60 protein-coding genes and 1 pseudogene (1 of these 61 running past the window's edge) are annotated in these 57671 nt (G+C 29.5%); 18 read left to right on the top strand and 43 right to left on the bottom strand.

What is annotated here, in order from left to right:
• Positions 1 to 731: the 3' portion of a hydroxymethylglutaryl-CoA lyase gene (locus E4J94_RS13655; protein WP_135836356.1), read on the top strand. 136 nt of this gene lie to the left of the window's left edge; 731 of the gene's 867 nt are visible here — the last part of the coding sequence; its start codon lies beyond the left edge, outside the window; it ends in the stop codon at positions 729 to 731.
• A gap of 134 nt (positions 732 to 865) precedes the next feature.
• Positions 866 to 2236, top strand: a complete 1371-nt coding sequence (locus tag E4J94_RS13650; protein ID WP_246034342.1) for a peptidylprolyl isomerase — start codon at positions 866 to 868, stop codon at positions 2234 to 2236.
• Between the two features lie 36 nt (positions 2237 to 2272).
• Here E4J94_RS13650 and E4J94_RS13645 read toward each other — a convergent pair whose 3' ends face one another.
• Entirely contained in the window at positions 2273 to 3544 is a 1272-nt protein-coding gene (locus tag E4J94_RS13645) for a hemolysin family protein (RefSeq protein WP_135836354.1), read from the bottom strand.
• Between the two features lie 69 nt (positions 3545 to 3613).
• Between E4J94_RS13645 and E4J94_RS13640 the strand changes: the two genes are divergently transcribed.
• Complete coding sequence (locus E4J94_RS13640) at positions 3614 to 4360, top strand: M15 family metallopeptidase (protein WP_246034341.1); 747 nt, start codon at positions 3614 to 3616, stop codon at positions 4358 to 4360.
• A gap of 66 nt (positions 4361 to 4426) precedes the next feature.
• On the top strand, positions 4427 to 4999 hold the full coding sequence (locus tag E4J94_RS13635; RefSeq protein WP_135836352.1) for a hypothetical protein: 573 nt from the start codon (positions 4427 to 4429) through the stop codon (positions 4997 to 4999).
• A gap of 334 nt (positions 5000 to 5333) precedes the next feature.
• On the opposite strand, the gene E4J94_RS13630 is transcribed toward E4J94_RS13635, so the two are convergent.
• The gene (locus tag E4J94_RS13630; protein ID WP_135836351.1) at positions 5334 to 5681 is read right to left on the bottom strand and encodes a hypothetical protein; all 348 of its coding nucleotides are present in this window, start codon (positions 5679 to 5681) and stop codon (positions 5334 to 5336) included.
• A 90-nt stretch (positions 5682 to 5771) separates the two neighbouring features.
• Here E4J94_RS13630 and lpdA point away from each other — a divergent pair, with 90 nt between their 5' ends.
• Complete coding sequence (gene lpdA / locus E4J94_RS13625) at positions 5772 to 7163, top strand: dihydrolipoyl dehydrogenase (RefSeq protein WP_135836454.1); 1392 nt, start codon at positions 5772 to 5774, stop codon at positions 7161 to 7163.
• A gap of 144 nt (positions 7164 to 7307) precedes the next feature.
• Positions 7308 to 8123 (top strand): T9SS type A sorting domain-containing protein, encoded by an 816-nt coding sequence (locus E4J94_RS13620; RefSeq protein WP_135836350.1) that lies wholly within the window; start codon positions 7308 to 7310, stop codon positions 8121 to 8123.
• Between the two features lie 63 nt (positions 8124 to 8186).
• Here E4J94_RS13620 and E4J94_RS13615 read toward each other — a convergent pair whose 3' ends face one another.
• Positions 8187 to 8399: a heavy-metal-associated domain-containing protein gene (locus E4J94_RS13615; protein ID WP_135836349.1), complete on the bottom strand. Its 213-nt coding sequence runs from the start codon at positions 8397 to 8399 to the stop codon at positions 8187 to 8189.
• 92 nt (positions 8400 to 8491) lie between these two features.
• Here E4J94_RS13615 and E4J94_RS13610 point away from each other — a divergent pair, with 92 nt between their 5' ends.
• Positions 8492 to 9316, top strand: a complete 825-nt coding sequence (locus tag E4J94_RS13610; protein WP_135836348.1) for a UDP-2,3-diacylglucosamine diphosphatase — start codon at positions 8492 to 8494, stop codon at positions 9314 to 9316.
• On the top strand, positions 9317 to 10291 hold the full coding sequence (locus E4J94_RS13605) for a glycosyltransferase family protein (protein ID WP_135836347.1): 975 nt from the start codon (positions 9317 to 9319) through the stop codon (positions 10289 to 10291). It begins immediately after the preceding gene.
• Here E4J94_RS13605 and E4J94_RS13600 read toward each other — a convergent pair.
• The 8 genes from E4J94_RS13600 to E4J94_RS13565 form a co-directional block, all read right to left on the bottom strand.
• On the bottom strand, positions 10288 to 11829 hold the full coding sequence (locus tag E4J94_RS13600; protein WP_135836346.1) for a TrkH family potassium uptake protein: 1542 nt from the start codon (positions 11827 to 11829) through the stop codon (positions 10288 to 10290). The two genes, E4J94_RS13605 and E4J94_RS13600, sit on opposite strands and share 4 nt — an antisense overlap.
• Positions 11829 to 13196, bottom strand: coding sequence for a Trk system potassium transporter TrkA (gene trkA, locus E4J94_RS13595; RefSeq protein ID WP_135836345.1), 1368 nt, complete (start codon positions 13194 to 13196; stop codon positions 11829 to 11831). Before trkA ends, E4J94_RS13600 begins: the two co-directional genes overlap by 1 nt.
• Before the next feature lie 20 nt (positions 13197 to 13216).
• On the bottom strand, positions 13217 to 14317 hold the full coding sequence (gene prfB / locus E4J94_RS13590; RefSeq protein ID WP_135836344.1) for a peptide chain release factor 2: 1101 nt from the start codon (positions 14315 to 14317) through the stop codon (positions 13217 to 13219).
• A gap of 44 nt (positions 14318 to 14361) precedes the next feature.
• Positions 14362 to 14760, bottom strand: a complete 399-nt coding sequence (locus tag E4J94_RS13585) for a hypothetical protein (RefSeq protein ID WP_135836343.1) — start codon at positions 14758 to 14760, stop codon at positions 14362 to 14364.
• A gap of 33 nt (positions 14761 to 14793) precedes the next feature.
• On the bottom strand, positions 14794 to 15201 hold the full coding sequence (locus E4J94_RS13580) for a DUF6146 family protein (RefSeq protein WP_246034340.1): 408 nt from the start codon (positions 15199 to 15201) through the stop codon (positions 14794 to 14796).
• A gap of 171 nt (positions 15202 to 15372) precedes the next feature.
• Positions 15373 to 16674: a serine hydrolase domain-containing protein gene (locus E4J94_RS13575; RefSeq protein ID WP_246034339.1), complete on the bottom strand. Its 1302-nt coding sequence runs from the start codon at positions 16672 to 16674 to the stop codon at positions 15373 to 15375.
• Between the two features lie 210 nt (positions 16675 to 16884).
• Positions 16885 to 18021 (bottom strand): helix-turn-helix domain-containing protein, encoded by a 1137-nt coding sequence (locus E4J94_RS13570; protein ID WP_135836340.1) that lies wholly within the window; start codon positions 18019 to 18021, stop codon positions 16885 to 16887.
• Positions 18022 to 18125: 104 nt separating this feature from the next.
• On the bottom strand, positions 18126 to 19205 hold the full coding sequence (locus E4J94_RS13565; RefSeq protein ID WP_135836339.1) for an NAD(P)H-dependent flavin oxidoreductase: 1080 nt from the start codon (positions 19203 to 19205) through the stop codon (positions 18126 to 18128).
• A 428-nt stretch (positions 19206 to 19633) separates the two neighbouring features.
• Here E4J94_RS13565 and E4J94_RS13555 point away from each other — a divergent pair, with 428 nt between their 5' ends.
• Both E4J94_RS13555 and E4J94_RS13550 read left to right on the top strand, forming a co-directional pair.
• Positions 19634 to 21817 carry a TonB-dependent siderophore receptor gene (locus E4J94_RS13555; RefSeq protein WP_135836338.1) on the top strand — a complete coding sequence of 728 codons (2184 nt, stop codon included), beginning with the start codon at positions 19634 to 19636 and terminating at the stop codon, positions 21815 to 21817.
• A 6-nt stretch (positions 21818 to 21823) separates the two neighbouring features.
• Positions 21824 to 23038 (top strand): PepSY-associated TM helix domain-containing protein, encoded by a 1215-nt coding sequence (locus E4J94_RS13550; RefSeq protein WP_135836337.1) that lies wholly within the window; start codon positions 21824 to 21826, stop codon positions 23036 to 23038.
• A gap of 160 nt (positions 23039 to 23198) precedes the next feature.
• On the opposite strand, the gene E4J94_RS13545 is transcribed toward E4J94_RS13550, so the two are convergent.
• Genes E4J94_RS13545 through E4J94_RS13535 form a run of 3 tightly spaced genes read right to left on the bottom strand, consistent with a single transcriptional unit; the run spans position 23199 to position 27282 of the window.
• A complete protein-coding gene (locus tag E4J94_RS13545) occupies positions 23199 to 23633 on the bottom strand; it encodes a DoxX family membrane protein (RefSeq protein ID WP_135836336.1) in 435 nt (144 codons plus the stop codon).
• A gap of 3 nt (positions 23634 to 23636) precedes the next feature.
• Positions 23637 to 24893, bottom strand: coding sequence for a hypothetical protein (locus tag E4J94_RS13540; RefSeq protein WP_246034338.1), 1257 nt, complete (start codon positions 24891 to 24893; stop codon positions 23637 to 23639).
• A 13-nt stretch (positions 24894 to 24906) separates the two neighbouring features.
• The gene (locus tag E4J94_RS13535; protein WP_246034337.1) at positions 24907 to 27282 is read right to left on the bottom strand and encodes a TonB-dependent receptor plug domain-containing protein; all 2376 of its coding nucleotides are present in this window, start codon (positions 27280 to 27282) and stop codon (positions 24907 to 24909) included.
• A gap of 108 nt (positions 27283 to 27390) precedes the next feature.
• Between E4J94_RS13535 and E4J94_RS13530 the strand changes: the two genes are divergently transcribed.
• Entirely contained in the window at positions 27391 to 28419 is a 1029-nt protein-coding gene (locus E4J94_RS13530) for a helix-turn-helix transcriptional regulator (protein WP_135836335.1), read from the top strand.
• A 146-nt stretch (positions 28420 to 28565) separates the two neighbouring features.
• On the opposite strand, the gene E4J94_RS13525 is transcribed toward E4J94_RS13530, so the two are convergent.
• From E4J94_RS13525 to E4J94_RS13495, 7 genes are all read right to left on the bottom strand, one after another.
• On the bottom strand, positions 28566 to 29375 hold the full coding sequence (locus tag E4J94_RS13525; protein WP_135836334.1) for a siderophore-interacting protein: 810 nt from the start codon (positions 29373 to 29375) through the stop codon (positions 28566 to 28568).
• Between the two features lie 3 nt (positions 29376 to 29378).
• Positions 29379 to 30317: a siderophore ABC transporter substrate-binding protein gene (locus tag E4J94_RS13520; RefSeq protein ID WP_135836333.1), complete on the bottom strand. Its 939-nt coding sequence runs from the start codon at positions 30315 to 30317 to the stop codon at positions 29379 to 29381.
• Between the two features lie 6 nt (positions 30318 to 30323).
• The gene (locus E4J94_RS13515) at positions 30324 to 31082 is read right to left on the bottom strand and encodes an iron ABC transporter ATP-binding protein (protein ID WP_135836332.1); all 759 of its coding nucleotides are present in this window, start codon (positions 31080 to 31082) and stop codon (positions 30324 to 30326) included.
• Complete coding sequence (locus tag E4J94_RS13510; protein WP_135836331.1) at positions 31079 to 32032, bottom strand: iron chelate uptake ABC transporter family permease subunit; 954 nt, start codon at positions 32030 to 32032, stop codon at positions 31079 to 31081. The genes E4J94_RS13515 and E4J94_RS13510 overlap by 4 nt, the downstream gene beginning before the upstream one ends.
• Positions 32032 to 32976 carry an ABC transporter permease gene (locus tag E4J94_RS13505; RefSeq protein ID WP_135836330.1) on the bottom strand — a complete coding sequence of 315 codons (945 nt, stop codon included), beginning with the start codon at positions 32974 to 32976 and terminating at the stop codon, positions 32032 to 32034. The genes E4J94_RS13510 and E4J94_RS13505 overlap by 1 nt, the downstream gene beginning before the upstream one ends.
• Positions 32977 to 33386: 410 nt before the next feature.
• A complete protein-coding gene (locus E4J94_RS13500; protein WP_135836329.1) occupies positions 33387 to 33935 on the bottom strand; it encodes a GNAT family N-acetyltransferase in 549 nt (182 codons plus the stop codon).
• Positions 33936 to 34094: 159 nt separating this feature from the next.
• Complete coding sequence (locus E4J94_RS13495; protein WP_135836328.1) at positions 34095 to 34985, bottom strand: EamA family transporter; 891 nt, start codon at positions 34983 to 34985, stop codon at positions 34095 to 34097.
• 114 nt (positions 34986 to 35099) lie between these two features.
• Between E4J94_RS13495 and E4J94_RS13490 the strand changes: the two genes are divergently transcribed.
• Positions 35100 to 35576: an Lrp/AsnC family transcriptional regulator gene (locus E4J94_RS13490; RefSeq protein WP_135836327.1), complete on the top strand. Its 477-nt coding sequence runs from the start codon at positions 35100 to 35102 to the stop codon at positions 35574 to 35576.
• A gap of 145 nt (positions 35577 to 35721) precedes the next feature.
• Here E4J94_RS13490 and E4J94_RS13485 read toward each other — a convergent pair whose 3' ends face one another.
• From E4J94_RS13485 to E4J94_RS13450, 8 genes are all read right to left on the bottom strand, one after another.
• Complete coding sequence (locus E4J94_RS13485; protein ID WP_135836326.1) at positions 35722 to 36459, bottom strand: YoaK family protein; 738 nt, start codon at positions 36457 to 36459, stop codon at positions 35722 to 35724.
• Positions 36460 to 36678: 219 nt separating this feature from the next.
• Complete coding sequence (locus E4J94_RS13480; RefSeq protein WP_135836325.1) at positions 36679 to 37434, bottom strand: SDR family oxidoreductase; 756 nt, start codon at positions 37432 to 37434, stop codon at positions 36679 to 36681.
• Positions 37435 to 37506: 72 nt separating this feature from the next.
• A complete protein-coding gene (locus E4J94_RS13475) occupies positions 37507 to 37884 on the bottom strand; it encodes a helix-turn-helix domain-containing protein (protein ID WP_135836324.1) in 378 nt (125 codons plus the stop codon).
• A 356-nt stretch (positions 37885 to 38240) separates the two neighbouring features.
• Complete coding sequence (locus tag E4J94_RS13470; RefSeq protein WP_135836323.1) at positions 38241 to 39047, bottom strand: GIY-YIG nuclease family protein; 807 nt, start codon at positions 39045 to 39047, stop codon at positions 38241 to 38243.
• A gap of 235 nt (positions 39048 to 39282) precedes the next feature.
• Positions 39283 to 39984: a transglutaminase-like domain-containing protein gene (locus tag E4J94_RS13465; protein ID WP_135836322.1), complete on the bottom strand. Its 702-nt coding sequence runs from the start codon at positions 39982 to 39984 to the stop codon at positions 39283 to 39285.
• A 58-nt stretch (positions 39985 to 40042) separates the two neighbouring features.
• Positions 40043 to 40792 carry a helix-turn-helix domain-containing protein gene (locus tag E4J94_RS13460; protein ID WP_135836321.1) on the bottom strand — a complete coding sequence of 250 codons (750 nt, stop codon included), beginning with the start codon at positions 40790 to 40792 and terminating at the stop codon, positions 40043 to 40045.
• 92 nt (positions 40793 to 40884) lie between these two features.
• Positions 40885 to 41262 (bottom strand): VOC family protein, encoded by a 378-nt coding sequence (locus E4J94_RS13455; protein WP_135836320.1) that lies wholly within the window; start codon positions 41260 to 41262, stop codon positions 40885 to 40887.
• Between the two features lie 136 nt (positions 41263 to 41398).
• Complete coding sequence (locus tag E4J94_RS13450) at positions 41399 to 42256, bottom strand: helix-turn-helix domain-containing protein (protein WP_221411295.1); 858 nt, start codon at positions 42254 to 42256, stop codon at positions 41399 to 41401.
• A gap of 235 nt (positions 42257 to 42491) precedes the next feature.
• Between E4J94_RS13450 and E4J94_RS13445 the strand changes: the two genes are divergently transcribed.
• From E4J94_RS13445 to E4J94_RS13425, 5 genes are all read left to right on the top strand, one after another.
• Positions 42492 to 43670 carry an MFS transporter gene (locus E4J94_RS13445; RefSeq protein ID WP_135836319.1) on the top strand — a complete coding sequence of 393 codons (1179 nt, stop codon included), beginning with the start codon at positions 42492 to 42494 and terminating at the stop codon, positions 43668 to 43670.
• A gap of 168 nt (positions 43671 to 43838) precedes the next feature.
• Positions 43839 to 43988: a 3,4-dihydroxy-2-butanone-4-phosphate synthase gene (locus E4J94_RS17975; protein WP_135836318.1), complete on the top strand. Its 150-nt coding sequence runs from the start codon at positions 43839 to 43841 to the stop codon at positions 43986 to 43988.
• Positions 43989 to 44158: 170 nt separating this feature from the next.
• On the top strand, positions 44159 to 44950 hold the full coding sequence (locus tag E4J94_RS13435; RefSeq protein WP_135836317.1) for a siderophore-interacting protein: 792 nt from the start codon (positions 44159 to 44161) through the stop codon (positions 44948 to 44950).
• Between the two features lie 52 nt (positions 44951 to 45002).
• Complete coding sequence (locus E4J94_RS13430; protein WP_135836316.1) at positions 45003 to 45593, top strand: Crp/Fnr family transcriptional regulator; 591 nt, start codon at positions 45003 to 45005, stop codon at positions 45591 to 45593.
• Between the two features lie 9 nt (positions 45594 to 45602).
• Positions 45603 to 46310, top strand: a complete 708-nt coding sequence (locus E4J94_RS13425) for an FAD-binding oxidoreductase (protein WP_135836315.1) — start codon at positions 45603 to 45605, stop codon at positions 46308 to 46310.
• Between the two features lie 106 nt (positions 46311 to 46416).
• On the opposite strand, the gene E4J94_RS13420 is transcribed toward E4J94_RS13425, so the two are convergent.
• From E4J94_RS13420 to E4J94_RS13355, 14 genes are all read right to left on the bottom strand, one after another.
• Entirely contained in the window at positions 46417 to 47088 is a 672-nt protein-coding gene (locus E4J94_RS13420; protein ID WP_135836314.1) for an MBL fold metallo-hydrolase, read from the bottom strand.
• Positions 47089 to 47140: 52 nt separating this feature from the next.
• Positions 47141 to 47725, bottom strand: a complete 585-nt coding sequence (locus E4J94_RS13415; RefSeq protein WP_135836313.1) for a Crp/Fnr family transcriptional regulator — start codon at positions 47723 to 47725, stop codon at positions 47141 to 47143.
• Positions 47726 to 47978: 253 nt separating this feature from the next.
• Positions 47979 to 49004 (bottom strand): ACR3 family arsenite efflux transporter, encoded by a 1026-nt coding sequence (arsB, locus tag E4J94_RS13410; RefSeq protein WP_135836312.1) that lies wholly within the window; start codon positions 49002 to 49004, stop codon positions 47979 to 47981.
• 2 nt (positions 49005 to 49006) lie between these two features.
• Complete coding sequence (locus E4J94_RS13405) at positions 49007 to 49621, bottom strand: low molecular weight phosphatase family protein (protein ID WP_135836311.1); 615 nt, start codon at positions 49619 to 49621, stop codon at positions 49007 to 49009.
• A gap of 12 nt (positions 49622 to 49633) precedes the next feature.
• Positions 49634 to 50098 carry a DUF6428 family protein gene (locus E4J94_RS13400; RefSeq protein WP_135836310.1) on the bottom strand — a complete coding sequence of 155 codons (465 nt, stop codon included), beginning with the start codon at positions 50096 to 50098 and terminating at the stop codon, positions 49634 to 49636.
• 70 nt (positions 50099 to 50168) lie between these two features.
• The gene (locus tag E4J94_RS13395; protein ID WP_135836309.1) at positions 50169 to 50498 is read right to left on the bottom strand and encodes an ArsR/SmtB family transcription factor; all 330 of its coding nucleotides are present in this window, start codon (positions 50496 to 50498) and stop codon (positions 50169 to 50171) included.
• Between the two features lie 174 nt (positions 50499 to 50672).
• Positions 50673 to 51323 carry a hypothetical protein gene (locus tag E4J94_RS13390; protein WP_135836308.1) on the bottom strand — a complete coding sequence of 217 codons (651 nt, stop codon included), beginning with the start codon at positions 51321 to 51323 and terminating at the stop codon, positions 50673 to 50675.
• A gap of 140 nt (positions 51324 to 51463) precedes the next feature.
• Complete coding sequence (locus E4J94_RS13385; RefSeq protein ID WP_135836307.1) at positions 51464 to 52225, bottom strand: hypothetical protein; 762 nt, start codon at positions 52223 to 52225, stop codon at positions 51464 to 51466.
• 264 nt (positions 52226 to 52489) lie between these two features.
• Positions 52490 to 52810, bottom strand: a complete 321-nt coding sequence (locus E4J94_RS13380; RefSeq protein WP_135836306.1) for a helix-turn-helix domain-containing protein — start codon at positions 52808 to 52810, stop codon at positions 52490 to 52492.
• A gap of 94 nt (positions 52811 to 52904) precedes the next feature.
• The gene (locus E4J94_RS13375) at positions 52905 to 53342 is read right to left on the bottom strand and encodes a transposase (RefSeq protein WP_135836305.1); all 438 of its coding nucleotides are present in this window, start codon (positions 53340 to 53342) and stop codon (positions 52905 to 52907) included.
• 38 nt (positions 53343 to 53380) lie between these two features.
• Positions 53381 to 54130 carry a hypothetical protein gene (locus tag E4J94_RS13370; protein ID WP_135836304.1) on the bottom strand — a complete coding sequence of 250 codons (750 nt, stop codon included), beginning with the start codon at positions 54128 to 54130 and terminating at the stop codon, positions 53381 to 53383.
• Between the two features lie 385 nt (positions 54131 to 54515).
• Positions 54516 to 54953, bottom strand: a complete 438-nt coding sequence (locus E4J94_RS13365; RefSeq protein WP_135836303.1) for a helix-turn-helix domain-containing protein — start codon at positions 54951 to 54953, stop codon at positions 54516 to 54518.
• Positions 54954 to 54965: 12 nt separating this feature from the next.
• Complete coding sequence (locus tag E4J94_RS13360; RefSeq protein ID WP_135836302.1) at positions 54966 to 55490, bottom strand: hypothetical protein; 525 nt, start codon at positions 55488 to 55490, stop codon at positions 54966 to 54968.
• A gap of 62 nt (positions 55491 to 55552) precedes the next feature.
• Entirely contained in the window at positions 55553 to 57028 is a 1476-nt protein-coding gene (locus E4J94_RS13355) for a DUF11 domain-containing protein (protein ID WP_135836301.1), read from the bottom strand.
• 296 nt (positions 57029 to 57324) lie between these two features.
• On the opposite strand from E4J94_RS13355, the pseudogene E4J94_RS13350 reads away from it, so the two are divergent.
• Positions 57325 to 57671, top strand: a pseudogene (locus E4J94_RS13350) (phage integrase SAM-like domain-containing protein); the annotation flags it as partial.

Here is a 57671-nt window from a genome sequence, read left to right as displayed (position 1 = left end):
GAAGTTTTGTTTCGCCAAAAGCGATTCCACAAATGGCTGATACGAAAGAAGTTTTAGATAATATTGATAAAACCAATTCAAAATCGAAATTATCTGTTGTTGTTGCCAACAAAAGTGGTGCAATAAAAGCTGCTGAGCACGAAAAAGTGGATATTATTGGATTTCCTTTTTCTATTTCAGAGAATTTTCAGCAATTCAACACAAATAAAAGTCGTGAAGAAGCGTTTGAAATGGTGAAAGAAATCAACCAAATAGCAAATGATAATGGTAAACATATGTTAATTTATCTTTCGATGGCGTTTGGAAATCCTTATGGAGAAACTTGGAATGAAGAAATCGTAAAAGAATGGTCGAAAAAAATGGCTGATATCGGAATTTCTTCGATCAATTTATCAGATACAATTGGCGTTGCAGATGATAAAACAATTGCTGATTTGTTTCAAAATTTAATTCCGCATTATCCAGAAATAGAATTTGGAGCACATTTTCATACTGTTTATACAGAATGGCATTCTAAGGTACAAGCTGCTTATGATAATGGTTGTCGTCGTTTTGATGGTGCAATAAAAGGGCTGGGAGGATGCCCAATGTCAAAAAGCGATATGGTTGGAAATATGCCTACAGAGAAACTAATTAGTTTTGCAAATGAACACAAAGAAAAACATGGTTTGAATCTTTTTGATTTTGAATCTGCTTGGAATGTTTCTTTGCGTACATTTGGCTTAGTTTAATCTTAACAATAAACTAAAAAATCAATTCTTTTGTTAAAGGAAATTAAAATATGCTTGACTTTAACAAAAAAAGTTAAATTTGCTCATCGGTAAGTTTTTATCGAACTTAGAATATTAAAATGAAATTAAAGTATATGAAATTTAAATCGAGTATGATGTTGTTAATTGCAGCATTATTTACGGTAAATACTTTTGCACAAACAGCAAAACCAACACCAAAACGTCTTGCTAAAGTAGATGGTATTGCTGCTGTTGTTGGAGATCAAATTGTTTTAGAATCAGATGTAGATCGTGATTTCTTAATGTCAAAACAACAAGGAATGAAGGTTGATGATAAATGTGATTTCTTAAATGATATTATGTTAGACAAAATGTTAGTTGATCGTGCAAAACAAGATACTTTAATCAAAGTGACTCAAGATGAGGTTACACGTCAGCTAAATAACCAAATAGAAGGTTGGATTGCTCAAGCTGGTGGAGAAAAACAAATTTTAGATTATTTTGGATTCCGTACAATGGCTGAAATGAAAAACGAAACTAAATATATTGTAGAAGATAACATTTATGCTCGTAACAAAAGAGAAATGGTTGTAAAAGGTGCAGATGCTACTCCAGAAGAAGTACGTTTATTTTTCGAAAAACATCAAGGGGAATTACCTGATGTAAAAGATGAAGTTTCTATTAGTCATATTGTGATGTTTCCTCAAGTCTCGGAAGAGAATCAACAAAAAATTATTAATCAATTAAAAGAAATTAAGAAAGAAATAGAAGAAGGAGCTTCTTTTGCAACGAAAGCAATTTTATATTCAGAAGATCCAGGTTCTGCGAGTAATGGAGGTGAGTATAAAAAAGTTTCTCGTGGTAAAATGGTAAAAGAGTTTGATGCAGTTGCATTTAATTTACAAGAAGGTGAAATTTCAGATCCTTTCAAAACAGACTTTGGATATCATATTATTAAATTAGAGAAACGTCGTGGGCAAGAGTTAGATTTACGTCATATCTTGATTACTTTGAAACCAACTGAAGAAGAAATAAAAGCAACAAATAGTAAATTGGATTCTATTCGAGTATTAATTAATGATGGAAAGATGACTTTTAAAGATGCTGCTTTAAGATTTTCAGATGATAAATACACGAAATTTAATTCAGGAAACATTATGAACCAAAATTCTGGTGATGACCGATTTGAAAAAATAGCTTTACCATTACCAATGTTTACAGCAATTACAGCTTTGAATGAAGGAGATATTTCTCAAGTTTTTGAAGATGATTTTGATAATAGAAAAGCATTAAGAATTTTGAAATTAAACAAATTCTATCCTGAACATAAAATAAATTATGAAGATGATTATTATAGAATTCAGAAGTTCGCTGTTCAAGATAAAGAACGAACAATGTTAATGGATTGGGTAAAACGCCAAGTAGGTGACGCTTATGTGAAGATAGGTAAAGAATATCAAAGTTGTACTTTTCCTATTGATTGGGAAAAGAAAAATAATAAATAATTATAAAAAAAGAGACTCTATTTAGAGTCTCTTTTTTTATTTTCGTGATGCTAATATTTTATCTATTCGATTACCATCTTTATCCATAATTTCTAGTGTCAAATCTTCCACTTCTACCTTATCACCAACATTTGGAATTGTTTCGTATTTATCTAAGAAAATTCCAGCAACAGTCACATATCTATTTTCGATTTCCTCGTCAATATCAATGTCAAAAAACTTTTCGAATTCATAAATAGAAAACTGCCCATCTATCAACCATGTTCCATCTTCGCGCTCTACTATTTCATAATCTTCGTCTTGATTTTCGGGTGTATCTCCTACCAATTCATCCAAAATATCATTTATAGTAACAATACCTGCTGTAGTACCATATTCGTCCAAAATAATGGCGAAATGAGCTTGCGAATTTTGTAACATTTCTAACAATGGATAACTAAATGAATTTTCGTTAACAAAAATAGGTTTGTGTATAAATTTTTTCAGGCTAAAATCTTCTTTACTCACCCCAAACATATCTTTTAGTTTTAAGATACCAACGATTTCATCCAGATTATTGTTTTTCGTAACAGGATAAGCCGAATATTTATTTTTTTTGACTTTTGCACGTGCTTTCTCATAATCATCTGAAATATCTAATGAAGCAATTTCCGAACGATGTGTTGCCAACGTATTCACACGACGATCTCCAAGTTCGAAAACACGTTCTAGAATTTCGTGTTCTTTTTCTTGAATTTCTCCGCCTTCAGTACTTTCTTTGATGATATTTTTAATTTCTTCTTCCGACACAACTTCGTTGCTATCGTCTTTAATACCAAATAATTTTAAGAAAAAATTATTCGTAACAGTTAATAACCAAACAAACGGAGAAGTGATGATAGATAACCATTTCATTGGTTTTGAAACGATGGTAGAAACCATTTCTGGAAATTTCATTCCCAAACGTTTTGGTAATAATTCGCCAAATACAATTGAAAAGTAGGTGATGATTACTACCATAATAATTGGAGAAAGTGTTTTAGCGTAAGGAGCAATGAAAGAGATAGACGTTAAAAATTCTGTTAAATCTGCAGTTAATTTATCGCCAGAGAAAACCCCTAACAAGATACCAATTAAGGTAATTCCGATTTGTACGGTTGATAAAAATTTATTCGGATTTTCAGCAAGTTCCAAGGCAGTTTTAGCGCCAGAACTTCCTTTCTTCATTTTATTTTCTAATTTAAATTTCCTTGACGAAACAAGTGCCATTTCTGACATGGAAAAAATTCCGTTCAATAAAATCAATACAATTATTATAACAATCTCCACTTTTATTTTTTAATTTTGATAAAAATAAACCAAAATCTAATACCCACCATAATGACTCAATTTAATATTATGAAATTTTCTTATTTAATTTTACTTGCTTTTATGCTAAATGCTGGTTGTGCTTTTGGCAGCAGTGATCAAACTTTAGAAGAAACAGATACTATTTTACCAACTTTTACAACGGCTGAACTTATTGGTAAAGGAAATCCTACGATGGTGGGGAATGGGTATAAATTGTTGCCAGAAGTTGCAAAACAATTTGAGTTGATGAAAGCTGATGCGCAAAAAGCAGGTTTTAAAATACAAGTGATTTCGAGTTATAGAAATTATACCTACCAAAACGGAATTTGGGAACGCAAATACAAAGCGAATCAAGCTAAGAAAATTGCAGCGAAACAAAACATCGAAAAGATAATTGAGTATTCTACAATACCAGGAACTTCACGCCATCATTGGGGGACTGATTTGGATATTATAGATGGAACTCGTGGAGTACCAGCAGATCCGTTGCACGAAAAACATTTTAATGAAGGAGGATCTATGCACAAATTTAAACTTTGGTTAGATGAAAACGCTTCAAAATATGGTTTTTATTTGGTGTACACGAATGATCCAATGAGAAAAGGATTTAAATATGAACCTTGGCACTTTACTTACAAAGCAATTTCTGAACCGATGTTAGAAGCTTATAAAAAACTTGACATCAAAAAAGTTTTGCAAGAAAATAAACTAATGGGAAGTGAAAATTTTACAGATGATTTTATAGAAAAATATCGAAAAGAAAATATACTTGATATAAATCCTATTATTAAATAGTTAAAGCTCCTTTTTGGAGCTTTTTTTGTAGTATATTTATATAAAATTTAAAAGACTTTATTTTAAATGAAATTAATATTTTTCATAATGTTATCTTTTAGCATGAATCTATCGATTTTTGCAAAAGAAACTATTGTGAAAGATTTTGATGGAGATGGAAAGTTTGATAAAATATCGATTAATTTCGAAACCAAAAGAATAGATTTTTTATTATCTAGTTCAGATTATAAAAAAGAAAGTAGTCTTGTTTTTGAAAATTTAAATAAAGAAACTTCGATAGAAGAAACAAGAAAAGGATTTAAACTTGTAAATAGAATAGGAGATGTTTTGTTTACATCTTATTTTAAATATAATCGTCAATCTCAAAAATTAGAATTGTCGGCTATAAAACGTTCTATAGTTTCAGAAGACTTTACAAAGGAAAATGGTGAATCTACTTATTTTACTTCAACCAAAGAATTTATTGCGAAATGGAATAGTTTAGATAAATCATCAAATAAAGTAATAGCCTTACCAATTCTTAAAACTAAAATTAATTTAGATGTTGTAACGTTGAATGATTTTAATGATACATTTTTAAATAAATTTAATCAACAGAGCCTTGCTTTTTATAAAGAAGAATTATCTAAGCAGAAATAAAATCATCTATTTTAAGATTTAGTTAAGTATTTAATTAAAAACTATTTGGAAATTTCTAAATAATTAATATTTTTATAAAATGTTAAGATTTGGTTAAATATGAAAAAAATTAATGTTAAACACCCAATTTTTATTTATGTATATAGTTTTATATTGGTTATGATTGCAGGGTTTATGAAAATTTTGGAATTTGAATCTGCTGATTTATTATTAAATGTTACTTTTTCAATTTCAATTATTAGCTTAATTTATGTATTAATTCGTTTAAATAAAACGAGAAAAAAATATTCTAATTTGGTGAATTAATACATAATGTTAAATAAAAAAGCAACGATTATTTCGTTGCTTTTTTATTTAAATACTGTTCAAACTTTAAATTTTTTATATTATAAGGATCAAATCCTTTGTATAAATCTTGTAATAATTGCATTACTTGAAAATAAGTAAATAATACTGAATATGAAGCTTGTTCTTGATAAACAGGGATTTCTACTAAAAATAAAAATCGATCATACTTCGAAATCTGAACAGTATTCCCATCTTGATTAATCAAACCAATATAACTTCCGTCATAATCGGGTAGGTTATGAAAAATCTCAATAGCTTGTGATAAACTACCTTCCAAAGGTAATTCAGTTTCAACTTGTAAGTCGTCAGCGTAATTTTCAAAGAATATTTTCACACTGCAAAAGTAAGAAATTTAAATCTATTTTGAGGAATTCCTTTTTTTTCGGGTTATAATTATTAAATTAGCAATCAAATTATGGAAAAAATGAGTTACGACATTATAGTTATTGGAAGTGGTCCTGGAGGATACGTAGCAGCAATTAGAGCAGCACAATTAGGTAAAAAAGTAGCAATCGTAGAAAAAGCTGAGTTAGGTGGTATTTGTCTTAACTGGGGATGTATTCCTACAAAAGCTTTATTAAAATCTGCACAAGTATTTAAATACTTAAATCATGCAGAAGATTTTGGAATTAACCTACCTTCAGATATTTCATTCGAATTTGGAAATGTTGTTTCTCGTAGTAGAGGAGTAGCAGATCGTATGAGTAAAGGTGTTCAATTCTTAATGAAGAAGAACAAGATTGAAGTAATTCAAGGTGAAGCAAAAATTTTATCAGGTAAAAAAGTAAAAGTTACAGCAGCTGATGGTTCTGTTAGCGAATTATCTTCAGAAAATATAATAATTGCAACAGGTGCACGTTCTCGAGAGTTACCAGCTTTACCACAAGATGGTAAAAAAGTAATTGGTTACCGTGGAGCTTTAGCGATGGAAAAACAACCAAAATCTATGATTGTTGTAGGTTCTGGTGCGATTGGAGTTGAGTTTGCTCATTTTTATAATACATTAGGAACTGAAGTAACAATCGTAGAGTTTTTACCACGTATTGTAAATGTTGAAGACGAAGATATTTCGAAACAATTACAATTATCACTAAAAAAATCTGGAATTAAAATCTTAACTAATTCAGAAGTTACAGGTGTTGATACTTCAGGAGATTTAGTAAAAGCAACAATTAAAACAGCAAAAGGTGAAGAAATCATCGAAGCTGAAGTTGTTTTATCAGCTGTAGGAGTTGTTCCAAATACAGAAAATATCGGTCTTGAAGAAGTTGGAATTGCGACTGAAAGAGGTAAAATTGTGATTAATGATTTTTGTGAAACGTCTGTAAAAGGATATTATGCAATTGGTGATGTTGTAAAAGGAGCTGATTTGGCACACTTAGCATCTGCACAAGGTATTTTATGTGTAGAGCATATTGCTGGAGAAAAAGTAGAACCGATTGATTATGGAAATATTCCTGGATGTACATATTGTTCTCCAGAAATTGCATCTGTAGGTTTAACTGAAGCGCAAGCAAAAGAAGCAGGTTACGAAGTTAAAGTTGGTAAATTTCCATTTTCTGCTAACGGTAAAGCAGTTGCAAATGGAGCTGCTGATGGATTTGTAAAAGTTGTTTTCGATGCTAAATATGGTGAATGGTTAGGATGTCACATGATTGGTGATGGAGTGACAGAAATGATTGCAGAAGCTGTTGTTGCTCGAAAATTAGAAACAACAGCTCATGAAATTATGAAGTCTGTACACGCTCATCCAACTATGGCAGAGGCTATTATGGAAGCAGTAGAAGATGCATATGGTCATGCTATTCATATCTAAAAAATAATAAATAGTAATATAAAATTGAAAAGCAGTCCTTGTAAGGACTGCTTTTCAATTTTACTAAATCGTTAATTTTATATATAATGTATATTGATTTATTTTTTTAACTATCTTTACAAAAAGTAATTAAAAACAAATTATATGAAAAAATTCTATTCTTTAGTAGCAATTGCTGCATTATCAACATTATCTTTTGCTCAAGTAAATGCAATACCAGGATCTGATTTTGAAGATTGGGCTAAGTTTACTACAGGAATTAATAAATTCGGTCTTAAATCATATGCTGTTCAAGGAGTTGGTAAAGGTGTTAATGGTTCTAATTCTTTAAATATTGTAACAACGCCAACTGCAAATGATTATGTTTTTACATCATTATTAGGAGGTACTGTTTCTGCTCAACCAAAAGAAATTACTTTTTGGGTTAAAGGAACAGCAGGAAAAACTTTATCATTAAATGTATATAAAAGTGATGCAGGATATTACGCATATAATGTAGGAGACTTATCTTCAGATTCAAAAATTTCTTCATCTGCAAATAATCAATATACAGGTGTTATTGATACAAAAGGAAATTGGGTAAAGGTAACATTGGATTTATCTGATAAAAAAGATTTAAATGTTGCTGATTTAACAAAAGACTTTTTTGCTTTAAAAGTTGGTAAAGATGTGGCTTATTCTTTAGATATAGATAATATCCAATTATGGGATGTTAATATGAATGTATACGATTTAACTTCAAGTAAAGCAGTTTCTAATACATTATGGACAAATACAGCTTCTTTCAATGTAAAAGATAAAACTACTGTAGAAGTTTATAATATAAACGGACAATTAGTAAAAACTTTTGAAGTGAAAGGAGTTCAGTCTGTTGATGTTTCTTCATTAGCTAAAGGAGCTTATGTTGTTAAAACAACTTCAAATGGAAAAGTTTCTACTCAAAAAGTAGTTAAAAAATAATTAGGAATATTTTCTTAGTTTAAATAATAAAGCGATTCAAAAAAAAATTGAATCGCTTTTTATTTATCCTTCTATTTTCTGAATTTTAAAACCTGCATCAGTCACAGCTTCTATAATTTCTTCTTCATCCTCACTAGTTGTCACAGTCAGTACTTTTCTTTCATCAGTTGTATCCACTTTCCAGTTGTCTTCTCCTATAGCATCATCCAAAAAAGGTTTCACAGATTTGATACAACTATCACAATTTATATTTGTTTTAAATTTAAATTCGCTCATAACTTTACAATTTAGACTCAAATTTATAAAGATTTCATAAGATTAAAAAGACGTTTAAGTAATATTTGATTTCGAAATTTAAATAAAAATCAATGAAGCGTAATCTTGATGTTGTTATAATTTCAGATGTGCATTTAGGAACTTTTGGTTGCAAAGCACAAGAATTGTTAGCCTATCTTCAATCGATTAATCCAAAAAAAATAATTCTTAATGGAGATATTGTGGATATTTGGAATTTTAAGAAAAGTTACTTTCCTGAAACGCATCTTCAAATTATTAGTTATTTGTTAAATCTTTCAGAACAGGGAATTCCAATCGTTTATATAACAGGAAATCACGATGAATTGTTGCGTAAATTTTCGACAATGCGTTTTGGGAATATTCTTTTAACGGATAAATATATGCTGAAACAGAATGATAAAGTAGCGTGGATATTTCATGGAGATGTATTTGATGCTTCAATTCAACATTCAAAATGGATAGCAAAGCTAGGAGGTTGGGGATATGATAAGTTAATTCAGTTAAACTATTTTATCAATAAATGTTTAGAGTTTTTTGGAAGAGAGCGTTATTCTTTGTCTCAAAAAATTAAAAATTCAGTAAAAAAAGCAGTTAAACATATAAACGATTTTGAGCAAACTGCAGCAGAATTAGCAATAGAAAATGAATATGATTATGTGATTTGTGGGCACATTCATCAACCACAATTACGAAAAGTAAAAACAGAAAAAGGAAGTTGTCTTTATATGAATTCGGGAGATTGGATCGAAAATTTATCTGCTTTAGAATATATAGATGGAAATTGGTCGGTGTTTTATTTTGAAGAACATAAACAAATTTTGATGCAAAACTTAGAAGAAATCGAATTTAATTACTCATTAGATGAATTAATAGTTTCTATTCTCAACAAAAAGTAAATGAAAATTTTATACGCATTACAAGGTACAGGAAACGGCCATATGGCACGTGCTCAGAAAATATTACCGATTCTTGAAAATTATGGAAATTTAGATATTTTTATAAGCGGTTCAAATTCGCAATTACAATTGAAAAACTATCAATTTAAACATCATAAAGGTTTATCATTATTTTATAATGAAATAGGAAAAGTTTCGTACAAGAGAATTTTTAAGGAAAATAGTTTTAAATCTTTTTGGAATGAAGTGAATCATTTTCCGATTGAAAAATATGATTTGATTATTAATGATTTTGAACCAATTACGGCACATTCGGCTCGGAAAAAAAAGAAAAACATTATTGGTTTAAGTCATCAATCTTCGCTTTTATTTGATGAAACACCAAAAGTAAAGAATAAAACAGGTGAGGCAATTTTAAAATATTATGCACCAACTTCTAAGCATTATGGATTCCATTTCGAGGAATATAATGACTCTATTTTTTTACCCATAATTCGAGATAAAATTAGATTATTGAATCCAAAACAAGAAGATTATTATTTAGTTTATTTACCAAGTTATCATCCAAATGAGATAATAGAGGTTTTATCTGTGATTAAAGAGTCTAAATGGAAAGTCTTTTCTCCTTTTGTGAAAGAAGTTACGAAGCAATTTAATGTTGAAATTTATCCAATTGATGAACGCCTTTTTACCAAAACTTTAGAGAATTGCAAAGGAGTTTTGTGTGGGGCTGGTTTCGAATTGCCTGCCGAAAGTATTTATCTTAAAAAGAAACTTTTTGTGATTCCGATCAAAGGACAGTACGAACAATTGTGTAATTGCGAGGCTTTAAAAATGATAGGCGTTGATTATTCATATGATTTGAATATAGCGCAATTACAACGTTGGGTTGATTCTAATAAAATTATTGAGAAAGATTTCCCAGATCAAACTGAAGAAATCATTCAGAAAGTAATTTTAGAAGCGTCTCATTAATTATTTTTCCAAAATGCAGGCGTAAATAAAATTAAGATTGTATAAAGCTCTAATCGACCTAAAACCATTAAAAAACAACATAATAATTTTGCACTATCTGTTAAGGAATTCATTGAAGTACCCGGTCCAAATTCGCCAATTCCCGGCCCTACGTTTCCTAAAGTGGAAGCAGTTAATGTTAAAGAGGCCAAAATATCTTGGAAACTCATTGTTATACCATAATTCAAAAGCGCAAACAAAATAGAACTCACAATCCATGTAAACATAAACATGACAAAGAATGCCATGACGTGGAAAACGATAGATTGGTTAAGAGAACGATTGTTGTAACGAACTGGAATAATTGCGTTTGGATGTAAAATACGCTTAAATTCAATCCAGCTATTTTTTAATAAAATGACATGTCTTATAACTGTAATTCCTCCAGATGTAGAACCTGCTGAACCTCCGATAAAGAACAAAGAGAAGAAAATAAGTGTGGTTACAGTTAACCAACTTGTGTAATCTTCCATAGCTAAAGCAGTTGTAGATGCGATGGAAACTACGTGGAATAAAGAACTTCTGAATGAATGTTCTAAGTTAAACCATGAATATGTTTCGACGGAATAAGTAGGATAAATATTGAAAAATAATACAATAAAGACAATAAACGTAACGACAGCAAGTAAACCAACCCACCAGCGAAACTCTTCATTTTTCCAGACTTTTTTGAATTGTCCTTTAATCAATAAATAAATCAAAGCGAAGTTTGTTCCGCCCAAAAACATCATCACGATTAATACATATTGAATAAAAACATTGTTATTCCAATACATCAGACCTTCATTTTTAGTAGAGAAACCTGCAGTTGCAATCACACTCATCGAATGATTTGCAGCATCAAATAAATTCATTCCACCAAAATAAAGCAACATCGCAAAAAAAGTAGTTAATCCTAAATAAACTAACCAAAGGTTTTTCGCTGTTTCTGTAATTCGAGGATGGATTTTATCTGTATAAATTCCAGGCGCTTCTGCCATAAAAAGTTGTCGACCACCAATTCCAAGAAACGGTAAAATTGCAATCGTCAAAACGATAATTCCCATACCACCAATCCAATTGGTTGTACTTCGCCAAAACAATATACTTTTTGGGAGACTTTCTACATCATCATAAATCGATGTTCCAGTCGCTGTATAACCAGAAACGGTTTCGTAAACAATGTTGACAAAACTAAAATTCTCATTGATGATATGATCGTTGGGTAAAAATATTAACGACGTAACATAGGGTAAACAACCCGAAAGAATTAAGAAAAGCCATCCGACACAAACTACGATATACCCTTCGCGTTTGTTGATATGTTTTCTTCTGTCACGCGTAAAATACATCATTGCAGTTCCTGACAATCCTACTAAACTCCCTGAAACTAAAAAAGGGTAGAGTAGATGATCATTAAAATAAATGCTGACACATGTTGCAATAAACATAAAGAGCGCATTTAATAGTAATAAAACACCCGAAAGATTCAGGATTACTTTGATGTTAAGTGATTTCATTATTTAAAATATTTTGTCACTCTCGGGATTAAATTGGCTTGACTAAAAACAACTACATGATCTTTTGGTTCGATAATGAAATCTTTTGTAGGAATAAATCCGTCATTTCCTCGAACAATCCCAGCAATGATAGCATCTTCTTTAAAAGGAAAATCGGAAACATGCTTATTTGCTATTTCAGAATTTTCATGAATTCTGAATTCTAAGACTTCTGCATCTAAATCAGAAATTCCAGTAACATCCATTACTGAACCTTGACGAATGTAGCGAAAAATACTATCAGCAGTTAAAAGTTTTTTATTAATAAAGGCATTAATTCCAACTTCTTGACTTAAATGAATATAATCAATATTTTCAACTAAGGCAATCGTTTTTTTAACTCCTTTTGATTTTGCTAAAAGACATGACATAATATTGGTTTCAGAACTTCCTGTTACAGCAATAAATGCATCCGAATCAGAAATTCCTTCTTCTAATAATAATTCGCCATCTCGACCATCTCCATTGATAATCAAAATATTATTTAAATCATCAGCTAAATCAAATGCTTTATTTCGGTTGATTTCTAGTAACTTAATATTGTGTTTGTTATCTTTTAAAAGTTTGGAAACTTTAACTCCAATACTTCCTCCACCAAGAACAATGACGTTTTTAAAATATTCTTGTTTTTTTCCGAGTATTTTATAAACTTCTAAAATTCCAGCTTTTTTAACTATAAAATATACATGATCGTCAATTTTGAATTCAGTTTCAGCTTCAGGAATAATAGTCTGATATTCTCCACGTTCATTACTTCGAATAATGGCAATAGGCATTAAAAGTTTATCTTCTCCACCTTTTGTAGTCAAATACATGTCTTTGTATTTTTTATCCAATATTTTACAATCAGCATCCAAAACGGTACCAACCATAAATAATTGTCCATTAGCAAAAGGATGCATTGCATTAAAAGCAGATTGTTGAACAAGAGAATAAATCTCATCAGCGGCTAATTTTTCAGGACTAATTAAGGCGTCAATTCCCATTCCTTGTACCCAGAACTGATTTTCTTTGTGTAAAAATTCAGGATTAGATATTCGAGCTAATGTACGTTTTGCTCCTAAATCTTTTGCAATCGAAGCACTTGTAAGATTCGTATTTTGAAGATGAGTGACTGATATAAAAATATCAGTATCATCAATACCAACTTCTCGTAAAGACTTAAAAGAAGTTATATCACCGCGATAAGCCATTACATCTAAAGTGTTTTCTATCATTAACAATTTGTCCTTATCCATATCCATGATGACGATGTCATTCATTTCATTGGAAAGTAATTTAGCTAAATGAAAACCAACTTCTCCAGCGCCTCCGATTAATATTTTCATGAAAGAAATTTAGTATAAAACTATTTTGACGTTTCTTTTTGTCCCATTAGCATAAGGAACGATTTTAAAAATTCGTCTATATCACCATTCATTACAGCATCCACATTACCTGTTTCAGTTCCTGTTCTAACGTCTTTTACCAACTTATATGGATGCATTACATAGTTACGAATTTGAGAACCCCATTCGATTTTCATCTTATTTGCTTCAATTTCGTTACGCGCAGCCATTTTTTTCTCTAATTCAATCTTGTACAATTCAGATTTTAACATTTCCATTGCGCGCTCGCGATTCGCTAATTGCGAACGTTCAACCTGACAAACTACTACAATTCCTGTAGGTTTGTGTGTTAACTGAACTTTCGTTTCTACTTTGTTTACATTTTGTCCTCCAGCACCACCAGAACGAGAAGTTTGTAATTCGATATCAGCAGGATTGATTTCAATCTCGATGGTATCATCTACAATTGGCGAAACATAAACAGAAACGAAACTTGTATGACGCTTTGCATTACTATCAAAAGGTGAAATACGCACCAAACGATGGACACCATTTTCTCCTTTTAGGTAACCGAAAGCAAATTCGCCATCCATTTCTAATGTTACAGTTTTTACACCAGCAACATCACCTGCTTGATAGTTTAATTCTTTTACTTTATACCCCTGTTTTTCGGCCCACATCAAATACATACGCATCAACATAGAAGCCCAATCGCAAGATTCTGTACCCCCAGCTCCGGCAGTAATTTGAAGAATTGCACCAAGATTATCTCCTTCTTCTGAAAGCATATTCTTGAATTCTATATCTTCTAAAAGCTTTGAAACAACATTATATTGCTCCATTACTTCATCGTCTGTTACTTCACCTTCGCGGTTAAACTCTACTAAAACTTCTACATCGTTTACAGCATTTGCAATAGTTTGGTATTCATCGATCCATTTCTTTTTACCACGCAAAACTTTCATAAAAGCTTCGGCTTCTTTCGGGTTGTTCCAAAATTCAGGAGAAGCAGCATGTTCTTCTTCATTTTGAACTTCGATTTCTTTTTGTTCGATTTCCAAATATTCGTGCAAATCTTGTGTACGTTTTTGGATGTCTTTTAGTAATTCGTTGTTAAACATAATTGCAAATGTATAAAAATAGAGGATTTTAAGAACAAAATAGATTAAGCATTAATAACTTTATCATTTTTTCCGTTCCAAGAAAGAATTTTATAAGTAAAACCTTCTTCAGTTTTAATTTCTTGGTCTTTCAGCATCAGAAAAGTATCATCCCAATCGCCATCATCATAACTAATTACCCAGAATAATTGGTTGAACAACAAACCTTCTAAAATATACAAAAGTTCCTCAACAGAATCTACTTCGTAAGTTGTAAAAGGGAAAGAGGATTTGATCCAAATCTTATCATCATCCGAAGTCTGAATATAAAGATCACCAAAAGTTGACTTGTATTCATTCTCGATATGAAACTCTAATAGTTCTGTATTTTTTTTTTGAAGATCTACTAAATCTGGCAGAGCTTCAACAATTTGATTGTATATATGGGTTGAGAAATCGTTCATCTTTCTAAAATTAGCTTGCAAAAATAAACGATATTATCTAATTCTGACACGATATTTATATTCAATGAATCGAAAAAAGTTAAATAATTTATATTCAAAATCATATCCATAATCAATAGAAGGATCCAAATCTATGCTAACAGCATACAAATCTGGATTGTAAGCCAAAGGTTGCATATAGCGTTGATTCCAAATCATTACATATTGGCGGTTTTTTTGTTCGTAATATTCTTTCGAATAATATTCTTTGGGTAAAGCAGTTGTTTTTAAATAAATATCATATTGAGGATCAAATACAACAATATCATAGTCTCCATCTTCATTCGGTTCGAATTTTAATGAATTCTCATCTTTATTCGGAACTGAATTTTGTGTGGATTGATTGGTTGTACAAGAAAAAAATAGGAGAGAAATACTGATTAATAAAATGAGCTTTTTCATAATTTTTAATTTGATTAAATTTACTAAAAAAAATACTATAGAAGTAAAATAGGAGTCAAATGAGTGAGTTAATAAATGTTAATCTTAAAATTATAGTTTGTTCATGAAATCCAAAAATAATAAAGCCTTAAACCAAAAAGTTTTAGGCTTTATTGTTTCATTGTAAATATATTATGGCTTTGAATTGATGATTTTTTCGATTTTCTCAATCATTCTTTCGGCATTACCTTTGGTTCCGCCAAGGTTGATGGCTTTGTTGTACCATTCTAACGCTAAATCGTATTGTTTGTTGGTAAGGTAAGCTTCGCCCAAACTATCAGCAACACTTGCGTTATTTGGAAACTCTTTTACAACCAATTGAAATATCTTGATGGATTCGTTGATTTTGCCCGCTCGCAATAATTCGTAGCCCAATGTGTTGATTTCGATTGCATTGTCAAAACTATATTCTTTTTCGGAAGTCTTTTTCAGTTGATAATAATTTTCAATCGCTTTATTGACGTCGGTTTGTGCTTCTTTTCTTAAAGCTTGATAAACCGATTTTTTAGGAATTTCAAAAAGTTTCCCTAACATAATTTCGCGAATAATATGTCCTAAATCCCAAACTTTATTCCGATTGTTGGATGCTAAAATGATAACGACATCGTTTTTCATATCATTTAACACCAGCGATTCAAATTTATAGGAAACACCATTATGACGCTGCAATTCTTCTTCTTCAAAATAATCTCCAAACGATCCACCTTGATGGTCTTTTGTGTAGGGATTATTCAATAATTTTTCAAATGATTTCTTGGAAATTAAACGATTATGATTCATCGCATCAATCCATTTGTACATATCATAGGTGTCCATCCAAAGCCAACCACTGATAAATTCCATTTCTGGGCAACGGTTATTATCCATATCGTAGCAAGATGTTCGGTTTTTGTAGCCTGATTTTGCGTCAAATACAGAATTTGTCATTTTCAAAGGTTTGATAATGTTTTTCGTTACAAAATCTTGGAAAGTCATTCCTGTTATTTTTTCAATGATTCTTCTTTGTAAAAAAACATTGCCGTTATCGTATCGGTAATCCTTTCCAGGTTCAAATAACAACGTATCCGTTTTTCTCAAAATCTTCCAAGCTTCTTCATCGTTTTTTGAAACAATTAACCCGTTTTCTATTCTGGGAATTCCGCTGGAGTAATTAATCAAATGTCTTGTCGTTACTTTTTCCGACCATTTTGGTAAATCGAAATCGTATTTCGAAATCGGGTCGTCAAGATTGAGTTGACCACGTTCCACCAACATCATAATCGCAACTGTATTGAACTCTTTTGCAATAGAACCAAAATTTAAAATTGAGTTTTTCGTTAAGGGCGTTTTCTTTGTTTCGTCGGTAAAACCAAAAGATTTTTGATAGATGATTTTTCCTTTTTTGGCAACCAAAACATTTCCATTGAACAAACCTCTTTCGTAAGATTTACTCATTAAGGAATCGATTTTTTCGGTGACATTTTGAGCATAAGTGAAGCTTGAAAAAATTAGAAAAAAGAAAAGGATTGCATTTTTCATATGCGAAACCATTTGATTGTGATTCATATTCAATAATAATTACTTTTCTGCAAAACTGCGTCAAAATGCTTTAATACACGACCGACTAAAAAAAATCGAACTCATTTTTTAGAAAGTAATACGATTTTACAAAGTTTCTTTTCGAAAATCGGTCGGTGTTTTTCCAGTATATTTTTTAAAAGAAGTATTAAACGAAGATTTGGAATTAAATCCAACTTGATATAAAATTTCCAAAACTGTTAATTGTTTTTGAGCGGGATCTTTTAGAATTTGTATGGCTTTTTCAATTCGATATTCATTTACAAAATCGAAAAAATGTTTGTCCATGTACAAATTAATCAAAGTCGATAAATCTTTCACAGGCATTTCAACTTGCTCAGCCAGATTCTGAATTGTTAATGACGAATCGAGATAAGGTTTGTTTTTAACCATGAAATCTTTTAAAGATTTGATTGCTGCATTTTTCTCCTCGTTAATTTCTGGAGTAGATTTTTCTTCAGAAACGACTTCTTTAATTGGTTTTAAATCCGAATTTACACCTCGGAAAAACTCGGGATTATTTAATGCTACAAAAAGATACCAACAGGTACAAAACAAAAATGAAAAACCATCAATAGTTACAATCCATGCTCGAATCTCGCCCACACCAAAAATATAGGTGACTAACCATCTTATCAAGACAATAAAATGCAAAACATAATAAAGTATTGTTATTTTGTAAAGAGCGTTGAGTGCAGAAATATTGGGATTGGTGTAATTTTCGAGATAGATTTTTTTAGCTTTTCTAATGACCAAAAAAGAAGCAATGAAATAAACTTGAAACAGTACCTCAAAAAGGTAGAGAAAAAATTGCACGAGTGGCATATCGTTCATGCTGTTGATGAACATTATTTTCGTAGGTCTATCATTAAGATAAATTCCCCACATCATAAGCGCATTGAATGCGAAAAATGGAATAAGATGTATTAAATGTTTCAGTTTTAAACGAAAGTTGGTGTAACAAACGGACAATACGTAAAGGTAAAACGTCGCCGAAACTACATAATTAGAACTCCAGCGAAAAGCTTCGAGGTTGATATAATTAACTGGAACCCCATTTTGTAAAAACTTGATGGCATCGAGCGCATTAGTAAAAAGAAAAAATGCTAATAGACAGTTTGAAAGTTTGTGCTTCGTCTTTACAGTTACCAAAAATATAGCAAGTACAAGTACAAGGAAAATTCCTATAAAAGCGGCTATTTCTTTAAATGTGAAGTTATCCATTTTTTTTATCTTGAGACAAATGTAGTATTTTTCATTTTTTGAGAAAACTCAGGTATTTGATAAAAAAAATATAAATTTATTTACGATTAATGGAAAAAGTATTGTCAAAGTGCAGATTTTGAATTGATAGTTTCTGTTTGTTTAATTAAATTTTTGATAATTTGTGCTGTAGAGTTATCACTAAATTCGTTTATAGATTGTCCAACCCATATACTAAGAAATTCAGTGTTCTTATTAAGTTTAGCGATTTTTCGTAATTCATTAGTTAGTTTATTTTGATAAGGATATGGTAGGATATATTCTGTATTTTCAATCTCTGAAATATAAGTGTTTTTAATTCCTCTTGCGAATCTTCCTGAAAAGCTTTTAGTTAAAACAATTTCATTTTCTTTGACTTTTCTTAATCGTTTTTTCTCAAAATCTTGTAGTCCACTTTCTGTCGAACCTAATAGTAAACTTCCTATTTGAAACCCATTTGCTCCCAAAATCTTTGTAGCTAATAAAGTTTTTCCATCATAAATGCCTCCAGCATAAATAATAGGTACTTTTACAGTTTCGTTAACTTTAGATAATAAAGATAAACCTCCAATTTTAGGTATTTGATCAGTTACAAAACTTCCTCTATGTCCTCCTGCTTCTAATCCTTGAACACATATTATATCAATTCCCGAGTTTTCTAACACAATTGCTTCTTCTATAGAAGTACAAGTTCCAATTAGAATTGTTCCATTATGTTTTAATTTATCAATACTTTGTTGATCTAAATTTCCAAAAGTGAAGCTTACTATTTTACAATTTTCTGAAATAATTGCTTCAATTTGTTCATGATAACTATTGATTGTTAATTCATCGATAGTTGGCAAGTTAACATGTAAATTATTTTGACAGGCAAATTGTTCTATAAAATTTTTTGATTTTGTGTATTTTGCTTTTAACGTATTTGTTATTTCTGGAATATCATGTACAAAAATGTTAACAGCAAAAGGCTTATTTGTAAGTTGTTTTGTTTTACGAATTACTTCTACACTTTTATTTGCATCGAGATCACCTAAAGCTAATGAACCTAAACAAGCTATATTTGAAGTAGCCGCTACCATATCTGGAGTGGTTACGCCAAACATTGGAGCCTGAACAATTGGAAAGTCAATATTCAATAATTCTGTTATTTTATTTGACCATTTCATAATTACTCGTTTTTTTTGTTGATAAAAATAATAAAGCGAGATAACTTTAAATTCATGTTTTCAAAAAATATTTTCTTTCTTTAAAAGGTATTAAATCATAAATTTCTAATTTATATTTATTAATTCAATTTTTGAGCATTTAACTTAAAGGTTAAAAGGATCAGTATAAAGTATTTTATTTCTACATTTTTTTTACACCATTCCATCATTTATTCCTATATTTTATCCTGTAATCCATTGAGATTCGTCACTACATAAAAATAAGATTATAGGAATTATATCTTCAATATATACAATTCTATTGAAACTGAACAACTGACTATTTTATAGATAAAACTTAATAAGTGAATTAAATAAAATAAAAAAATACTATAAAATTAATTTAGAATAAATAAAGATAATGAAATAGCTTTGCTAAAATTTTTAAAATGAAAAAAGTAACAATAGTACTTTCACTACTATATGCATCTATTTCCTTTGCACAAGAAAAAGATTCAATTCAGACTAATACATTAGGCGAAGTAATTATCAATACTTTTATAAAAAAAGATACCGATACTTCAAATAAAATGCCGTTGAAGTTTATTGAAAATCCACAAGTTTTTTCGAGTATCGATAAATCAATTTTAGAACATCAGGTCATTTTTACAGTAGACGATGCTTATCGTAACGTAACGGGTTTGCAAAAAATGTGGAACTCTACTGGTCGATCTGGTGATGGAGGAGCTTATGTTACTTTAAGAGGTTTTGTTTCCAACAACTCTTTACGTAACGGTTTAGTAGCACCTGTTTCTACTACAATAGATGCTGTGAATTTAGAAAGATTAGAAGTATTGAAAGGTCCTTCTGCTACAATGTTTGGTAGTAATGTTACTTCTTATGGAGGTGTTGTAAATAGAATTACAAAAAAACCTCATGAAAATTTTGATGGATCAGTAACTCTTGCAGGTGGAAGTTATAATTATTATCGAGCTTCTGCAGATGTAAATGCTCCGATTACGAATGATAATAAATTGATGTTCAGAATCAATACTGCTTATACAAATTCTGGTACTTTTCAGAAAAAAAATAGTGGAAATGAATATTTTGCTTTTGCACCTTCATTGCGATACAAACCAAATGATCGATTAGATATCAACGTTGATCTTGAAATGTACGAAAATAATGCAATGGCAGAGCAGATGTTTTTTTACTTGGCAGGTAATCCTTCTTTAGGGATTAATAATATGAATGATGTTGAAAGAGTTTTGGGATTAGATTACAAACAATCTTATGTTGGAGATGGTCTTAAAGCCAAATCAAAAGTTAGAAATTTATTTGGTCAAGTAAATTATAAAATTAACGATCATATAAAATCATCTACGAATATTAGTAATGCTTATTCTCAATCGAATGGATTTAGCCCATATTTTTATGTAGCTCCAGAAAGTAGATATACTAAAAACCCATTAGATACGGAATTAGGCGTTATGCGTGCTGATCAATCAACAAGAGACAGTAAAAAAACAACTTTTCAAATTCAACAAAATTTCAATTTCGATTATACATTTGGTAAAATGAGAAACAGAACGGTTGTTGGTTTAGATTATATGCAAACGAAAGATAATCAGCTATTTATTTCTGGTGATTTTGATTGGGTACCATTTAAAAATGGGGATTACGCATCAATGAACAATAATTCTGTAATGGATTCGTATAATAATGCAACAAATTTAGCAGAATATCCTATAAAAGGGGAATTAAATACGTATAGTGCATACATTTCGAATGTTTTTACGCCAGTACAAGGATTAAATATTTTAGCTTCTATTCGTTACGAGAATAACGATTCTAAAAGAGGTAATTTATATAATAACCCAACAGAGCCATATTCGCAATCAGCTTGGTCTCCAAAGCTTGGATTTGTATATGAATTTGTTCCAAGCAAGTTTTCAGTATTCGGAAATTACCAAAATAGTTTCAAAAGCAATGGATATTATGCCATAGATAAAGAAAATACTCAAGTACTTTCTGATCCTGAAAAAGGAAATCAATTTGAAGGAGGTTTAAAAATGAATATTTTCAACAATAAAATTAATGCAACTTTAAGCTATTATAATATCAATGTAAAAAATTCATTATTAAATACAGGAGAATATATTGCTAATTCCCAAGCTGTTCAAGCTCAATCAGGAAAAGTGAAAAGTGAAGGAGTAGAATTAGAAGTAAATGCTTATTTAGTAAAAGGATTCTCTTTGTTAGGAGGATTAGCTTATAATAATTCGAAAGTTGTGGATAACCCAATAAACACTTCTTTAGAAGGAACAAGACCAACAACTGCTGGTTCTGAATGGTTAGCTAATTTCAATGCAAGTTATCAATTTTTAGATGGTAAAATAAAAGGATTAGGATTCGGAATTGGAGCAAATTATGCGAGCAAAAATCAAATAAGTAGCACCTTTTATTTACCAGAATATTTTATCGTAAATGCAAATGCTTTCTACGATGCGAAGAAATTTAGAATAGGAGTAAAAGTAGATAATCTAACAAATGAACATTATTGGATTGGTTATACAACAGCAAATCCACAACAGTTAGTAAATGTTTCGGGAAGTTTAACATTCAAATTTTAATAAAAAATGACTTCCAAGCGAAAATCATCTAAAAAAAGTTCACGACTGAAAAAAATATTTGGTAAACTACATCTCTGGTTTGGATTAATTATTGGATTAATAATTTTTATTGTTTCAGTAACTGGTGCATTATACGTTTTCAAAGATGAATTTGAAAATATTGCTCGTAAGGATGTTATCTATCATCAAGAAAAAGATGTAGAGAATAAGAAAGTTATTCCAATTCGTCAACTTGAAAAATTAGTTGACGAACAAACCCAAGAAAAATATCCTATTCATTGGGTAAATATACCAATGGATAAAAACATGTCTTATATGTTCTATTGGTATGAACACGATGTAAATGCTTGGAATTATTTTGATGAATTTCCTATTTATAAACAAGCTTATGTAAATCCTTATACAGGGAAAGTTTTAAGAGTTTATGATGAAAAAAATGGTTTTTTTAATATCGTAAAAATGATACATTGGAGTTTCTTATTAAAACAGAGCTGGGGAAGCTATGTGGTAGGAATTCCTGTTATTATCTTTATTTTTATGTTAATTAGCGGTATTGTATTATGGTGGCCAAAAAATAAAGCTGCTAAAAAACAACGCTTCTGGTTCAGATGGAAAAACATAAAAAATTGGAAACGTAAAAATTATGATCTTCATAATATCTTAGGATTTTATTCTTCAATTTTCGCTTTAATATTTTCTATTACTGGATTATTTTATGCTTTTTTCTTTATTCAAGCTGCTATTTATGTGATATTTTCGGGAGGCAATACAACTTATCCAGATTTTTCTCATATCAAAACAACTGCGCCAATTGAATTAAGACAAGAATCTACACTCGATAAGATTATTGAAACAGTAAAAACCAACTATCCTAGCTCGTATGGTTTCTCTATTGATTTAGGACATGAACATGTGGACGATCACGAACATCCAAATTTTGAAGTTTATGTTGCACATAAAAAACAAGTTTATTACAGCAGCAGTAGTTTAATTTTTGATGAAAATTCAGGAAAATTATTACATACACATGATCCGAAAGATAAAAACTTTGGAGAAAAAGTAGTTGGAGCAAATTATGATATACATGTTGGATCTATTTTAGGATTGCCTACAAAAATATTGGCTTTTGTTGTAAGCTTAATTTGTGCTTCTCTACCAGTAACAGGTTTTATGATATGGTGGGGAAGAAGAAAGAAAAAAAAACAGGTAAGTTTTTTATAAAGCAAAGATCCTAGCTCTAAGAGTTAGGATCTTTTTTTGAGAAGATATTTATAAATTTATATCTAATAGATTAGTTCAGTACGTATAACCTTGATTTAATTTACAGATGTAAAAAAAATATTTTTCAGATTAATAAGAATTCGATTTATTGTGACATCTTTTAAATCCATGTTTTTTGAGGTTGAAAGAAAACTGTTTTTAATAAATTAAAATGTTCAAAGATTAAGTATAGGTTCAAAACTAGAATTATCAAATCGAAATAGAGGAAATCTACTGCGTGGCTAATGTAGACGTGACTAAAAAACATGCCTATAGAAACTGGAAATAACCATATTGCTCCAAAGAAACTAGTTCTTTTGGGTAATAAAAGTAAACCTCCTACTAATTGAGCCATACCAATTACCCAAATAAAACCTGTTCTTTCCCAGATGAGATAGAAATCTAAAAAATCACCCTTTAAACCAAAATCGATATATTCTTGAGGGTCAATTGTTATAGTTAATTTTTCATAACCATGAGGGATATAAACATAGGCTAAAAAAGCTCGAAATAAATAGCTTATGGCGATTCCTATTTTTTTGGAAATATTTTCCATGTTTTATTTGTTATCAATAATATTAAAGCCCATTAATCGACCACTACCTTTTAGACGGAATGTTTCTTTTATTTTTCCTGTCTGAGGATTATATTGGTAAGCACCTGCGAAATTTTCAGTCGTATTGTTCGAGATAAAGTAAATATTTCCTTTGTGATAAAATGGATTTTGATATGAATAGAAGTTATCAGGAAGCATTTCTAACCTTGTTGCTTTTTTACTGTTTACATCAATTTCTGTCCAATACCAAATATCCTGTCTGTAACTAACGCCATGTTGTCCTCCTCCGTAGTAAGATGTAGGTCTACTAGAAATTGTAGTATAAATTTTATTATTGTATGCAAAAATTCTATTAAAATCACTTGGGTATTGATAATCTGATATTTTCAATTCGAAGTTGGGATCAAATTTTGTTTCGCCATTTTTGATACGTAATATCGTTGATTCTGGTGTTTGTGCTTTCATATCACCAACTGCAACGACATACAAATCTTTGGTAATTTCATCTATACTCCATAAAATATGATCGGCAAATAAACCAAGGTTGGTTGCTCCTGTATATGCTGTAACATTTTCTATTTTATTTGTACCTAAATCATATACTGCAATTTCAGCTTTTTGAATAGTAGGGGTAACCTGCCATGCTGTTCCTCGTGTTCCGTGTTGTACATCAACATATAATTTATTATCTCTTTTAGCTAAAATTAATTGACCTGTGGCTTCATAAGGGCTACCATTTGATAATGATGAAAGATCTATTTCTCCAGTTCGTTGCATTGTTTCAGGATTGAATTTCTGAATTTTTAATCCACCAACAGAAAGATCCCAATAATAACCTTCAGAGGAACTTACAACTAAATAATTTGTTTCATAAGTATTGTTTGGGGTACTGATAAAACCATTGGCTGAAAATTTTCCTGATTCTAGTTTATATTTAGAAATTCCGATGTCACTAGAAACAGCGCCATCTTTTTTGTATAATACATTATTGATTACACGACCTCCAGCGGAATATCCCAACTGATAGAAAGGAATAGTAGATAGATTAATCTCTCGTGCTTTATTATCGCCCAGTGCATAAATTCCTCCTGACCATTTTTCAGTACCGTTGAAAATAACCCATGTTTCGTCTTTTGGAAGAGCATCCGTATTTTCGGTTGGATTTGGATCTGTTGTGGAATCATCATCACTTTTACATGAATATAGAAAAGAGGTTGATAATACTACTGTTGCAATAAGTTTTAATGAAAATTTTTTCATGATTTTGAATGATTTAAAAAAAATTATAAATGATTTTAAAATGAATAGAACGTCCAGGTTTTTGTACATTGAAATTGTCATAAAGTTTTACATTTCCAAGGTTCATTATCTCTAAAGATGTTCTGATTTTTTTGTTAGAAAATTGATAATAAAGACCGATGTCATGCGAAAATTGTCCTAATCTTCCATCGTTAGGAATAATTAGTTCTGAACTAACTTCTGTCGCTTCTCCGAAAAGAGAAGGCTCTTGGCTTTTAGGAATATCAGTTAAGTAAAAACGATGCACATAATTAAGGTTCCATCGCAAGCTCAACCGGTCTTTAGTTTTTAAGATATTGTTGAGATGGCCATTTAAAAAGACATTTCCAAATAAAAAAGGAATATTCGCAACACGTGAACCTTCGTATATTTTAAATTCTGGCTTTTCGTTTATACGACGAATATCTTGATATGTTCCATTGAAACCGAAATCAATTTGATTGTTTATGTTATAAGTTGCTTCAATTTCAATTCCTTTGATTTCAACCTGATGAAAATTGATGTAACGGTTATAAGGAATATCAGGTTGTAAAAAAATAGCATCTTTCACTTTACGGTAGAAAAGATTTGTCGCAATAGTTCCATTGTTTTTTTTGTTGCCATAGACATATTGAGCGTTTAAATTGACATTATGACTTTTCTCCGGATTGAGATCAAGATTTTCTTTGATTAAGACTCCGTCTCCAAATACTTCAAATTCATCCGGTAAACGCGTAGCGTATTCGTAAGATAGCTTAGAGAGAAATTGATCATTGTTCCACTTAAAACCTCCCAAATAACCCAGTAAATTATTCGATTTGGAAGACTGCCAGGCAAAATTGAATTTATCAGTGGTAAAACCTTCTGTTTTACTATTGTAATGTTTAACAGCGAGAATACTTTCAACTTTTTTATCCAACCACAGCGAACGCAAAGCAAGTGCTAAGATGTTTTTTTGATAAGTTGCCGGAATAGTCAAAACATCAATATTGTAAACTGGAGAAACAGCTCCTAAAGGATCACTTCCTTTCCTTCTTTGATAATAGAAAAGTTCACCTAATTCAATAAAATGGTTGTTTTTTATTTCATAAGAAGCACTAATTCTACTTGAAAAAAGATCATAATGTAAGCGTTGATTACTGCCTCCTTTATTGATTTCTCCTATAACTTGATCCCTCAAGATAATTTTTCCATCCCAATCGTAACGAACAGTTGCTGTATCAATGAGTCTGGTATTGAAATGACTGTAATTAAACGTTGAATTTATTTTTAATCTTTTGTCAAGCAATTCTTTTTTAAAGGCTATTAATGCAGCATAATTTTGTTCTTTGTTAAAAGGTTTTCCATAAACCTTTCCCATTTCACTATCATTTTGTATCTCTTTATAGAAATCTGAAAAGATGAAAGAAAATCTTAAATCATCAGCCCATTTTTTGCCTCGAATTCCTGTAAAAACTTCTCCATAATAAGACTTTGTAGCATCATGGAATCGGTTTACTTCTTTGTAATATTTCTGTCCTGTTTCAAAATTAATAAATGGAGTGTTGATCTTGTAATTGTTATCGGAATAATTATAAGCTGAGTTTAATCCAACATAATACGAGGGATTTTTACCTTTAATAAAAACGTTTGCTGTAGCTCGATGAGTGTTAAAAGATCCTATTTCATAAGAAACTTCCATCAGATTAGAAGTAGGGTTTCGTGTTACCAAGTTGATTCCTCCTCCTAAAGCATCAGAAGCTAAATAAACAGGCATTGTTCCTTTGTATATTTCGACGCGTTCTAGCATATTGGTTGGTATTGTTCCAATATTAAAACCATGACCAAATAGCTCCACAGGTATTCCATCTTTGAATATTCGAATGGCTTTTCCTTGTAAACCTCCAAGATTTATTTGAGTTTCAGAGCCTAGATTTCCGTTGGTACGAATTTTTATTCCTGCTGCTTGGTTAAGAAGATTACCAACATCACCTGATCTATCATATAAGGTTTTCATATCGATAATCTGAACAGAGAAAGGAGAACTTTCTAATTTTTGCTTAATTGACTGCGAATGTATAATAACTTCTTCAAGCTTTTCAGTAGTAGTATCGCTTTGAACAATAATCTGATAATGTATTGTCTTGCAATCAATATTTAATGTTTGAGTATCGATAAGCTCATCGTTTTCATAGATTTCGATGAAATATGTTCCTTTATCTAGATCAAGAATATCTGTTTTTCCGTTTGAATTTAAAGTTAACTTCTTATTGTCAATAACTAGTGAAGCGTTTGGTATTGAAATACCATTATTTTTATTCACCGTGAAAGAAATATTGCAAGCAAACGCTGTTGAGTTAATGAAAAATAAAAGTAAGAAGTATTTAATCATATTTTTATTTGGAATAAATTTAAATAATATATATTTATGCAAAAATATCCTGTAGATGTTATTCCATTGTTACTAATATGGTTTTAATTTTTACTAAAAAAGGTTTGTATGAGTTATAGAGTGGACGTTTTAGATTTCATAGAAATGATTAATAATCAAGATCATTTTTCGATTTCAGATATTGGAGTAAAAGATAATTATTTTAGGAATTATCATTTAAGTACGTCTATAAATCAGGAAGTAGTAAAAGATGATTTGGTTGTAGTAAAAGCTAATTATTGCATGAAAGACGATGTGATACTCGATTGTTTTACTAAAGAATCATTTTTAGAGCTACATTTCAACCTTTCAGGATCAGGAATTAATTATAAAAATCCTATTACTACGTCTCAAGTAGTAGCTCCTATGACAGGTAACATGATATATGTAGAACCAAGTGATGAAAAATCTGAAATAATTTTTTGTAAAGAAATAAATTATAACACGTTTGATATTCATTTTCCAATAAAAATGCTTAACGAGTATGAAGGTGAAAATAAAATGTTAGATAAATTTCTTAATCAAATTGTGCAACATAAAAGTGTTGGACTTACAGATAATGCAATAAGCCTAAATTCAAAAATTTTATTAGCTATTCAAGATATTCAATATTGTTGTTATGAAGGATTTATTCGCAAAATGTATATAGAATCAAAAGTTAGAGAGATTATTGCATATAGTTTTGAATGTTTGAATGATAATTATTCAATTAAACTTTCTACACGAGATATCGATTGTATAAAATACGCAGCTCAATTGATACATGCAGACATTAATCATCCACTAACAATAAAAGAAATTTCTAAAAAAATAGGAATTAATGAAACAAAATTAAAAGTTGGATTTAAGAGTGTTTTTGGAACAACTGTTTTTGGTTATTTACAAGATTTAAGAATGAATGAAGCTAAACATTATCTGCTCGATACAGAATTAACTATTGAAGAGGTGAGTCAGAAATGTGGTTATATTAACCTTTCTAATTTTAGCAATGCATTTAAAAAATACTATAGTTATTCACCAAGCATAATAAGAAATGAAAATAATCTCTTGAAAAAGATGAATACAAGAACTTCTTTAAAGAAGTTTAATATAGATTAATTATTCTATTTACAGAACTAAACTAAAAGGTGAATAATATTTTTTTTGGAGTTTAAAATGATTTTAAAGTAAATATAAATAATATTAAAAACCTCAAAATTATTTACAATAATAACTTCGAGGTTTTTAATATTAAATAAAGTCTTTTAAGTTCTTTTTTCGTTCTGTCTTTCAGATGTTGATTTATCTTCTGCAACTCCAGCTTTCCAGTATGAATAGGCATATAATTCAGATGATGACCATTCTAATTCCTTCTTAAAATACTGACGTAAATCTTTTACGGTAGCAAATTCGGCAGCTACGTATGCAAATTTAGAGTTGACAATTGGAAGTTCAATTTGCTTTGTCAATATAGCTAATTCACTTCCGTTCTCGGGATGTTCGTTATATATCCAAGAAATGTCTATTCCTTCAGGTTTTACAAGCGATTGTTCATCTTTTTTTGTAGGGATTTCAAGAAGTACTTTTCCTTTTGCATTTTTCGGTAAGGCTTCTAAAATACAACTGATAACGGGTAATGCAGTTGCATCGCCAATAAAAAAATACCAATCAGCTTGTGGATGAAGTGGAGCGTCTTTCAACTTCATCGCAACGCCTAATTCATCGCCAATCTCCGCATGTAAAGCCCAATATGAAGCGGGGCCATTTTCTCCATGATTTACAAAATCAACAATTAAATGATTGTTTTTCAAATCAATTCCACGGTGGGTATACGTTCGCAAACTTGGCCTTACTTCTTCTGGAGGTAAAATAAGTTCTCTAGTTTCAGGATTTGTTTCCGAAAAATGTACTTTCTTTTGTCCCATTGGCGGAATAAAAATTTTATTATTAACTCCGACAATACAGTTTTTATACGGTTGTACATCGCCTTTTAGCGTAATACGAATCATATGCGGCGTAATCCATTCTTTTTTTTCGAGCACAAACTTGTCTCGATGTATTTTAGGTGTCTCCATTTTTTATATCTTTAAAACGGCTTGTTTGATATCATTTATCATCTGTTCTGTTGATGTCAATCCACCTCCAGATAAATACCAAATCTGTGGATCTAGGTAAATAATGTTGTTATTTTTATATGCATTTGTTCTTTTTATTAATGCGTTTTCGATTTCATTTTTATTCGTTTTGATGCCATTAACTACCGCTGAACGATCTAGAATAAACAAGTAATCTGGGTTGGTAGTTTCTATAAATTCATTGGAAATAGGCTGACCGTGAGTTGCGACTTCTAATGTTTGATCAATTGGTTTCACACCCATCACATCATGAATAAATCCAAATCTTGAATTTTTTCCATATGCACTAAATTTACCTTTATTGTAAAGAATTACTAATCCTTTTTTGTCTGATTTACTAATTTCATCTCTTGAAGAATTTATTAGAGATTTTAGATCATGGATCCGTTTTTGAATTTTTTCTTCTTGACCAAATATTTTTCCAAGCATCAAATTATTTTTCTCGAAACTATTCACATAATCCTTGTTGTCCACTTGCGTAAAAATGGTTGGTGCAATTTCAGAAAGTTGCTTGTAAAATTTTTCTGAACGAGCAGAAATAACAATTAAATCGGGCTGAGCTGCATAGATTTTCTCAAAATTAGGTTCCATCATCGAACCTACATCTATAATCGATTTGTCATCTTTCAGAAACTTTAAATGTTCTGGAATAAATTCCAAAGGTACACCAACAGGTTTTATTCCTATTTCATTCAATGTTTCCATTGCTCCAATGTCAAAAGCAACCACTTTTTTAGGTTGTATGTTTACCGAAACAGTGTCTAAAGCATGCACGATTTCTATTGTATTTGTTGCATTTTCTACGTTTTTTTCTTTTTTATCACCACAAGATGTAATGATGACTCCGATAGCCAAAGCTAGGGCAATGTGTATTTTTTTCATATAAATTTATTTAAAATAGTTGCAAATTTTAGTTCCGTTATATTCTATAATTTCAAATTTCATATCGAATAGATTTTCTAAATTTTTTGTAGTAATTACTTCTAATGCTTTACCTTGGTTGAATATTTTACCATTTTTCATTCCAACAATATAATCGGAATAGTTGGCTGCAAAATTGATTTCGTGAATTACAATTACGATAGTTTTCTTTTTCTCCAAAACCAATCGTTTCAACATTTGCATAATCTGAACTGATAATTTCATATCCAAATTATTCAAAGGTTCATCTAAGAAAATGTAATCGGTGTCTTGCGCAATAATCATTGCCAAAAAAGCTCGCTGTTTTTGTCCTCCACTTAGTTCATCTAAAAATTTTGTTTTAATATCTTCCAATGAACAAAAAACTAATGCGTCGTTAATTTTTTCCTGATCCAAAGCGGTTAATTTCCCTTTTGAATATGGAAATCGACCAAAAGCAACCAAATCCTCTATCGTTAAGCGAAGTTCCATGTGATTGGATTGCTTCAGAATTGCCAATTGTTTTGCCAACGCATTGCTCTTAAAATCGGTTAATAATTTGTCTTCCAAAATAACAGTTCCTTTGTCTTGATGTAGCAATCGACTTGCAATCGACAACAGCGTACTTTTTCCTGCTCCGTTTGGTCCAATCAACGAGATTAATTGATTTTTAGGTAGCGTAAGATTGATGTCTTGCAAGACTTTTTGATTGCCATATTGTTTTTCTATTTCTTTTATTTCGATCATTTCTTTTGTGTTGATTTTAGAATTAAATAGATAAAATAAATGCCACCTATAAAATTAATGATGATACTTGTGGTGGTAGAAAAATTGAAAACATGTTCTACTAAAAATTGTCCTAAAAACAAGATGATACAGCCAATAGCAGAACAATACCAAACCGTTTTTTGATGCTTATTTGTAGGAAATAATTCATAACAAATGTTCGTGACCATGATTCCTAAAAACGCAATCGGTCCAACTAAAGCAGTAGAAACAGAAACTAATACACAAATAATCATCATGTAGAATCGAATTAATTTTTCGTAATCCAATCCCAAATTAATGGCATGTTCTTTTCCAAGAGCGATGACATCCAAATATTTCAAAAAAGGATGAAGTAATAGGAGAGCAACACTTGTTAAAATAGTTCCGATTACTAATAAATCGGTGTTCATTTTATTGAATGAAACAAAAAGATTGGTTTCTAACATTGAAAATTCATTCGGATCAAGAATGATTTGGAAAAACTGACTTACTTTTTCGAAAAGTGTTCCTAATACAATTCCGATTAATAAAAGCAAATAGATATTTTGTTTTCCTTTTCGGAAGAGAATAAAGTACAAAATGATAGAAAATAACAGCATTCCGCCAATTGCAATAAAGAAATTATTGGTTTCTGTAATTGTTCGAAAAGTAACATCTCCATAGATGTAAATAATTATGGTCTGAATTAATATAAATACTGATTCGTATCCCATAATAGCAGGTGTTAGGATACGATTATTTGTAATGGTTTGAAAGATTAATGAAGAATAAGCAACTGCCACAGCAACTAATATCATAGTCGTCAATCGGATTAATCGTTTTGGAAGAATATATTCGTAATGAGATCCAATACTATATCCTAAGAATAATAATCCTGACCCAATAAAAAGTAAGAGTAAAATGTAAAGTTTTAAATTCTTTGTTTTCATTAATTCTTGCGTTTTAAAAGAATGACAAAAAAGAAAATTCCACCAATGACACCTACTGTTAAACCAATGGGAAGTTCGTACGGGAAAATAATCCATCTTCCTACAATATCTGCTGCTAACAAAAATATCGCACCAAACAAGGCTGAAAGTGGTAACATTCGTTTGAGATTGTCTCCATATAATAGGCTTATAATATTGGGGACAACTAAACCGACAAAAGGTATTGCACCAACGTTTACGACAATGATACTAACTGTTAATGAAACACAGATTAAACCAATCATTAATACTTGTTGGTAATTTAAACCTAAATTTTTTGCGTAAGATTCACCCATGCCCAAGACCACAAACTCATTTGCATAACAATACAAAATTGTAATTGCTGGAATAATGAAATATAATGATTCGTAATTGCCTTGTAGAATGTTAGAAAAATCACCAATTAACCATCCTGCCATATTTTGCACTATATTATTTTTGAAGGCAAAATATGTAGCAAAAGCATTGATAATATATCCAAACATAATTCCTAAAAGTGGGACAAAAATGATGTTTTTGTTTTTTAAACGTTGTATTAAAATAATAAAAAGAATACTAAATAAGGCAGTAATGATAAATGAAATAGTCGTTTTTGTAATTAATCCATAAGTTGGAAATAGCAAAAGACTTATTAAAATTCCGAATTTTGAAGCTTCTATTGTTCCAATTGTAGAAGGAGAAACAAATTTATTTTGAGCTAATTGTTGCATCACAAATCCAGCAATACTTAGTCCCATACCTGTAAGAATCAAAGCTAATGTACGTGGTAATCTACTGATGATAAGGATAGATTGCTCATCATTCATATTATTGAATATACTTTGTAGTGTCACTTCTTTTACACCAACTAATAGTGATGTAATAAAAAGGAATACTATTAGTAAACATGATATTATATACTTCAATTTTGCTTTATTTAGACTAAATATAAGTAAATGTATGAAAAATAATTATCCTAATTATTGTTGACCTAGTTTTATTATTTATAATTGAATTGTTATTCTTTGTTGTAAGTATAATATTTCAATTTATGAGAATTGATGAAAAAAAAAGTATAATAAGTTGATTTGTAGTGTTTTAAATGTATTTGGTGTTTTGTGCTAAATATGAAAAGTAATAGCGTCTAAATATTATAAATAGAATAACTTTGATTTTAAACCAAAGATTTGTAATTCTTATAAAATTTTACAAAGTGATGAAATATTTGTTTTTATTAAGATGTTACTATTTACGTAAAAGTAACAACCCCATTTAAAAAGCTTAAAAGAGGTTGTTACACTATGTATTTTTTGGAGTTATGTACGGTTACTCAATGTCAGCGATTCGATTTTTTATTTTCAAACTCTGTTCTCTCAACTCTATACCAATTGTGTTCAATTCCTTCAAAGTCAAAAGTTTCAATGAATTTTAGTCCTACTTTATCTAATATTTTGTTTGAACCAATATTTCTGCTATCAGCTCTTGCGAAAACTTCGTCTGTGTTAAGTTTATTAAAAGCATATTCTAATGAAACAAACGCAGTTTCTGTCGCAAAGCCTTGACCCCAATATTTTTTTATCAGTCTGTAACCGAGGTCATAGAAATTTTTATGGTTGTTTATTTGTTCTGTAACAAATTCTAAGCCAGTCCAGCCAATGAAATTATTATTTTTTTTATCAATAATTGCCCAGCGTCCAATACCAAAGTCTGTATATTGTTGCCTTACAAACTTAATAAGTTCTTTCGCTTGTTCTTTATTTGTTATAGTTTGATTTCCTAAAAATCTATGGACTTCTATGTCGGAATGAAGTTCGAACATTCCATCAATATCTGTTGGAAGTATTTCCCTCAAGATTAATCTTTCTGTTTCTGCAAATATTTTCATTTGTCTATAGACTTTCTTTTTTTATAAAATTCTATTTAAGACACACAGGAATTTTTCAAATTATAAATTATGTAATTATTTTACAGTTTTATCATCTACTATCTTACTGATCATGTCTTTGCATAGATATATTTGATTATTATCAATGTATAGAAGTTACTACTTTTTTTCATAACTCAATAAAAAAATAGTCGAAATAATTAGAAAACTTCCAATCCAATCAATTACACCAAATGAAACATTTAACCAAAGTATCGCAATTATTGTTGCAGAAAGAGGTTCGGCAGAAGCGAGTAGGCTACTTTTTTGACCGCCAATAATTTGTACTGCCGTTAGGTATAGATAAAATGGTATTAGTGTTCCAAATAGGATAATAAAAGCAGTGTAAATGTAGGTTTTATCATCCCAAATACCATCAACAGACCAAGGTGCTTTAACGAGCGAAAATGTTAGCCCACCTATTAACATTCCCCAACCGATAATGGTTGCAGAATTATATTTTTGAAGTAATGGAATCGGTTGCAATGTGTAAATAGCTAATGCTACAGCAGATCCTAAACCGAGTAATAGAGCTGTTGTAGAGATAGTAAGTGTATTTAATTTACCATGTGTTACCAATAAAAATGTTCCTAAAACGGCAAATGTAATTGCTATAAAATCAATGAAACGAGGAATTTGTTTATTTTTAAACGATAAATAAATGGCTATAAGAACAGGGCCAGCGTATTGTAAAACAGTTGCAGTTGCTGCATTGGAATGTTTGATTGCTGCAAAATATGTATATTGAACCATAAGCATTCCTGTTATTGAAAAAAGTAATAGTCGAGTAGAATCCTTTTTATTACGCCAAATTTCAAAGATTTTAGCTTCTTTTTTACTTGCTGCATACATTAACAAAAGACTACCAGAAAAAAGCATTCTTACCGTAATCATCCACTCTACATTGATTTCTCGTTGTTGAAACAAAAACTGTCCAAATGTTCCCGAAATTCCCCATAATGCTGCTGCAATAATTGCAAACAAGAATCCTTTTAGTGTCTCATTTTTCATTAATAAAATGTTTGGTATTTTAATTGAATTGCAAAAATAATTTAAATACTAAGGTGAAAATCTTTAATTTTATAGGGTATTTTGCAATTTTGTTTCATTATAAGTGTTTTTTTTATGGATTTAGATCAGTTTGATATCCAAATTTTCGAGATTTTACAGCAAGATAATATGACTTCGCAACGTGATATTGGCGATAAAATTGGGCTTTCAGCTGCAGCTGTGCAGCGTCGAATCAAAAAAATGCGTGAAGAAAAAGTGATTACTGCAGATATTTCTGTGATTAATCCTGAAGAAGTTGCTTCACAAATTTTACTCTTCGTAGAAATTGAATTGGATACTGATAAAATTGAATTTATTGATGAAATAAAATCAACTTTTAGTAAAATTCCTCAGATTCAGCAATGTTATTATGTGACGGGTGAAGTAGATTTTGTTTTAGTTATGGTAGTTAACAATATGCGTGAATACGAATCTTTGACACGAAAGTTATTTTTTAGTAATTCTAATATTCGGCGCTTTAAGACGTTTGTCAACATGCATACTGTGAAAACGGGTTTACAAATTCCGCTACCCAAAAAGGATTTTAAGTAAATATGATTGGAGATTGAAGAAAAAGAGTATTTTGATAAAAATAAAATAGGTACTAATACACAGTTTTATAAAATTAAAAATAATCGTTTATGTATAAGGTCTATCATCCTTCATATATGCGCAAGAATAAGCATTTAAAGTGTTTTTAATGTTTATTTCTAATTTTTCGTTTGATTAAATAATAACGAAATAATAAATTATCATACCATAAAGCAATGTATAACAGGAGTACAGGGAATAGGAGAGTACCTAAACCCAAATAAGAATATAAAAATCCACCGATTATTCCTCCTGAAAAAAAACAACATATAATTGCTAATTTTAAACGTATACTTTTATTAAGTTGTACTCTTTCTGAATTCTTTTTATAAAAGAAAATACGAGATAGCTCAATTCCGAGATCTGTAAACAATCCAGTTAAATGAGTGGTTCTTACGACTGATTGAGAAACACGTGTAACCAAAGCATTTTGTAGTCCCATTGAAAAAAGTAAAATAGATGATAAGAAAATAGAAAAATAGAAATATTGATTTGAGTAGATGAAACCTAAAAGAACAACAGTTAGTAACAAAAAGATTTCGATACTTAAAGGAAGAATATAGGAACCATGAGATTTATGTTTTGATATAGCTTCCATAATAAGGCTTGATGTAAAAGCTCCCAATAAGAAAAATAGAATATAGAATAAATAAGCAATTGCCATACTGTAATTTTTCAGGATCAACTCTTCTGAGAAAAAAGCAAAATGTCCAGTAACATTAGTTGTTAATGTATTTAATTTTAAAACACTTGTAATATTTACAATTCCTGCAACACAAGATAATAATGAAGCTAATTTGAGATTATGGGAATAAGTACGTCCTTTCCCTTCATGTCGAAACATAATCAGATTCTTTTACCTCAAATTTACAAAATGTCTTGCTTTATATGTTTTTATTGAATTATTTTTTTGGAAATACTTCATCAAAAGGCAGAAATTCAACAAAATCACCCAAAGTATGCACTTTAGGTGAAGTGTTTTATAGTTGAAATTTCTTACTTATTGTACTATTTGATGTATTTATTTTAATTTTTTGCAAACATTTAATATTACATATTTTAATTATCTAGTTGTGTAACCTCCGTTTGCAAAAATGGTTTGTCCTGTAATCCACGAACCATCTGTTACTAAAAACTCTACCAATGGAGCAATATCTTTAATGTCCGTTAATCCGCCTAAAGCAGAAGCTGATTTATGGTAAGCTACTGCATTTTCATCTTCTTGTCCGTAGAAAAAAGGTGTATCCATAGGTCCGGGAGCTACTCCTGTTACTGAAATCCCTCTGCCACCAAACTCTTTCGAAGCCATTCTAGTAAAATGTTCTACAGGCGCTTTTGCTCCTGCATATGTGGAATATAAACCTGTATAAGCTGCTAAAAGTGAAGTTAGAATTGTACAGATTTTCCCATTGTCGTTTAGGTTTTTTCCGGCTTCTTGAATGAAGAAATAAGCAACTTTTGAATTGATATCGAACATCGTATCATAATCATCTTCGGTAGTATCAAGGAAAGGTTTTTTTAAGACCATTCCAACTGTATTAATAGCAATGTCTATACCTCCAAATTTAGATTTTGTTTCGTCAAAAAGCTTCTTTATATTATTAACTTTTGTTAAATCTGCCTGAAATAGAAATGCTTCACCTCCTGCACTTATAATTTCTGTTAATGTTTTTTCGGCATCTGATTTTGTTGTATCACTGTTGTAGTGAATTACTACTTTTGCTCCTTTTTTAGCAAAATTTCGACTCAATAAACCACCTAAATTTTTTGCACCACCTGCAATAAGAACTACTTTACCGTGTAAATTGTTTTTTGTCATTTTATTTAATTTAGTTAATAACAAAAATGGTGAGTCGTAAAATATAAATCGTGGTGAACTTTTCGGAAAGTTTTACTTTTTGTTTTCTTTCCTGAATTGCCCTGGTGTCTGTCCAACAAATTTCTTGAAAAATTTAGAAAAATTTGATGGATCGTAAGTTAATATTCTTGCAATTTCAGAAACGGATTTATTTGTATCTGAAAGCATTTTTTTTGCTGCTTCAATAATTTTAATATCATAAAAATAGCAAGGGTGATTACCTGTTTCATTCTGAACAGTAGCAGTCAAATGTTTATGCGATAAAAATAGCTTACTTGCAATTTGATTAATTTCCATAAAGTGATCAATATCACCCGAAATTACATCTGTAATATGCTTATCCAAAAAGAGGAAGTAGCTTTCGGTAATTTCTGCGCTTCTCTTTAGTCTATCTTGTTTAGTTTTTTCCATTTTACTTCAGATAAAAATTATTTTGAAAATTGAGATTTTTCGTAGACTTATTTATGGTGAATTTTTCTGATTTTTCAGTTTTTTTGATTCGAATATTTTCAGTTTAGGATAAGCTAAAGGATAATATATTTTATGTGGTTTAGCATTTTTTATGTGTACATCTTAATGATATTTGTTTTTATCTTTTTGTGTATGTGTGAATAATCTTACATGATAATCATTTTTAAATATTTTTGTAACATGTTTTCCTAAAAAATCTATTAGCACCTTTAATAAAAGCTATGTCTTTAATTTTAAGTAATGTACTAAATATTTAGATTAATTTTTGATATTAATGAAAAGAAATTCGAATGAGTTTATTTGATAAATTGTGATTTAATGTACCGGAATAATATTTTTCGTACATCTTTATTGTCTTGTTTTATCTTAATAAATGATTTTAATTCTTCAAGGCTCTCAATTTCTTTTGGACAATAACCAAAACCTTTATAGATTCCTTTCTCAATAAAAACAATTCCTTTTTCATTTTGATTTCGACCTGTTAATTCGAATAAAAAGTCTTTTTTAGGTAAATGAACTGTTTTCAAATATTGATGAACTCTTACGTTGTAAAGTTTAGTATCCTCTCTGTTCATACAGGCACCATTACATTCCTTTAAACTATACTGGAAACAGCTTAATTTACTTTTATATAATCCGTTAATTTTTTGACAAAGCTTATATTTTTCAGTAATATAAAAAAGATGTTCTTTTGCTTCATTTAATGAAGTAAAGGATATTATTTCATTCCCTGAATTATCAATTTTCTTTGCTATTAAGGATTCGTAACCATCGATATTAACTTCTTTATAAATTGCATAAAAAAATTTTATTTTCCTTTGTGCACGATTAAAAATAGGTAAATGTTGCTTTATTAGTTCAGATTCCCTTAGTAAAGCGATTAATTCGTTTCCTGTATTCTCGAAACTAATTGAATGTGTAAAATGTTGTAGTTTAATTTCCTTTTTTTCAAGAGATTTAAAGTGTTGAATCAATCTTTTTTTTACGTCAATGCTTTTCCCTATGTATATAATACGATTATGATCATTGTATAAGAAATATACTCCGCAAATTTTTTTAGGAACTTCATCAACCAAATATTTTAATCTATCGTTCAGAGACATCGTACGAAATTACTGAATCAACTTTTAATGAATTATATATTAAAAGTTAATTTTTTAATACAATAACATTTATAAGTTTTACTTAACTGATTATAATTTATGTAATATACTTCTGGATTCGTCCAATTTTAGATGTGTTGTCTTGAAAATCATGACTTTCAGATTGTTGTTGTTTTTAACTGATCAATTATGAAAAAAAGTTATTATAATGATGAATTCAGTGTCTTATTACTATTTACTTGCTATTTCTTATATTTTCAACATTTCTGTTCATAGTATGTCTAACAATATTTTGGAAAAAGAACTTCTCAAAAATATTTAATTTTTGTTGATGTTTTGCATAGAATTCGTCTGGTGTGTCGAATAAACCAAAATCTTGATTGATTCCTTTGTTTTGAATAAACGTATTATTTAAATGCCAATCTACTGGCGGGTTTTTAAAATTATCTGTATATGCACCATAACCACAAAAAGTAGTTTTACAATTGCTGTTTTTTTCTTGAAGTTTTATTAAGTACTGTTTGTCCAAAATAACTCCTTCTAAAAAATACCATTTTTCCTCAACTAATATTTCAACCCAACTATGCAGAATGTTACGAGGAGAGAGTTTGTACCAAATTCCTGTAATCGCTCCTTTTTGTAAAGCCTTATTAATCGTAAAACCGTGAATGCGATTTGGTATTCCTACAGCTCTAAGCAAAGTCATTAATAATGTAGCTTTAGTGTTACATTGTCCATATCCGTTTTTTAAAATTGCTGAAGCTGAAATATCATCAGCTAGATTGTATCCGAATTTTATTTCATCTTTTACAAAATTATAAATGGCTTTTATTCTTGCTATTTTATCGAGTTGATTCCACTTTCTATGTTTGATTAATTTCTGAATTGAATAGTGTGAATAGTCAAGAATTTTAGTTTCTTTGAGGTAATTATTCATATCATTTTTTATAGAGCAAAGATTAAAAACAATAATAGGATAAACTTGTATAAAGTGGCTATTTTAGTGATGATAAAAATTTAGGAGAAAGGCCAAATGTTTGTTTGAATGTTCTATTGTAATGAGAACTATCTGTGAATCCAAATTGATGTGCAGTTTCGGTAATTGAATGTGTTTTTAAATATGGTAATGATTTTATGAGTTTGTTCCAAAGTTGGTAGCGTCTAAAATTGAGACTAGTTTTCTCTTTGAAAAGATGCAAAAATCGTGTTTTTGAAAGAAAACAAGTACCAGCAATTTCTTCTAGAGATACAACTCGGTCAAAATTTTGTTCCAAATATTGAATGGATTTGTAAATTCTTTCATCTTTAAAGTGATTTTTAAGTTCACATTGACATTTAAAATTTATAAAATAATTGTTAATACTATTAATCAAATTGGTGAAATCGGAATTACATTGCAAATAATCAGTGAAAATTTCTCCAAGTTGTTCAAAGTCTTCATTCAAACTCGTGATCTGCACATTTTTAAATTTATTGTGTAATTGATGACCTATACTGCTAATTGGATTTATTAGAATAATCAAAGAAGTTTCATTATTTTTAAATTGGTGTTTAATATTGCTATTAATAAAACAAGTTGAGTAAGAACTTTTGTTGCTATTTTCGTCTATAATTTCAAATTTATTTTGTGAAGCAATACTTATTTGTAGGGCGTAATGCTTATGTAAAATGTTATCGCTAAACTGTCCAACAAATATTCCTACTGTTTCTTCGATATGTATTTTATTTTGAGTAGTATTGTTCATTGTAATGGAGATGATTTTGTTTTTTTAAGATCTATTATAAGTTTTACTAAAACGAAAGTATATAGCACGATTTTGTATAGTAATTAATCTGTTTATTCAGGTTTTGTGTAAGTAACAATATCTATTCCTATTCCGTTTGGATCCATGATTGCAAAATGTCTATCTCCCCAATCTTCATTACGAATTTCTATTTCAATTGGTACACCTTTGTTTTTTAATTGTTCATATACTAAATTAACATTTTCAACTTCAATTGTTAAATACATTCCTTTACCGTTAAAAGCTGTTTGAAAAATAGGTTGTTGACTAGGATGGTTTGGAAGTAAAAAACTAATTTCTGAAGAATGGTTAGGAGTGTGTAATAAAATATAAAATTCATTTTCGAAGCTAATCCCAAAATCTAAAATTTCAGTGTAAAATTTTTTAGTTTCTTTTAATTTTTCGGTAATAATTCCTGCGTTAAGTTTCATATTGTTTGTCTTTTGTGCATTTGAAATTCCAAAGAGAAATATAAATACGATTAATAATAATGTTTTGATTGTTTACAATTTTGTTATGCAAATCTAGAATCAAAAATTTCATTTAAATTGTAAAAATCGGACAAAATTAAGAGAATGCTTCAGAAGGCGTTACTCCATAAAATGCTTTAAAGTTATTGATAAAATGTGCTTGATCATAAAATCCAACATCAAAGTAGAGTTTACTATTTTTTAAACTTTCTTTAGAAGGTTTTGAATTTAAAATATGTTGAAATCTGACAACATTGCTAAAAGACTTTACAGATGTTCCAATATAATAATCAAAAATTCTTCTAAGTTGTCTAGAACTCAGTCCAATGTTCAAATCATTTTCAGTATCTAAAAATCCGTTGTTTTGAAAAATTAGTTCTAATGATTTTAAAAAACGAGTATCAATTTCTTTTTTTTGTTGATTGAATTCAATTATTAGTTTTTCGTTCAACAATTTTGTAATTTCTTCAAATGTTTTTTTTGTTTTAAATTCAGTACTTATCCAATTAGAAAATTCAGGTAAAATAAATTTAAGTTCTTGTGAATTATTACTTAATAATTTGGCATTAATGCCAAATATTAAAGGAAATGCAGATGGTAGAAATCTAATACCGATATAATTGAAATCTTTACCAATTTGGAATTCAGTATATTTTTTGCAAAATCCCATAATATAATTTTCAGTAGGATTATTGTTATCAAAAAATATGTCAATGCAACCATCTGATACTACTCGATATAGATAATTTTTTTTTAATTTTTTTTTAGTTTTTAGATTCCAAAAACAATAGATCATGTTTTCTATTTTTTTTGTTGGTTGAATTTCTTGATAAATTATTTCTCCGTCAATTTTAGAAATTGTAGGTTGAATAGGTTGGTAATATTTTCGTATAATATCCAATTTAAAATGATACTTTTTCAGATAAGCTAATTTAGTTAAAATTTTTATTAACATTTTTAAAATCATTACTATGATAGTATATTTTCTAGATTAAATCACTTTCAGTAAAAAAAGTAAATAGTTTATAAAAGATCAGATAGGAGAGAAGATCAATTAGGCATTAACTTCTCATTTTGCTAAACTGTTTGTATGTTTTTTTATTAATTAAACTTCTTTTTTGACCTGAGTCAAAGTTTTAGTGCTCAACCAATCGCAATTTTGCCCTCGAAATAATTTTAAAACAAAATTTATGAGTGTAACATTACAAACACAAAAAACACTTCGTTTCTATCAAGCTATAATTCCCATTATTATATCTGTTTTTGGCGTATATCTTACCATAGGCATTGCGTTTGGTGTACTTCCTAGCTTTGTACAGAATAATCTTGGATATGGGAGTCTTATTGTCGGATTAGCAATTGGTTTACAATCTTTATCTACATTGTTAACACGTGCTTATTCAGGTAAAATTACAGATACAAAAGGTGCTAAAAAAAGTAATCTTATAGGTGTAATTTTAGCTATAATCGCTGGATTTGCTTATATGTTGGCTTTTTTATTTCAAGAAAATACAGGTCTATCTTTAGGTGTATTATTGTTTGCTCGATTGATTCATGGTGTTGGTGAGAGCTTTTTGGTAACAGGTGCCTTAACTTGGGGAATTGGTTTGGTTGGTAACAAGAACTCTGGTAAAGTTATGACGTGGAATGGTATTGCAATGTATGCTGGTATAGCTATTGGTGCTCCTTTGAGCATAGGGCTTAGTTCTAACTTTGGAGTTTTTCCTGCTTTTGTACTGATTATATTGATGCCTTTTATAAGTTGGATTGCGACTGCGAAATTACCATCCTTAGCAATAGATAAAGATCATATCAGAACACCATTTTATAAAGTGATTGGAGCTATTTCTGGTCAAGGGTTTAGCTTGGCTTTCTCATCATTGGCTTTTGGATGCATTGCCTCTTTTATTGCTCTATTTTTCACTGAGAGAAATTGGGGTGACGCCTCATTAGCATTTATGGTTTTTGGTGTTTGTTATGTAGTAACAAGAGTGTTTTTTGCTTCATTCCCTGACAAATATGGTGGCTATAAAATAGCATTAATATCTCTTCTAATTGAAATTGCAGGTCAACTTCTTATATGGTCTTCTACAAGTAAAACAATGGCAATTCTTGGATGTGGTTTAACAGGAATTGGATTTTCTCTAGTGTTTCCTGCACTAGGTGTATTGGCTATAAAAAAAGTAAAACCTCAAATGAGAGGAACTGCATTAGGTGCTTATGTCGCTTTTGTTGATCTGTCTTTAGCAATAGCAGGTCCATTAGCTGGTGTAATTGCGGCTTGGTTCACTTATCAATCGGTATACTTGTTCGGCAGTATTAGCTGTATGTTAGCTATATTAATCTTAATGTTTAATAATAAAAAATAAAATTAAGAACAATGAAAAAGAGTTTAATAAGTTTTGGTACAACCACCAAAGAAAGAGTAGAAACTGCAATTTGGTAAAGGTATTTTATTAATAGACAATTAGAATTGTGAAAATGAAGGTGACCTTATCTTTTCTGAGGAGAAAATGATGGAGCAAAATATGAAATAAATGATTACATATTATAGTGGAGTAGTTTGTTTTTGTCTTACTAATAAAAAAGTCGATCAATTAGAGTTGCCTTATATGGTTAGTGATAATTCTAATTTGTTTAACACACCATTTACTGGTTCGATAGATACAAAGAAAATACAACAATAGGGCTTTCGACTTCTGATAGAGTAACAAGTAGAAGTCATGATTTCAGAATAAAGTTTCTCCTAAAGATTTGGTGCGCCTAGGACATATCTCTATGGAAGATATTATAGAATATGGGGAATATCATCAAAACGAAATTTTATAAATATAAAACAATAATAAATGCGATTCAAATGAAAAAAATACGTTCTGTTTTTACGGTAAAAAGAAAAGAGTTTTTGACTCCTAATTTTATACGTGTCGTTTTTGAAATGACAAATGAACAATGTAAAATACTCGCAAATATTCGGGAAGGCTCAAATAATAAAATCTTTATTCCACCTAAAGGTGTTGAACTAATTTACTTTCCAAATAAAGGAGTTAGTCTTAATTCAGAATTAGTAGCTATGGTGCGAACTTACACCAATAGGAAAATTGATTTGGTGAAAAAAGAATTAACGATAGATTTTGCTACTCATGGTAATGTTAGTCCTGCTTCTGCTTGGGCGATGTATTCTAAAATTGGTGATCCTCTAGGTATTGCGATGAAGGATACAAAGCGTCCTTTAATTAACAAAGCTAATCATTATCTGCTTGTAGGAGATGCTACTGCAATTCCCGTTATTGCATGTATTTTAGAAAGTCTTTCTGCAGATGTTTGTGCAAAAGTTATATTAGAAGTTCCTACTAAAGATGATGAAATGATAATGTGCTCTATGGCAAATGTAGAAATAGAATGGTTACATAATTACAATCCTAAGAAAGGAAGTTGTTTAGCATCAAAAGCTTTAGCATATCAATTTGAAAATAAAAATGCATGTAATTTTGTTTATTGCGCTGCAGAATATAGTACAGTAAAAGAAGTTAGAGAATACTACCGTAAAACGTTGAATTGGGCTACAGAAATGATTTATACTTGCAGTTATTGGAAAGCAGGAATAGCTGAGGGAGCAAATGGTCAAGTTAATCATAGTCTAGGTAGATAGTAAACTTTTTGGTGTTTTATTGGTACATTTGTCTTATACTGATTTCTAAGTAATGGAAGAATTATTAATTTCCTATATTAAAAGCAAAATATCCATTACCGATGAGGATATTGTAAACATTTTGTCTTATTTCAGACCTTTAAAATTGAAAAAAAATGAGTTACTTCTTACACATGGACAGTCTAGTCAACGTACCTATTTTGTAACGAAAGGATGCTTACGCATATTTTTTATCAATGAGGATGGACAAGATTCTACACGATATTTTGCTTTTGAAAATCAGTTTGCAACAGCTTTGGTGAGCTTCATAACTTCCGAGCCTTCTGAAGAATATTTACAAGCAGTAGAAGACTCGGAAGTTTATTATATAACACACAAAGATTTTTATCATTTGCTAGAGATTGTTCCACAATGGGAAAAGTTCTATAGGATCTATCTTGAGATTGCATATGTTACCAATACCAAAAGATTAATGTCATTCTTAATTCAAGATGCTTTAGAAAAGTATCGTCAACTATTAGATGAAAATCCAACTATTGTTCAGCGATTATCCAACAAAATGGTAGCTTCTTATCTTAACATATCGCAGGCAACATTGAGCCGTCTAAAACCTAAACTTTTTAGTGATAATAATCCATATTAATTTAAAAAAATGATTGATCAATCCTCAATATCTAATATTTATTGTGGTACTGTGATTCACCATGCTCAAATTGCTAAACACATTTACCATATCAAGATTCAAAGTATGAACCTTTCCAAACTTAAATATGTTGCAGGTCTTACCACAGAAATCTATTTGTCCAATCCTTTTTCTAATACAAAAACCTTGCTTCGTAAATTTTCAGTTTGGAATTTTGAACCAGTATTTAACACTATTGATTTTGCCATTAATACATATTATAATGGAGAAAGTGCAACCTGGATAAAATCAGTACAACTTGGAGACAAAGTTTTCTTTAAAGAACCTAAGGGAGAACTGTTACTTGATGATACAGCAACAGAATATTTATTAATCGGAAACATAACTTCTCTGTCTTATTTTTATGAACTGAATAGAGCTATTTCGATAAGTAAAAATGTCTATAGTCTTATTTTTACTAATAATACCAATCAAATTTTTCCCGACATTGATCATAGTTTTCCGTTAAATTCTTATCTTCTTGATTCTAAATCTCCTGATGATATAATAAAACTTCTAGAACTTCATCTTCCAAAACTTGAAGATAAAGCTGTTGTTTATGTTGTGGGTGACTCCAAAGAAATATCTCTTATAAATAAATTTTTGAAGAATTTCTTTAATCATTCTATTCTAAAAATACATTCCAAAAGCTTTTGGGATAATGATGAGGTGGGTTAAATCTTAATTATCAAGTATTTAGCTTTAAACAATGGTTAGTTTTCTAAGTGATAAGTTTGTATATACCATGTTCGGTATTCTACTAATGTGATGTTCGCATTAGCACTTATAATTTTTCAACAAATTTTTCAAATGTTTTATTCTTATTGTATAAAATTGGGCCATGTCCAAAACAAATAATTTGTGGATTTAGTTTTGATAATTTAAATAACGAATTTATATTTTCGTCTCTGTTTGATGTGAAAATAGAAGGGGGTAAGTGTAATCCTTGGATAGTAGTCAAAAGATTCATATTTGTTGCAGCATCTCCAATTATCAAAATCCCATCTTGTTCTCTAAAAAAAGAAATATGACCTTCGGAATGTCCAGGAGTTTCTATTACTTTAAAATTTCCAAGGGTATCATTCTCTTTTAATGTATGAGAAACTTTATGGCCTTGTCCAGCCCAATATTTTTGCTGAAACCGTGCAATAATGTTTTTGTTTGACGGATAATCTTTCGTTACAAAACCTGACTCTGTACGCAATACTTCTTTTTCATGACAATATAATGGTACATTGAAGTGATTACATATTTTATCACTAGAACCTTGATGGTCAGCATGAGCATGTGTTAAGGCATGTGAATAAATGGGAACTTTCTTTATACACTCTGAAATTTTATTAAAAGAAGCTCTTATTCCAGAATCGATTAAAACGCCTTCTATAATATAGCAATTGATGCTGTTTTTGGGCAGTAGTGGAATATGATAAACGTCTTTGGCAATCTGCTGCATAATTTAATTTTCTCAAAAATACTATTACGCTCTGCTTATTTATAGGACATTTGTCCTAAAATGTTTGAAATGAAATTCCCTTTTTTACTCGTGTAAGAGTCCTCTGTGTAATGCCTAAATAAGATGCAATATGATTAACACTTGCTCTTTTTGCAATTTCTGGTTTTTCGTTAAGAATATGTAAGTATTTATCTTTTGCAGAAGTGTTTTTTAGATAATTAAGATAGTTTTCTTTCTCGATAAACTCTTGTTGAATTATAAAATTTTGAACAGATATCCATGATGGAAATTTTTCCATTAAATACAAAAAATTTGTGCGATTGATAACTAATAAATCACAGTCTTCAATAGCCTGAATACTTTTTTTTGATTTTTTTTTAGAAATAAAGCTTTCATAAGAAGTGATAAACTGATTTTCAAATTTGAAACAAGTAGTATTGTCTTCGCCATTTTCTGCTATAGAGAAACTTCTAACACCTCCTTTGAATATAAAAGCAATTTGATCACACAATTTTTTTTCTGAAACAAAAAAATCATTTTTCTTTATTATTACATTTTCAAACATAGTAACAGAATATTCAATTTCGTCGCTGCTCAATATATTAAGTTGAGATAAATATATTTTTAATTTTTCTTTCATTTATCAAAGCGTTTCTTGTGATATTACTGCTAATTCGACGAGTATTTCGAATGAATAGGAGAGAAGTTGGGAAAATTCGTCTATTCAAGCAATAACTCTTTTCTAAAACTAAATTAGTTTATTGCTTTTAGAAAAACAATTACAGTATCGGAAAAAATAGAATAAAGTTGGTTTTATCCTGAATCTACAAACAGTTTATACTATAAATATCACTAAAAAGTATTGAAATAATATTCATACTATTTTTTTAATTTTAATACTTTTCTTTTAGCCATAAACTTGCTTTTACCAAAAGAATTAAAATAGGGACTTCCACTAACGGACCTATAACACCTACAAATGCTTGCGGAGAATTGATACCAAATACTGCGATAGCAACAGCAATTGCTAATTCGAAGTTGTTTCCTGTTGCTGTAAATGCAATTGATGCATTTTTATCGTAAGGAACTTTTAGCCATTTATTGATAAAGAAGCTTACAAAAAACATTAGTACAAAATAGAGGATTAAAGGGATTGCTATTTTTACGACATCTAATGGTAATTGTACTATTTTATTTCCTTTCAAACTGAACATTAATATAATGGTAAACAATAAAGCATATAAAGTTATAGGCGATATTTTAGGAATAAATTTTCTGTTGTACCATTCCAAACCTTTTGATTTAATCAATATGTAACGACTTACAAACCCTGCTATAAAGGGAATCCCTAGGTAGATTAGCACACTTTCTGTCACATCTTTCATTGATACATTCACATTGAAATTAGCTAATCCTAATTGATTAGGTAAAACATTAATGAATAGCCAAACCAACAAACTGTAAGAAAGTATTTGAAATATACTATTCAAGGCTACTAACATTGCTGTATACTCTCGGTTTGCTTTGGCTAAATCGCTCCAAACAATTACCATTGCAATACATCTCGCTAAGCCTATTAATATCAAACCTGTCATATAATCAGGCTCATTTCTTAGAAACAAAACAGCTAAGCCAAACATCAACAATGTACCAACAAACCAATTGAGAAATAAAGATATACCTATTATCTTTTTATCCTTAAAAGCTTGAGGTAATAAAGAATAATCTACTTTTGCCAAAGGTGGGTACATCATTAGGATCAATCCTATTGCTAACGGAATATTAGTAGTACCGACACTCAATGAGTTTGTAAGGATTGAAATTGATGGAAATAAATAACTCAAACCTATACCGATTGCCATTGCGAGGAATATCCAAAGAGTGAGGTATCTGTCTAGAAATTTTAGTTTTGGTTGCATACTTATTTTGTTATTTGCGAAAAAACATAGAACATTTCTGTTGCTATTTCAGTACTTCTTTGTGTATAAACAAGATTTTGTTGTGGTGTACCATCTGAAGTTTTGGGATCTTCGAAATTTAGAGGTATTCTTTTTTCTGCACCCACAATAAATGGACATTCGCCATCTGCTTGTGAACAAGTCATAATTGCTCCAAATTGGTTTATAGGATTAAAAGAGTTGTCATATTTTTTTGAAAAACCAATAATTGGAAGTGAATTTTCGTCATACTTAATCACATAAATTGAATTTGTACTTTCTGCAATTTTGAAAATATGAAAGCCTTGGTTACTTAATGTTTCTACTACTTTTGAGAATAGCGCCGTTTCTTCTGTTCCACCTGAATAACAAAAAACATTTTCAATATGGTGATAAAAAGCTGCCATTTGTGCCCAAACTTGTGAAAAATGGCTTCGACGTGAATTGTGTGTGCAAATAAAGTTAAGATTTACAGTTTGTCCATTGTCTACTTTTTGTTGAATGTATTCTACTAAAGGCTGTAAAACAGCCTTTCTACCTGTAGATATAGCCTCAAAATTTTGAAACTTAGTTATGTTTTCTTTTAATATTGAATACATTTTTTTTGATTTTTAACAACATCCTGAGTTTGGTGTGCAACAAGACGATTGAATCTCAGATAATTTCACTTTTGGCTTTTTATTTGGAATTCCACATGCATCTTCTGCTAAACATGCCGTTTGTTTATTCTTTAAAACAAAATGTTTACCATTGAATTCTAAATTATATTTACCAATTGTTTCGGCTTGATATTCTACTTCTATTTCACCGTTTTCAATTCCTAATTTGCTTTCTGAAAGCTGGATGATATGAAGTAATTTAATAGGTTTTAAACGGTGTTCAAAATCGTCAGCATTCCATAATTGAAAATTCACGACTTTTTCAGTTCTTATTGTTCCACCACAATCAATAAAGTTTTTTGTGATTTGTCCTACTTCTGTTACATGAAAATGTTCTGGTACAAATGTCCCATCTTCTAATTGAAATTCAACATTGTCTAAATTTGGCAATATCTCTTTGATTTGTTCAAGTGTCATATGAATTGAGTTTTTAAATTTATATTATCAATCGTAATATTACGATGTATTTGGATTAAAAAAAATGCCTTTAACAGCATTGATTAACTTTCACATCTTGTTGAAAGAATGTAACTAATTCGCTTTGTATTTCTTTCCAAACTCTCTCTTCAATACAATAACAAACAGACTTTCCTTCTACAGAACCTTGTATAATTCCTATATTTTTTAATTCTTTCAAATGTTGAGAAATGGTTGCTTGCGCTAATCCTAATTCATCGACTAAGTCGTTACAAATACACGCTTTTTGATTGATTATATGTTGCAAAATAGCAATACGAGCAGGATGTCCCAAAACCTTAAACATTATTGCTAATCGATTTTGCTCTTCTGTAAACATCTCCGTTTTTGTGATTCCCATTTCTAATTTTATTATATCGCAATATTACGATTTTAATTTTAAAACCTTATAATTAATCTCTGTTATTTTAATACATACATTTAGTTTTAAAAAACAAAAATCTCGTTTAAAAGATTTTAAGGAAGTTGTATTTTACTTTAGAGTTACGTAATTGCTATAGAAGTTATTTTTTAGTTACTTTAAGTCGTATGCATAACCAATTATTTTTAGATCATCTTCTAGTTGTTCCCAATCTTCTAGTTCTTCTACAATTTTTAAAACCATTTCTTTTGTCAAGGTTTTTCCGTTATAGATTTCTTTTACAGTTTCTAATGGGATTCCTGTTTCTATATAACTTTCTTCAAAATATTCTGTCGCCCAATCAATATAAGTTTGCGGATTTCCATCAAAAATTTCTAAAAACTCATCAGAACCATCTTCAAAATGTTCAAGTTTACCCGTTTTCCATTTGTTTTGTTCAGTTGTCCAAATACAAAATGTTGTCCCGATTGATTGTACAGGTTCTCCAAAAATAAATTCATTAAATATTTCAGGCATTTCATGAGTTAATTTTTCTTTTGCAGGAAGTTTTTCTTCAAAATCGTAGAGTTCGTGAGCAAATCCATTTATTATACAATCCTCTTGTTTAAATAAAATTAGTATATGGTCTCCTTCTCCATTTCTAATTTCGAAAAATTCTTCATTTACAGACCATTTGTTGTTATATGAATAGTAACGATATTCCCACTCTTGGGAAAGAATAGCATCTAAAACAGAAATCGCTTTGCAAATTTTTTGTAATTTTTTTGGAGCAGGAAGTGAATTTATCTGTTTAGTTGAAATCATTTTGATGTGTTTAATTTTGTCAGGTTTTGCTTTTAATTACTTAAATATACGAATGTCTTTAATTTACTATTTTTCATGTTTAAAATATGTATTATCAATTATTTTAATCAATTCGAAAGCTTAGTTATTGAAAGCTGGTTCTAGTAAGAATATTTTCTATAATATACCTCTGGATTTTCTTTTTTCTTATTTCTTTTCTCAATCCAATTTCCAAATTTATCGTTTTTATACGTATATTCTTTATGATTATAGGACCATGTATTGTTATTAGAACTAGTAAAAGTTGTAATTTTTGCCTTATTAAGACTATCAATATTGTATTCCTTGTTGAAATATTCTTTTCTCCAAGTTGTTACCGTTTGGTCATTGTTATATTTATATACTTCAACACGTCTATTCTCATTTACTTTAGTAACTCCATTTTCAATCTCGTTCCAGACTCCTGATTCTACGAATTTTATACGACGTCCTTTATTATCGTATTTATTTACATTGCCAAAATAAATTGTATCTGATTTTGTTTCTCTCAATCGTTCAATTAATTTATTGTCAATTTTATCCAAAAAATAAATATATTTTTGAACAAACTTCCTTCCTAAAAAATCTTCACTCGAGTTAAGTACTAACTCATTATTGTTAAATTTATAAATATGACAATTGGCATCAATTTTAATAGAATCATTTTCAATGATCTGGTAGCAAGTCTCTTCAATTGTTTTAGGATTATTGTTTAAAGTATCTGCTTGAAAAATTAGAGTATTTGGTTTATTATATGTGTCAATTGAAATTAGTGAGTCTAAAGAATTGTCAAATTTTTCTAGTTCTGTATAAATTTCTTCTTTAGAAGGATTACAACTTAGTAAAATAATAAAAAAAGAAGTAAAAATATATGTAGATTTCATTTATTCTGATTTTTTAGTAAGTGTACAACATTTTTTACAAAGTAAAATATTATCTCGTTTCATAAAACATTTTTTATATATCTGTATTTCGTAAGATTAAACTCAAATATCCAAAAACTATCTCACAATAAATTATAGTTTTACACAAAAAAATATTTTAAAAAATAAATGAGGTTTGTTATATAGTCTTTTATTTGTGCAACAGTTTCTCCTGTTAATTAACAGCACAATATTTCAACGATTTTTTTTGATACTACAAAGCTCTTAAATAAATATTTTTTTCCATTTAGCAACAGTATTTCTGCTTAAATTAAAATGATTAGCCAATTGAGAATTGTTTAGATTATGTTTTTTCTGATAATCTAATATCAATAAAATATCTTGTTTTGAATAAGATCTGAATTTTTGATTTACTTCGATATTGTTTTTATATTCTTCTTGAAAAATTAATTTATTCAATTCTAAAATATCTAAAATATTTAAATCTTGTTTATTTAGAATTTCTTGACATTGTAATAATTTATCAGGATAAAGATCATTTATTATATCTGTATAAAGTGTTTTATAATTTATCTTGGTTTTCATTGATTTGAGTTTAAAAAGCCACTAATCACTAAGAAATGATTAGCAGCTAATGGTTAATTAGAATAGGTTAAATTAGTAATTAGAGAGTATCATTTTATTTATCCAAATTTTTATACTTACTTATCCATTTATACAAAGTTGTTTTTGGGATGTTATAGCGTTCTATTATTTCAGTTTTTTTCATTTCACCTGTTTTTATTTTATTTAAAATATAATCTATGACTTCTTTTGTGTAAACATTTTTACGAAATTGGGGTAAAGAAGACGGTATATTTTCATGAAATTTTTTGTAGCTTGTATTTCTCACAGGAGCATATAAAATTAAGTGCTGCGAATACAAACGAAAAAAATCATACTCTAATAATTTACTCCATCTCAATAAAACATCAGTACTCATATTTTCCATATTGTACATTTCACTTATTTCTTGTTCTGTACATTTCATAAAATTACAGATGCGATACAACTCAATTTCTCTTTCTTGGACTAGCTCTTTTATCAATATTCCGATATGAATTATTTTGAAATTCATTTGCTTATTTTTTAGAAGAGATTTGTTGAAATTTAATCCTATCTCAAACGTTTTAAAGTCACTTGTGAGACAGGACCACTTCCAGTAAAACCACTACTTAGATGTTTAATGGTGACACTTGTTGTATTTAAAAACCTAAATGAATAGGTATGACTTGCTAACATAGGTATAGCTGTTATTAAAGTAAATGTTTGATATCCTCCAGTCGCAGCAACAAACTGATCACTAACTCTAGCTACCCAATTTCCTACGGTGTTATCCCATACACCTATAACAGGTGAAGTATTATTGGTAGTTGAAATTTGCATATTCATATTTACATGATAAATACCATCATTACTCACTTTAAAAGAATTACTAGTTGTAGTACCTAAATACGTATTCTCATTATCAATTATCTCATTATTTAAATTACCTATTGCTACACCTGGTCCTGATGAGGCTCCTGCATTAGTATAATCAGCAGTCATTTGCAATGTGATTTCTTGCGCAATCATAAGTTGTCCATCTATAGAAATTACTGTTCCTGTAGCTAAATCGGGTAATGTGGGAATAGATAATGTTTTCCATTCAGGAGCACTATTAGCACCTTTTGAAACCAAAACTTGTCCACTTACTCCAGGGCTTCCTTGAGTAGAAGCATTGCCTCCGACATTAAATTCTTTTGTTAATTGTAAATCTCCATTTACATGCAATGTTTTTTGTGGATTTTCTGTATTAATTCCGACTTGTGAAAATAGTGAAACGGATGAAAATAAAGACATTAAAACGATTAAATGTTTTTTCATAATTTTAAATTGTTTAGTGATTATTTAATAAATAGTCCTAGTTAGACTATTTGTTCATCACATTGATTTACAGTATAGTGTATTATAATTATGATTTACAATTAAGTAAGCATTTAATACGTGATTATTAATTTTATAAAAAAATATAAATGCTCTTAAAACATTATTTCTCAACAATTTGCTTTTTTAAAGAAAAAGAATACCTTTGTACAAAAGTAGTCTAACTAGGACTACTTTTTTTTTATTAAATTCGTTCATTATTAGCACTTTAATAAAAAAGAAAATATTAGGTAATATCTTCTTTTTTAAGCAAAAGCCACTAATCACTAGAAAATGATTAGCAGCTAATGGTTAATTAGAATAGGCTAAATTAGTAATTAGATATCTATTTGGTTGAATTTTTATATTTACTAATCCATTTATACAAAGTTGTTTTTGGGATGTTATAGCGTTCCATTATTTCTGACTTTTTCATTTCTCCTGTGTCTATTTTATTTAAAATATAATCTATGACTTCCTTTGTGTAAACATTTTTACGAAATTGGGGTAAAGATGATTTATAATTATTGATTACTTTCTCACTATCATCTTTTTTAATAGGAGCATATAAAATCAAGTGTTGAGAATACAAACGAAAAAAATCATACTCTAATAATTTACTCCATTTTAATACAACTTCAAGTTCCAAACTGTTCATACTGTACATTTCATTTACTTCTTGCTCTGTACATTTCATAAATTTACAAATACGAGATAGTTCTATTTTATTTTCTATGACTGCTTGATTGATTAAAGTTCCAATATGTATTTCTTTGAAATTCATTATTGTATATTTTTATTTCCAGTAACTCCAATGGTTTCCATCAAATACAGCTAGTGTTTTACTCACCGTATCATAACATATCATACCAGGATAAGGACTTTTTACAGTTGTGTGAGGATTTGCTATTTTTGGAAGTACCATTGCTTTGCTATCCGATTCTAATACTAAAACTCCTTTTGCATTCGTTGTTTGCGCTCCTATAATAACTCCGTTTCCTAGTTCTTCTGAATTATTATTTATAATTTGAGAAGTATTACCACTACCAGAAAGTGTTACCCATAAATTTTTTTCATACATTTTTACTTTCTTATCCGATTTATCAAATAAAAAAGTTCCATTATTATTAATGGTTGACTCTGCTAATGCATTGGTCACATTTTCTATTGCAGGAAGAATAATTCCGTTAGTATTTGAAGAAGTATTGCTAAAATATAAAATTGTAGATTGATCTTCATTAATTTGATTATCCCCAATTAATACTTGTGCTGTGGCAGTCGATAATGTACAAACTGAAATTAAAAATATTATTTTTTTCATTCCTTTTAAATTTTGTTAATTGAATTAAATTTGACAACTTTTGATCTATTATTTTTGATGAATTAATTATTACAATCTTGTTTAATACATTTCCATATACTCCCATTATAGAGACTGACACAATTTGCATTGATATCATAAATGATCATTCCTTCTTTAGGCTCAGTAATCATTGTATTGTTTTGAACTCTAGTGATTACAAGACCTGTTGATTTAGATTCTAAAGCGATAAATCCATTAGGAATATTTTCTGGCCATCCAACTTGTTTTTGTAAATTAGTAATACCTACTCTAGTAGGTGTACCATTCATATTAAAGTTTCCAGGCTTATAACAAATAGTTGTTGTATCAGTATCACTGGCTGTATTATTGGCTAGATTGATATCGTTCGACGAATTAACAGGAGCATTTATTGTAGCTTTATTTGTCAAATCGCCAACATATGTGTAAGGAACATTAATAATAACCTCATAGGTAACTTTTGCTCCTACAGGTAAGTTTACTTTATCATTAATAGCTCCAATTTGAGTACCTATAACATTACTTGTAGCTCCACCAGAGAGCGAAGTTACTCTATAGCTCATATTACTAGAAGGAATATTTAAAGGTAAAGGGTCTGAAACTGTGGCTCCTAATGTTCCATAAGGACCATTGTTTCCTGCAACAATAGTATAAGTATTGCTAGTACCTGGAATATATTGAGTTTTATTATCAGTTTTTGTAATATATAAATCTATTCCTAAAGTAAAAGAAGAAAGAACACAATGTGCACCATCATTTCCAGAACTTGGTGGAGCTCCTGAAATAAGAGTTCTTTCACCTGTTAATATATTGAATTGATAAAAATTACCAGAATTTTCAGAACCATATAATTCCCCAGTAACTACTCCCATCATAGCTCCATAGACTTGATTACCAGCATATGAACTGCCAATAAAATTAACAATACCTGTTTGTGGGTTTATTGTATAAAGTTTACCATAATCACCAGGGCTATTTGTATCTGAAGCACTATTGACACCATATAATAAGCCATTTATAGGATTAAATGCAAAATCAGCAGAATAAATCTTTCTACTTAAAGTTATTTTTGTAGAAGTTAATGTTGTTAAATTCACTTTATATAAAGCATCAGTAAATGTATTATCCATCACATAAAAATTTCCTACATCATCTATCTCTCCATTAATATAAGTCGCCACTGGTAATTTATTAATATTACCAATTGGAGTTACAATACCATTAGTGGGATTAATCTTTACTATCTCATTTGAATTTGAAACTTTAATTGCATATAAAAAACTATCAACTGGATTATATCCCATTGCATTATAATTAAAACTATTAGCTAGCCCAATATTATTATAAGTGAATGGATTAGTTGATGTGTCTACTAATTTAAGCTGGTTAGTCTGAGATAAGAAAATGGATGGGTTACATTGTAAAGTTTTTTTAATGCTTCTCTTACGAATATCTTGTTGTGAGAATAGAAATATGGATGAAAATAAGCTCATCAAAATGACTAAATGTTTTTTCATAATTTTAAATTGTTTAGTGATTATTTTATGAATAGTCCTTCCTAGACTATTTATTCAGTGTATTGATTTACAGTGCAATAAATTATAAAAGTGATTTTTAGTTAATTACTCATTTAATAAGCAATTAAAAACACCTTTGTTTTAAAAAAAGAATACTTGAAAAGAGAGTTAAGACAGTATTTTTCAGTAATTTGCTTTGTTTTTAAAAAAAGAATATATTTGCATAAAAAGTAGTCTAGGAAGGACTACTTTTTTTTGTTAAATTCGTTCATTATTAATTTATTAAATCTGATTGAATGACATTTAATTTTTTCTTGCCTGATAATGGAGACCTAAAAAATATYCATCTTTCTTTAATTGATCAATCTCAAAATAAAAAATATACATTCAGAACTTCTCTTCGAATAAAAGCTGATCAATGGGATGATAAAAAGCAACGTCCATTCAATATTTATCTTAAAAAATATAAAAAGCTAAACCGGCAATTGGATAAAATTAAATTGCAGGTTACAGAACATATTGTTTCACAACGAGATCTTCATAAAATTCCACTTCAGCGCGAACTTTCTAAGGAAATAAAAGATGTTTGTATCAACAAAGAGAAACAATTACCTGAGAATTCTCTTTTGTTTTTTATGGAGAA

Source organism: Empedobacter tilapiae (assembly GCF_004785645.1).
GTDB lineage: Bacteria > Bacteroidota > Bacteroidia > Flavobacteriales > Weeksellaceae > Empedobacter > Empedobacter tilapiae.
Note: the sequence above shows the minus strand (reverse complement) of the source record. Positions and strands in the feature narration are given on the sequence as shown.

Bases quoted from the DNA above. Each gene is read 5' to 3' on its own strand.
- E4J94_RS13650 (WP_246034342.1), top strand. From the start codon at position 866: ATGAAATTTAAATCGAGTATGATGTTGTTAATTGCAGCATTATTTACG.
- E4J94_RS13640 (WP_246034341.1), top strand. From the start codon at position 3,614: ATGAAATTTTCTTATTTAATTTTACTTGCTTTTATGCTAAATGCTGGT.
- E4J94_RS13635 (WP_135836352.1), top strand. From the start codon at position 4,427: ATGAAATTAATATTTTTCATAATGTTATCTTTTAGCATGAATCTATCG.
- lpdA (WP_135836454.1), top strand. From the start codon at position 5,772: ATGAGTTACGACATTATAGTTATTGGAAGTGGTCCTGGAGGATACGTA.
- E4J94_RS13620 (WP_135836350.1), top strand. From the start codon at position 7,308: ATGAAAAAATTCTATTCTTTAGTAGCAATTGCTGCATTATCAACATTA.
- E4J94_RS13615 (WP_135836349.1), bottom strand. From the start codon at position 8,399: ATGAGCGAATTTAAATTTAAAACAAATATAAATTGTGATAGTTGTATC.
- E4J94_RS13610 (WP_135836348.1), top strand. From the start codon at position 8,492: ATGAAGCGTAATCTTGATGTTGTTATAATTTCAGATGTGCATTTAGGA.
- E4J94_RS13605 (WP_135836347.1), top strand. From the start codon at position 9,317: ATGAAAATTTTATACGCATTACAAGGTACAGGAAACGGCCATATGGCA.
- E4J94_RS13600 (WP_135836346.1), bottom strand. From the start codon at position 11,829: ATGAAATCACTTAACATCAAAGTAATCCTGAATCTTTCGGGTGTTTTA.
- trkA (WP_135836345.1), bottom strand. From the start codon at position 13,196: ATGAAAATATTAATCGGAGGCGCTGGAGAAGTTGGTTTTCATTTAGCT.
- prfB (WP_135836344.1), bottom strand. From the start codon at position 14,317: ATGTTTAACAACGAATTACTAAAAGACATCCAAAAACGTACACAAGAT.
- E4J94_RS13585 (WP_135836343.1), bottom strand. From the start codon at position 14,760: ATGAACGATTTCTCAACCCATATATACAATCAAATTGTTGAAGCTCTG.
- E4J94_RS13580 (WP_246034340.1), bottom strand. From the start codon at position 15,201: ATGAAAAAGCTCATTTTATTAATCAGTATTTCTCTCCTATTTTTTTCT.
- E4J94_RS13575 (WP_246034339.1), bottom strand. From the start codon at position 16,674: ATGAGTAAATCTTACGAAAGAGGTTTGTTCAATGGAAATGTTTTGGTT.
- E4J94_RS13570 (WP_135836340.1), bottom strand. From the start codon at position 18,021: ATGGATAACTTCACATTTAAAGAAATAGCCGCTTTTATAGGAATTTTC.
- E4J94_RS13565 (WP_135836339.1), bottom strand. From the start codon at position 19,205: ATGAAATGGTCAAATAAAATAACAGAATTATTGAATATTGACTTTCCA.
- E4J94_RS13555 (WP_135836338.1), top strand. From the start codon at position 19,634: ATGAAAAAAGTAACAATAGTACTTTCACTACTATATGCATCTATTTCC.
- E4J94_RS13550 (WP_135836337.1), top strand. From the start codon at position 21,824: ATGACTTCCAAGCGAAAATCATCTAAAAAAAGTTCACGACTGAAAAAA.
- E4J94_RS13545 (WP_135836336.1), bottom strand. From the start codon at position 23,633: ATGGAAAATATTTCCAAAAAAATAGGAATCGCCATAAGCTATTTATTT.
- E4J94_RS13540 (WP_246034338.1), bottom strand. From the start codon at position 24,893: ATGAAAAAATTTTCATTAAAACTTATTGCAACAGTAGTATTATCAACC.
- E4J94_RS13535 (WP_246034337.1), bottom strand. From the start codon at position 27,282: ATGATTAAATACTTCTTACTTTTATTTTTCATTAACTCAACAGCGTTT.
- E4J94_RS13530 (WP_135836335.1), top strand. From the start codon at position 27,391: ATGAGTTATAGAGTGGACGTTTTAGATTTCATAGAAATGATTAATAAT.
- E4J94_RS13525 (WP_135836334.1), bottom strand. From the start codon at position 29,375: ATGGAGACACCTAAAATACATCGAGACAAGTTTGTGCTCGAAAAAAAA.
- E4J94_RS13520 (WP_135836333.1), bottom strand. From the start codon at position 30,317: ATGAAAAAAATACACATTGCCCTAGCTTTGGCTATCGGAGTCATCATT.
- E4J94_RS13515 (WP_135836332.1), bottom strand. From the start codon at position 31,082: ATGATCGAAATAAAAGAAATAGAAAAACAATATGGCAATCAAAAAGTC.
- E4J94_RS13510 (WP_135836331.1), bottom strand. From the start codon at position 32,032: ATGAAAACAAAGAATTTAAAACTTTACATTTTACTCTTACTTTTTATT.
- E4J94_RS13500 (WP_135836329.1), bottom strand. From the start codon at position 33,935: ATGAAAATATTTGCAGAAACAGAAAGATTAATCTTGAGGGAAATACTT.
- E4J94_RS13495 (WP_135836328.1), bottom strand. From the start codon at position 34,985: ATGAAAAATGAGACACTAAAAGGATTCTTGTTTGCAATTATTGCAGCA.
- E4J94_RS13490 (WP_135836327.1), top strand. From the start codon at position 35,100: ATGGATTTAGATCAGTTTGATATCCAAATTTTCGAGATTTTACAGCAA.
- E4J94_RS13485 (WP_135836326.1), bottom strand. From the start codon at position 36,459: ATGTTTCGACATGAAGGGAAAGGACGTACTTATTCCCATAATCTCAAA.
- E4J94_RS13480 (WP_135836325.1), bottom strand. From the start codon at position 37,434: ATGACAAAAAACAATTTACACGGTAAAGTAGTTCTTATTGCAGGTGGT.
- E4J94_RS13475 (WP_135836324.1), bottom strand. From the start codon at position 37,884: ATGGAAAAAACTAAACAAGATAGACTAAAGAGAAGCGCAGAAATTACC.
- E4J94_RS13470 (WP_135836323.1), bottom strand. From the start codon at position 39,047: ATGTCTCTGAACGATAGATTAAAATATTTGGTTGATGAAGTTCCTAAA.
- E4J94_RS13465 (WP_135836322.1), bottom strand. From the start codon at position 39,984: ATGAATAATTACCTCAAAGAAACTAAAATTCTTGACTATTCACACTAT.
- E4J94_RS13460 (WP_135836321.1), bottom strand. From the start codon at position 40,792: ATGAACAATACTACTCAAAATAAAATACATATCGAAGAAACAGTAGGA.
- E4J94_RS13455 (WP_135836320.1), bottom strand. From the start codon at position 41,262: ATGAAACTTAACGCAGGAATTATTACCGAAAAATTAAAAGAAACTAAA.
- E4J94_RS13450 (WP_221411295.1), bottom strand. From the start codon at position 42,256: ATGTTAATAAAAATTTTAACTAAATTAGCTTATCTGAAAAAGTATCAT.
- E4J94_RS13445 (WP_135836319.1), top strand. From the start codon at position 42,492: ATGAGTGTAACATTACAAACACAAAAAACACTTCGTTTCTATCAAGCT.
- E4J94_RS17975 (WP_135836318.1), top strand. From the start codon at position 43,839: ATGATTACATATTATAGTGGAGTAGTTTGTTTTTGTCTTACTAATAAA.
- E4J94_RS13435 (WP_135836317.1), top strand. From the start codon at position 44,159: ATGAAAAAAATACGTTCTGTTTTTACGGTAAAAAGAAAAGAGTTTTTG.
- E4J94_RS13430 (WP_135836316.1), top strand. From the start codon at position 45,003: ATGGAAGAATTATTAATTTCCTATATTAAAAGCAAAATATCCATTACC.
- E4J94_RS13425 (WP_135836315.1), top strand. From the start codon at position 45,603: ATGATTGATCAATCCTCAATATCTAATATTTATTGTGGTACTGTGATT.
- E4J94_RS13415 (WP_135836313.1), bottom strand. From the start codon at position 47,725: ATGAAAGAAAAATTAAAAATATATTTATCTCAACTTAATATATTGAGC.
- arsB (WP_135836312.1), bottom strand. From the start codon at position 49,004: ATGCAACCAAAACTAAAATTTCTAGACAGATACCTCACTCTTTGGATA.
- E4J94_RS13405 (WP_135836311.1), bottom strand. From the start codon at position 49,621: ATGTATTCAATATTAAAAGAAAACATAACTAAGTTTCAAAATTTTGAG.
- E4J94_RS13400 (WP_135836310.1), bottom strand. From the start codon at position 50,098: ATGACACTTGAACAAATCAAAGAGATATTGCCAAATTTAGACAATGTT.
- E4J94_RS13395 (WP_135836309.1), bottom strand. From the start codon at position 50,498: ATGGGAATCACAAAAACGGAGATGTTTACAGAAGAGCAAAATCGATTA.
- E4J94_RS13390 (WP_135836308.1), bottom strand. From the start codon at position 51,323: ATGATTTCAACTAAACAGATAAATTCACTTCCTGCTCCAAAAAAATTA.
- E4J94_RS13385 (WP_135836307.1), bottom strand. From the start codon at position 52,225: ATGAAATCTACATATATTTTTACTTCTTTTTTTATTATTTTACTAAGT.
- E4J94_RS13380 (WP_135836306.1), bottom strand. From the start codon at position 52,810: ATGAAAACCAAGATAAATTATAAAACACTTTATACAGATATAATAAAT.
- E4J94_RS13375 (WP_135836305.1), bottom strand. From the start codon at position 53,342: ATGAATTTCAAAATAATTCATATCGGAATATTGATAAAAGAGCTAGTC.
- E4J94_RS13370 (WP_135836304.1), bottom strand. From the start codon at position 54,130: ATGAAAAAACATTTAATCGTTTTAATGTCTTTATTTTCATCCGTTTCA.
- E4J94_RS13365 (WP_135836303.1), bottom strand. From the start codon at position 54,953: ATGAATTTCAAAGAAATACATATTGGAACTTTAATCAATCAAGCAGTC.
- E4J94_RS13360 (WP_135836302.1), bottom strand. From the start codon at position 55,490: ATGAAAAAAATAATATTTTTAATTTCAGTTTGTACATTATCGACTGCC.
- E4J94_RS13355 (WP_135836301.1), bottom strand. From the start codon at position 57,028: ATGAAAAAACATTTAGTCATTTTGATGAGCTTATTTTCATCCATATTT.